The organism is Streptomyces sp. NPDC042201 (genome assembly GCF_055582185.1).
In genome coordinates, this window is record NZ_JBVJDS010000005.1 from 1 (window position 1) to 56,132 (window position 56,132).

At 69.9% G+C, this 56,132-nt stretch carries 51 protein-coding genes, 1 tRNA gene, 1 pseudogene and 1 riboswitch (1 of these 54 running past the window's edge); of the genes and pseudogenes, 27 read left to right on the forward strand and 26 right to left on the reverse strand.

Annotated elements, in window-relative coordinates; genetic code table 11:
• Window positions 1–177: 177 nt before the first annotated feature.
• Together ACZ6MZ_RS13635 and ACZ6MZ_RS13640 are read right to left on the reverse strand one after the other, a co-directional pair.
• Window positions 178–639: a hypothetical protein gene (locus tag ACZ6MZ_RS13635; RefSeq protein WP_469351813.1), complete on the reverse strand. Its 462-nt coding sequence runs from the start codon at window positions 637–639 to the stop codon at window positions 178–180.
• Window positions 636–1,115: a hypothetical protein gene (locus ACZ6MZ_RS13640; RefSeq protein WP_469351815.1), complete on the reverse strand. Its 480-nt coding sequence runs from the start codon at window positions 1,113–1,115 to the stop codon at window positions 636–638. Before ACZ6MZ_RS13640 ends, ACZ6MZ_RS13635 begins: the two co-directional genes overlap by 4 nt.
• Before the next feature lie 39 nt (window positions 1,116–1,154).
• Here ACZ6MZ_RS13640 and ACZ6MZ_RS13645 point away from each other — a divergent pair, with 39 nt between their 5' ends.
• Window positions 1,155–2,174 carry a helix-turn-helix transcriptional regulator gene (locus ACZ6MZ_RS13645; RefSeq protein WP_469351817.1) on the forward strand — a complete coding sequence of 340 codons (1,020 nt, stop codon included), beginning with the start codon at window positions 1,155–1,157 and terminating at the stop codon, window positions 2,172–2,174.
• A gap of 388 nt (window positions 2,175–2,562) precedes the next feature.
• Here ACZ6MZ_RS13645 and phoU read toward each other — a convergent pair whose 3' ends face one another.
• Complete coding sequence (phoU, locus tag ACZ6MZ_RS13650; protein ID WP_384192845.1) at window positions 2,563–3,243, reverse strand: phosphate signaling complex protein PhoU; 681 nt, start codon at window positions 3,241–3,243, stop codon at window positions 2,563–2,565.
• 239 nt (window positions 3,244–3,482) lie between these two features.
• On the opposite strand from phoU, the gene phoR reads away from it, so the two are divergent.
• Together phoR and phoP are read left to right on the forward strand one after the other, a co-directional pair.
• Window positions 3,483–4,745, forward strand: coding sequence for a two-component system sensor histidine kinase PhoR (gene phoR, locus ACZ6MZ_RS13655; RefSeq protein WP_389790026.1), 1,263 nt, complete (start codon window positions 3,483–3,485; stop codon window positions 4,743–4,745).
• A 5-nt stretch (window positions 4,746–4,750) separates the two neighbouring features.
• On the forward strand, window positions 4,751–5,422 hold the full coding sequence (gene phoP, locus ACZ6MZ_RS13660) for a two-component system response regulator PhoP (RefSeq protein ID WP_023540733.1): 672 nt from the start codon (window positions 4,751–4,753) through the stop codon (window positions 5,420–5,422).
• 235 nt (window positions 5,423–5,657) lie between these two features.
• Here phoP and ACZ6MZ_RS13665 read toward each other — a convergent pair whose 3' ends face one another.
• Entirely contained in the window at window positions 5,658–6,326 is a 669-nt protein-coding gene (locus ACZ6MZ_RS13665; protein WP_469351820.1) for a DUF461 domain-containing protein, read from the reverse strand.
• Window positions 6,327–6,968: 642 nt separating this feature from the next.
• Between ACZ6MZ_RS13665 and ACZ6MZ_RS13670 the strand changes: the two genes are divergently transcribed.
• The 7 genes from ACZ6MZ_RS13670 to ACZ6MZ_RS13700 all read left to right on the forward strand — a co-directional run bounded on the left by ACZ6MZ_RS13670 (window position 6,969) and on the right by ACZ6MZ_RS13700 (window position 14,212).
• Entirely contained in the window at window positions 6,969–7,451 is a 483-nt protein-coding gene (locus ACZ6MZ_RS13670; protein WP_003953493.1) for a CarD family transcriptional regulator, read from the forward strand.
• A gap of 375 nt (window positions 7,452–7,826) precedes the next feature.
• Window positions 7,827–8,573, forward strand: coding sequence for a 2-C-methyl-D-erythritol 4-phosphate cytidylyltransferase (gene ispD, locus ACZ6MZ_RS13675; protein WP_384192853.1), 747 nt, complete (start codon window positions 7,827–7,829; stop codon window positions 8,571–8,573).
• Window positions 8,563–9,072, forward strand: coding sequence for a 2-C-methyl-D-erythritol 2,4-cyclodiphosphate synthase (ispF, locus tag ACZ6MZ_RS13680; protein ID WP_469351822.1), 510 nt, complete (start codon window positions 8,563–8,565; stop codon window positions 9,070–9,072). Before ispD ends, ispF begins: the two co-directional genes overlap by 11 nt.
• A gap of 102 nt (window positions 9,073–9,174) precedes the next feature.
• Window positions 9,175–9,579: a PPOX class F420-dependent oxidoreductase gene (locus tag ACZ6MZ_RS13685; RefSeq protein ID WP_469351823.1), complete on the forward strand. Its 405-nt coding sequence runs from the start codon at window positions 9,175–9,177 to the stop codon at window positions 9,577–9,579.
• Window positions 9,580–9,779: 200 nt separating this feature from the next.
• Complete coding sequence (gene cysS, locus ACZ6MZ_RS13690) at window positions 9,780–11,180, forward strand: cysteine--tRNA ligase (RefSeq protein ID WP_384337168.1); 1,401 nt, start codon at window positions 9,780–9,782, stop codon at window positions 11,178–11,180.
• A 126-nt stretch (window positions 11,181–11,306) separates the two neighbouring features.
• A complete protein-coding gene (rlmB, locus tag ACZ6MZ_RS13695; RefSeq protein WP_384192862.1) occupies window positions 11,307–12,257 on the forward strand; it encodes a 23S rRNA (guanosine(2251)-2'-O)-methyltransferase RlmB in 951 nt (316 codons plus the stop codon).
• A 212-nt stretch (window positions 12,258–12,469) separates the two neighbouring features.
• Entirely contained in the window at window positions 12,470–14,212 is a 1,743-nt protein-coding gene (locus tag ACZ6MZ_RS13700) for a DoxX family membrane protein (RefSeq protein WP_469351826.1), read from the forward strand.
• A 119-nt stretch (window positions 14,213–14,331) separates the two neighbouring features.
• Here the strand turns inward: ACZ6MZ_RS13700 and ACZ6MZ_RS13705 are convergent, their stop codons facing one another.
• From ACZ6MZ_RS13705 to ACZ6MZ_RS13715, 3 genes are all read right to left on the reverse strand, one after another.
• A complete protein-coding gene (locus ACZ6MZ_RS13705) occupies window positions 14,332–15,048 on the reverse strand; it encodes a nucleotidyltransferase family protein (protein ID WP_384178625.1) in 717 nt (238 codons plus the stop codon).
• 38 nt (window positions 15,049–15,086) lie between these two features.
• Window positions 15,087–15,509: a hypothetical protein gene (locus ACZ6MZ_RS13710; RefSeq protein ID WP_384178628.1), complete on the reverse strand. Its 423-nt coding sequence runs from the start codon at window positions 15,507–15,509 to the stop codon at window positions 15,087–15,089.
• 222 nt (window positions 15,510–15,731) lie between these two features.
• Entirely contained in the window at window positions 15,732–16,856 is a 1,125-nt protein-coding gene (locus ACZ6MZ_RS13715) for an ABC transporter ATP-binding protein (protein ID WP_389790040.1), read from the reverse strand.
• Window positions 16,857–17,060: 204 nt separating this feature from the next.
• On the opposite strand from ACZ6MZ_RS13715, the gene ACZ6MZ_RS13720 reads away from it, so the two are divergent.
• Window positions 17,061–17,134: transfer RNA gene (locus tag ACZ6MZ_RS13720), tRNA-Thr, on the forward strand.
• A 336-nt stretch (window positions 17,135–17,470) separates the two neighbouring features.
• Here the strand turns inward: ACZ6MZ_RS13720 and ACZ6MZ_RS13725 are convergent.
• From ACZ6MZ_RS13725 to ACZ6MZ_RS13745, 5 genes and pseudogenes are all read right to left on the reverse strand, one after another.
• Window positions 17,471–17,584 (reverse strand): annotated as a pseudogene (locus ACZ6MZ_RS13725) (HAD hydrolase-like protein); the annotation flags it as partial.
• Between the two features lie 110 nt (window positions 17,585–17,694).
• On the reverse strand, window positions 17,695–18,576 hold the full coding sequence (locus tag ACZ6MZ_RS13730) for a hypothetical protein (protein WP_469351829.1): 882 nt from the start codon (window positions 18,574–18,576) through the stop codon (window positions 17,695–17,697).
• A complete protein-coding gene (locus ACZ6MZ_RS13735) occupies window positions 18,573–23,804 on the reverse strand; it encodes a caspase family protein (RefSeq protein ID WP_469351831.1) in 5,232 nt (1,743 codons plus the stop codon). The genes ACZ6MZ_RS13730 and ACZ6MZ_RS13735 overlap by 4 nt, the downstream gene beginning before the upstream one ends.
• Window positions 23,805–24,201: 397 nt before the next feature.
• Complete coding sequence (locus ACZ6MZ_RS13740; protein WP_469351832.1) at window positions 24,202–25,593, reverse strand: NAD(P)/FAD-dependent oxidoreductase; 1,392 nt, start codon at window positions 25,591–25,593, stop codon at window positions 24,202–24,204.
• The gene (locus tag ACZ6MZ_RS13745; RefSeq protein ID WP_469351839.1) at window positions 25,590–26,246 is read right to left on the reverse strand and encodes a rhomboid-like protein; all 657 of its coding nucleotides are present in this window, start codon (window positions 26,244–26,246) and stop codon (window positions 25,590–25,592) included. The genes ACZ6MZ_RS13740 and ACZ6MZ_RS13745 overlap by 4 nt, the downstream gene beginning before the upstream one ends.
• Before the next feature lie 170 nt (window positions 26,247–26,416).
• Here ACZ6MZ_RS13745 and ACZ6MZ_RS13750 point away from each other — a divergent pair, with 170 nt between their 5' ends.
• Complete coding sequence (locus ACZ6MZ_RS13750; RefSeq protein ID WP_469351840.1) at window positions 26,417–26,908, forward strand: GNAT family N-acetyltransferase; 492 nt, start codon at window positions 26,417–26,419, stop codon at window positions 26,906–26,908.
• Window positions 26,909–26,944: 36 nt separating this feature from the next.
• On the opposite strand, the gene ACZ6MZ_RS13755 is transcribed toward ACZ6MZ_RS13750, so the two are convergent.
• From ACZ6MZ_RS13755 to ACZ6MZ_RS13765, 3 genes are all read right to left on the reverse strand, one after another.
• Complete coding sequence (locus tag ACZ6MZ_RS13755; protein WP_469351842.1) at window positions 26,945–28,486, reverse strand: MFS transporter; 1,542 nt, start codon at window positions 28,484–28,486, stop codon at window positions 26,945–26,947.
• Between the two features lie 93 nt (window positions 28,487–28,579).
• Window positions 28,580–29,578, reverse strand: a complete 999-nt coding sequence (locus ACZ6MZ_RS13760) for a zinc-binding dehydrogenase (protein WP_469351844.1) — start codon at window positions 29,576–29,578, stop codon at window positions 28,580–28,582.
• Window positions 29,579–29,641: 63 nt separating this feature from the next.
• Complete coding sequence (locus ACZ6MZ_RS13765; RefSeq protein ID WP_469351845.1) at window positions 29,642–30,937, reverse strand: NAD(P)-binding protein; 1,296 nt, start codon at window positions 30,935–30,937, stop codon at window positions 29,642–29,644.
• Between the two features lie 98 nt (window positions 30,938–31,035).
• Here ACZ6MZ_RS13765 and ACZ6MZ_RS13770 point away from each other — a divergent pair, with 98 nt between their 5' ends.
• On the forward strand, window positions 31,036–31,773 hold the full coding sequence (locus tag ACZ6MZ_RS13770) for a pentapeptide repeat-containing protein (RefSeq protein WP_389790054.1): 738 nt from the start codon (window positions 31,036–31,038) through the stop codon (window positions 31,771–31,773).
• A 317-nt stretch (window positions 31,774–32,090) separates the two neighbouring features.
• On the opposite strand, the gene ACZ6MZ_RS13775 is transcribed toward ACZ6MZ_RS13770, so the two are convergent.
• A complete protein-coding gene (locus tag ACZ6MZ_RS13775) occupies window positions 32,091–32,588 on the reverse strand; it encodes a hypothetical protein (protein WP_384178650.1) in 498 nt (165 codons plus the stop codon).
• A gap of 111 nt (window positions 32,589–32,699) precedes the next feature.
• Between ACZ6MZ_RS13775 and ACZ6MZ_RS13780 the strand changes: the two genes are divergently transcribed.
• On the forward strand, window positions 32,700–32,936 hold the full coding sequence (locus ACZ6MZ_RS13780) for a hypothetical protein (RefSeq protein WP_469351848.1): 237 nt from the start codon (window positions 32,700–32,702) through the stop codon (window positions 32,934–32,936).
• 182 nt (window positions 32,937–33,118) lie between these two features.
• On the opposite strand, the gene ACZ6MZ_RS13785 is transcribed toward ACZ6MZ_RS13780, so the two are convergent.
• On the reverse strand, window positions 33,119–33,667 hold the full coding sequence (locus tag ACZ6MZ_RS13785) for a hypothetical protein (RefSeq protein ID WP_389790058.1): 549 nt from the start codon (window positions 33,665–33,667) through the stop codon (window positions 33,119–33,121).
• Between the two features lie 336 nt (window positions 33,668–34,003).
• Between ACZ6MZ_RS13785 and ACZ6MZ_RS13790 the strand changes: the two genes are divergently transcribed.
• Window positions 34,004–35,407 (forward strand): M1 family metallopeptidase, encoded by a 1,404-nt coding sequence (locus tag ACZ6MZ_RS13790; RefSeq protein ID WP_469351850.1) that lies wholly within the window; start codon window positions 34,004–34,006, stop codon window positions 35,405–35,407.
• 58 nt (window positions 35,408–35,465) lie between these two features.
• Here the strand turns inward: ACZ6MZ_RS13790 and ACZ6MZ_RS13795 are convergent, their stop codons facing one another.
• Complete coding sequence (locus ACZ6MZ_RS13795) at window positions 35,466–35,975, reverse strand: GNAT family N-acetyltransferase (RefSeq protein ID WP_469351852.1); 510 nt, start codon at window positions 35,973–35,975, stop codon at window positions 35,466–35,468.
• A gap of 197 nt (window positions 35,976–36,172) precedes the next feature.
• Entirely contained in the window at window positions 36,173–36,748 is a 576-nt protein-coding gene (locus tag ACZ6MZ_RS13800; protein WP_389790064.1) for a TerD family protein, read from the reverse strand.
• A 179-nt stretch (window positions 36,749–36,927) separates the two neighbouring features.
• Between ACZ6MZ_RS13800 and arfB the strand changes: the two genes are divergently transcribed.
• Window positions 36,928–37,359, forward strand: a complete 432-nt coding sequence (gene arfB, locus ACZ6MZ_RS13805; RefSeq protein ID WP_384178660.1) for an alternative ribosome rescue aminoacyl-tRNA hydrolase ArfB — start codon at window positions 36,928–36,930, stop codon at window positions 37,357–37,359.
• Between the two features lie 142 nt (window positions 37,360–37,501).
• Here arfB and ACZ6MZ_RS13810 read toward each other — a convergent pair whose 3' ends face one another.
• Window positions 37,502–38,113 (reverse strand): flavin reductase family protein, encoded by a 612-nt coding sequence (locus tag ACZ6MZ_RS13810; protein ID WP_469351855.1) that lies wholly within the window; start codon window positions 38,111–38,113, stop codon window positions 37,502–37,504.
• A gap of 299 nt (window positions 38,114–38,412) precedes the next feature.
• Here ACZ6MZ_RS13810 and cdgB point away from each other — a divergent pair, with 299 nt between their 5' ends.
• Both cdgB and ACZ6MZ_RS13820 read left to right on the forward strand, forming a co-directional pair.
• On the forward strand, window positions 38,413–40,122 hold the full coding sequence (cdgB, locus tag ACZ6MZ_RS13815) for a diguanylate cyclase CdgB (protein WP_469351857.1): 1,710 nt from the start codon (window positions 38,413–38,415) through the stop codon (window positions 40,120–40,122).
• Between the two features lie 200 nt (window positions 40,123–40,322).
• Window positions 40,323–41,360 (forward strand): CBM35 domain-containing protein, encoded by a 1,038-nt coding sequence (locus tag ACZ6MZ_RS13820; protein ID WP_469351859.1) that lies wholly within the window; start codon window positions 40,323–40,325, stop codon window positions 41,358–41,360.
• Here ACZ6MZ_RS13820 and ACZ6MZ_RS13825 read toward each other — a convergent pair whose 3' ends face one another.
• The 4 genes from ACZ6MZ_RS13825 to ACZ6MZ_RS13840 form a co-directional block, all read right to left on the reverse strand.
• Complete coding sequence (locus tag ACZ6MZ_RS13825) at window positions 41,361–42,224, reverse strand: class II fructose-bisphosphate aldolase (protein ID WP_469351861.1); 864 nt, start codon at window positions 42,222–42,224, stop codon at window positions 41,361–41,363.
• An 84-nt stretch (window positions 42,225–42,308) separates the two neighbouring features.
• The gene (locus tag ACZ6MZ_RS13830; protein WP_389790072.1) at window positions 42,309–43,280 is read right to left on the reverse strand and encodes a 1-phosphofructokinase family hexose kinase; all 972 of its coding nucleotides are present in this window, start codon (window positions 43,278–43,280) and stop codon (window positions 42,309–42,311) included.
• A gap of 180 nt (window positions 43,281–43,460) precedes the next feature.
• Window positions 43,461–44,615, reverse strand: coding sequence for an N-acetylglucosamine-6-phosphate deacetylase (gene nagA / locus ACZ6MZ_RS13835; RefSeq protein WP_469351864.1), 1,155 nt, complete (start codon window positions 44,613–44,615; stop codon window positions 43,461–43,463).
• The gene (locus ACZ6MZ_RS13840; protein ID WP_469352336.1) at window positions 44,615–45,508 is read right to left on the reverse strand and encodes an ROK family protein; all 894 of its coding nucleotides are present in this window, start codon (window positions 45,506–45,508) and stop codon (window positions 44,615–44,617) included. The genes nagA and ACZ6MZ_RS13840 overlap by 1 nt, the downstream gene beginning before the upstream one ends.
• A 308-nt stretch (window positions 45,509–45,816) precedes the next feature.
• Between ACZ6MZ_RS13840 and ACZ6MZ_RS13845 the strand changes: the two genes are divergently transcribed.
• From ACZ6MZ_RS13845 to ACZ6MZ_RS13865, 5 genes are all read left to right on the forward strand, one after another.
• Window positions 45,817–47,085 (forward strand): extracellular solute-binding protein, encoded by a 1,269-nt coding sequence (locus ACZ6MZ_RS13845; protein ID WP_469351866.1) that lies wholly within the window; start codon window positions 45,817–45,819, stop codon window positions 47,083–47,085.
• Between the two features lie 12 nt (window positions 47,086–47,097).
• The gene (locus ACZ6MZ_RS13850) at window positions 47,098–47,388 is read left to right on the forward strand and encodes a DUF3263 domain-containing protein (RefSeq protein ID WP_384178675.1); all 291 of its coding nucleotides are present in this window, start codon (window positions 47,098–47,100) and stop codon (window positions 47,386–47,388) included.
• Window positions 47,389–47,531: 143 nt separating this feature from the next.
• Window positions 47,532–48,380, forward strand: a complete 849-nt coding sequence (gene otsB / locus ACZ6MZ_RS13855) for a trehalose-phosphatase (RefSeq protein ID WP_384178677.1) — start codon at window positions 47,532–47,534, stop codon at window positions 48,378–48,380.
• Between the two features lie 66 nt (window positions 48,381–48,446).
• The gene (locus ACZ6MZ_RS13860; protein ID WP_469351868.1) at window positions 48,447–48,725 is read left to right on the forward strand and encodes an NUDIX hydrolase; all 279 of its coding nucleotides are present in this window, start codon (window positions 48,447–48,449) and stop codon (window positions 48,723–48,725) included.
• Between the two features lie 186 nt (window positions 48,726–48,911).
• Entirely contained in the window at window positions 48,912–49,355 is a 444-nt protein-coding gene (locus ACZ6MZ_RS13865; protein WP_469351870.1) for an SRPBCC family protein, read from the forward strand.
• A gap of 156 nt (window positions 49,356–49,511) precedes the next feature.
• Here the strand turns inward: ACZ6MZ_RS13865 and ACZ6MZ_RS13870 are convergent, their stop codons facing one another.
• On the reverse strand, window positions 49,512–50,924 hold the full coding sequence (locus ACZ6MZ_RS13870; RefSeq protein WP_469351871.1) for an alpha,alpha-trehalose-phosphate synthase (UDP-forming): 1,413 nt from the start codon (window positions 50,922–50,924) through the stop codon (window positions 49,512–49,514).
• Window positions 50,925–51,105: 181 nt separating this feature from the next.
• Entirely contained in the window at window positions 51,106–52,065 is a 960-nt protein-coding gene (locus ACZ6MZ_RS13875) for a glucosyl-3-phosphoglycerate synthase (protein ID WP_469352337.1), read from the reverse strand.
• A gap of 168 nt (window positions 52,066–52,233) precedes the next feature.
• Window positions 52,234–52,363: riboswitch (SAM riboswitch) on the forward strand.
• Window positions 52,364–52,380: 17 nt separating this feature from the next.
• Between ACZ6MZ_RS13875 and thrC the strand changes: the two genes are divergently transcribed.
• From thrC to groL, 4 genes are all read left to right on the forward strand, one after another.
• Window positions 52,381–53,676, forward strand: coding sequence for a threonine synthase (gene thrC, locus ACZ6MZ_RS13880; RefSeq protein ID WP_384178689.1), 1,296 nt, complete (start codon window positions 52,381–52,383; stop codon window positions 53,674–53,676).
• A gap of 33 nt (window positions 53,677–53,709) precedes the next feature.
• On the forward strand, window positions 53,710–53,985 hold the full coding sequence (locus tag ACZ6MZ_RS13885; RefSeq protein ID WP_384178691.1) for a MoaD/ThiS family protein: 276 nt from the start codon (window positions 53,710–53,712) through the stop codon (window positions 53,983–53,985).
• Between the two features lie 359 nt (window positions 53,986–54,344).
• Complete coding sequence (locus ACZ6MZ_RS13890) at window positions 54,345–54,548, forward strand: cold-shock protein (protein WP_005315736.1); 204 nt, start codon at window positions 54,345–54,347, stop codon at window positions 54,546–54,548.
• A gap of 365 nt (window positions 54,549–54,913) precedes the next feature.
• Window positions 54,914–56,132 carry the 5' portion of a chaperonin GroEL gene (gene groL / locus ACZ6MZ_RS13895; RefSeq protein WP_384178693.1) on the forward strand. 407 nt of this gene lie beyond the right edge of the window, so only the first 1,219 of its 1,626 coding nucleotides appear in the window; the start codon lies at window positions 54,914–54,916; its stop codon lies beyond the right edge, outside the window.

Below are 56,132 nucleotides of genomic sequence, written 5' to 3' on the forward strand. Positions count from 1 at the left end.
ATCCTCCGCCTTGCGATGCTCCCCCGTAGCCTGAACGGCACGGGAGGTACCCCCTCCACCGGACGCCGCGGGCTGATCCACGAAGATCGACCGGACAGGACCTAGCGCCCTAGCGCCGCTACCCCCTGTCCGCCGGTTCCTTGCGGGCAGGGGGTTTCTGGTGTGCGGTGCGAGGTGTCAGCGGCGGGTCAGATGCATGATCCAGTTGGTTAGCCAGGTCTGCTGGCCGTCCACCGAGAACGCCTGCTCCCAGCGAGCCGAGTCCGCCGTGATCTTCGACCAGATGAAGCGCGCCCGGATCTCCTTGCCGGCGTGGGTGTCGTCCCCGTAGAACTCGCCCCGGCCGTCGGTGAACCGTCCGACGACCGGGGGGAACAGCGTGCCCGTGCGCTTGCTCGCCCAGTACAGGGACCACTCCGCGCGCTCCGGGTCGTACAGGCGCAGCGTGAGCCCGGCGAAGCCCTTCGTCGGGAAGTCGATCTCGTCGAAGCTCGCCCCGCCGCCGAAGTGCCGGGAGGCGTGGCTGACACCGGGGAACTCCTCCCACGCGCTCACCTCGTCGAGGAAGTCCGTACGCCATCGGTTGGCTACGTCCCAGCTGCCGGTGAGGAAGTCGAAATCGCTGCCCGGAGCGTTCATGCGTGGTCTCCTGTGGTGCCCTCGGGGAGGGAGTTCGCGAGGTAGGCGTCGAGATCGGGTGCTTCGGGGGCGATCATGTGGCGTACCCACGCGTCGCGTTCGTGGAGGATCGGCGGCAGCTCCCATACGCAGCCGATCAGCGAGCGGTTCAGTTGGACGAAGTGCGTCGGATCGTTGTCCGGGCAGCCCAGGACCGGCTGGCCGGCTGCCGCGCCGCCGAAGTGCAGGACGTTGTCCCATACCCAGCTGTACGCGTTGAGGTACGCCCCGTCGTCCCCTCCCCGGTGGAGGACGACAAAGGTGGCCGGCGGTGTGCCGTCCGGTTCCGGGAGGAGGTCGGGGAGGATCGCGTACGCCGCCTTCTCGACCTCGGGATCGATACCGGCCGGATCGGCGGTGACGTGATAGCGCTTGACGCGGCGGCCGCCCACCTCGACCGGGGGCGGCACGAACAGCAGTTTCTCTGCGAAAGCCATGGCTGGACCGTAGGAGCGCTTCACTGACATCTTGTGTCAGTGAAGTCCAGCCGTCTTCTGTCGATCCTGCTGCTGCTCCAGACCAGGGGCCGGATGACCGCCGCCCAGCTCGCCGAGGAGCTGGAGGTGTCCGTACGGACCGTCTACCGCGACATCGAGGCGCTGCACCTGGCGGGCGTACCGCTGTACGGGGACGCCGGGCACTCCGGCGGCTATCAGCTGCTCGCCGGCTACCGCACCCGGCTCACCGGGCTGAGCGCCGGCGAGGCCGAGGCGCTGTTCCTGTCCGGCATTCCGGGGCCGGCCGCCGAGCTGGGGCTCGGCTCCGTACTCGCGGCCGCCCAGCTCAAGCTGCGCGCCGCGCTTCCGGCCGAACTACGCGCGCAGGCCGACCGGATGTCGTCCCGCTTCCATCTCGACGCGCCTGGCTGGTACGCGCCGGGCGACGAGGTTCCGTATCTGCCGCAGGTCGCCGACGCGGTGTGGCACAGCAGGGTGCTCGACATCCGCTACCGCCGCTGGAAGGAGCCGACCGATGTCGACCGGCGCCTGGAGCCGTACGGTCTGGTGCTCAAGGCGGGCCGCTGGTACGTGGTCGCGGGAGCGGGAGCGGGTGCGGGTGCGGGTGCGGAAGCGGGAGCGGGGCCGCGCGGGCCGCGTGACGTGGGTCCGCGTACGTACCGGATCGACCAGATCCTCGACCTCGCCGTACGCGACGAGAAGTTCGAGCCGCCGGACGACTTCGACCTGGCCGGCCACTGGCAGCGCCACCAGGCGGACTTCCACGCCCGCCTCCACCGGGGCCAGGCCGTCGTCCGTCTCGCGCCGCGCGTCGCGTCCCGCCTGTCGGAAGCAGCGGTGGGCGGGACCGTGACCGTCGAGCCGGACGGCTGGACCCGCGCGGTGCTCCCCATCGAATCGCTCGACCGCGCCCACGGGGAGTTCCTCGCGCTGGGCGCGGACATCGAGGTCATCGGCCCACCCGAACTCCGGGCGCGACTCGCCGAGACCACCCGGGTCCTGGCGGCCCGCTACGCCTCCGCCCTCACCCCCGCCTGACCGGTTGGCCCGCATGTGGCGAAGAGTACTCCGCCGCATGTGGCGAAGGGCCCCCTCCGCGTTCCCGGACGAGGCCCTTCGCCACACACGCTAGCGGCTAGCCGCACTGGCAGGGTGCGCCGGACTGGCAGCCGCAGCCGCAGCCCGAGCCGCAGCCGCATGCGCCGAGGACGGGCAGGTGCACCACTTCGACAGGGGCTTCCTGCTGAGGGTCGGTCGGGGCGGAATCGGCCATGGGATCCTCCTGAAAGGCGTGCACGGATGGCGCCTCTGCCCATTGCATGCCCATTGAGGCGGGCGCAGCAACGGCGCATTACGCACAAGCGCCGCCGTACGCCCTTCGCGCCCCTTCTGCGCCCCGCGCCCGCGAAGATCCGCCCGACAGGGCCTAGGCCCCCTCGACCGGCGTCTCCACCGGCTGGATGTCGCCCGCGTGCTCGCCCGTCACCAGGTAGACGACACGGTTGGCGACCGACACCGCGTGGTCCGCGAACCGCTCGTAGTAGCGGCCCAGCAGCGTCACATCCACCGCCGTCTCGATGCCGTGCTTCCAGCGGTCGTCCATCAGGTGCTGGAACAGCGTGCGGTGCAGCAGGTCCATCTCGTCGTCGTCCTGCTCCAGCTGGAGCGCCAGCTCGACGTCCTTCGTGATGATGACCTCGGCGGCCTTCGCCATCAGGCGCTGCGCCAGCTGCCCCATCTCCAGCAGCGTCGCGTGGAGGTCGTGCGGCACGGGGGACTGCGGGAAGCGGAGCCGGGCCAGCTTGGCGACATGCTGCGCCAGGTCACCCGAACGCTCCAGGTCGGCGCTCATCCGCAGCGAGGTGACCACGATCCGCAGATCGGTCGCGACCGGCTGCTGGCGGGCCAGCAGTGCGATGGCTCTGGCCTCCAGGGCGTGCTGGAGATCATCGACTTTCTGGTCCGCGGCGATCACGCTCTCGGCGAGCTTGAGATCGGAGTCGAGCATGGCGGTGGTGGCCCGCCCGATGGCGGAACCGACCAGCCGGGCCATCTCGACCAGGTCCTCGCCTATCGAGTCAAGTTCCTCGTGGTACGCGTCCCGCATGGGGTGTCCCTCTCTTGAACGTTCCTGCCGTGGAAGGGGGGCCGTGGGCCGGGGCCGTGAGCCGGGGGCCGTGGGCCGGGGCCCGTGCCCCCACGTTCCCACGTTCTGTCCGTTACGCGTCCGGCTCCTCCCGCACAAGTGAACCGGCACTTTCTCCTCGGTGAACTCTGGGCGACGAGTGTCCGAGGAGACACCTTGACCGCTGGGAGAGTGTCCGTACCCGCGCATAACCTGGATGCATGGACGTGAACGCGGCGGTCGCCGCAGTGGCAGCGATCGCCGGGGTGTGTACCGGCGTCATCGCCATGCTGGCGTTCCGCTGGAGCGAGCGCGACCAGGCCAGACCCACTCGTACCTCACTGCACACGGATGCCGTACTGCCCCCGGGCGTCGACACCGTGCTGTCCGTGCTGCGCTCCTCCGCGGTCGTGCTCGACGAGAGCGACTCCGTGGTCAAGGCCAGCTCCGCGGCGTACGCGCTGGGCCTGGTCAGGGGCGGCAAACTCGCTGTCGAGCCGATGCTGCACATGGCGCGTGACACCCGGCGGGACGGCGAGATAAGACAGGTGGAGCTGGACCTTCCGCGGCGCGGTACGGGCCGGGGCGAGGCGCTCGCCGTCTCCGCGCGGGTCGCCCCGCTCGGTTCCCGCCTCGTCCTGCTCCTGGTCGAGGACCTCACCGAGGCCCGCCGTATCGAAGCGGTACGGCGCGACTTCGTCGCCAACGTCAGCCACGAGCTCAAGACCCCCACCGGTGCGCTCTCCCTGCTCTCGGAGGCCGTCATGGACGCCTCCGACGACCCCGAGGCGGTCACCCGCTTCGCCGGCCGGATGCAGATCGAGGCGACCCGGCTCACCAACCTCGTACAGGAACTCATCGACCTCTCCCGGGTGCAGAACGACGACCCGCTGGAGGACGCCGAGCCCGTGCGCGTGGACGAACTCGTCGCCGAGGCCATCGACCGGTCCCGGCACGCGGCGTCCACCAAACAGATCACCATGGCTCCGGGAGGCACCGCCGAACTGCACATTTGGGGCAATCGTGGCCAGCTTGCCGCCGCTCTCGGTAATCTCGTGGAGAACGCCGTCAACTACTCCCCGGCCCGTACTCGCGTCGGCATCGCCGCGCACCGCGTCTCCGCTCCCGGCGGGGACCTGGTCGAGATAGCCGTGACCGACCAGGGCATCGGCATCTCGGAGAAGGACCGCGAGCGGGTCTTCGAACGCTTCTACCGCGTCGACCCCGCCCGCTCCCGAGCCACCGGCGGTACGGGGCTCGGCCTGGCCATCGTCAAACATGTGGCTGCCTCGCACGGCGGGGAAGTCACCGTATGGAGCTCCGAAGGCCAGGGCTCCACCTTCACCCTGAGGCTGCCCGAGGCGGCCGCCGTACGGGACCGCACACCCACCGGCCCGGACGAAGACGACCGGCCCTACGACACCGACTCCAGCCTCGAGCTGGCTCCACCGACCGTGATTCCTGCCCCGGAGGTCCTTCCGTGACCCGAGTGCTCGTCGTCGAGGATGAGGAATCCTTCAGCGACGCCCTTTCCTACATGCTCCGCAAGGAAGGCTTCGAGGTTGCCATCGCGACCACCGGGCCCGCGGGGCTCGACGAGTTCGAACGCAACGGCGCCGACCTCGTCCTCCTCGACCTGATGCTGCCCGGCCTGCCGGGCACCGAGGTCTGCCGGCAGCTGCGCGGCAAGTCCAATGTCCCGGTGATCATGGTGACCGCCAAGGACAGCGAGATCGACAAGGTCGTCGGCCTGGAGATAGGGGCCGACGACTATGTGACCAAGCCCTTCTCCTCGCGCGAGCTCGTGGCCCGTATCCGCGCGGTTCTGCGCCGCCGGGGCGAACCGGAGGAGGTCACTCCTGCCGCGCTGGAGGCCGGTCCTGTCCGGATGGACGTGGACCGCCATGTCGTCACGGTCTCCGGGGGCAAGGTCGACCTGCCGCTCAAGGAGTTCGACCTGCTGGAGATGCTGCTGCGCAACGCGGGCCGGGTGCTGACCCGGATGCAGCTGATCGACCGGGTCTGGGGCGCGGACTACGTGGGCGACACGAAGACGCTCGACGTCCATGTGAAGCGGTTGCGAGCCAAGATCGAACCGGACCCGGGAGCGCCGCGCTATCTGGTGACGGTACGAGGCCTGGGCTACAAATTCGAGCCGTAAACCGGCCTCGGCCGGGTCGGGCCGGAGCGGGTCGGATGGGGTCAGGTCGGGCCAGAGCGGGTCGGGCCGGGTCACCTCGGCCCGGACTGAGTCCGGCACCGCGCCGACGAGGGCCGGCAGAGATGTGGCGCCCCGTCCCGGGAGACCCGGGTGGGGCGCCACAGCCACGTCCGGGACGTGTGCCGTGCCTGTGTGCCGTACTGCTTTGCGTCTGCCGGGCTGTGTGTCGCGTGCCTCAGCCGGCCGTGTGCGAGGCGGACGAGGAGTCCGACGGCATGATGGCCGAGCCGGGCTGCCCGGACTCCGACGCAGAGCCTGACGGCGTGCCCGACGGCGTCCCCGAGGGGGTACCGGAAGGCGTGCCCGAAGGGGCCGCGGGCGGCGTGGGCAGCGCGCTCGGGCCGACGCCCTTGAAGTACGTGTTCGAGGGGAAGACGAAGGCGCGCAGGCTCACGTCACCGGTCTCGCTGAACGCGAACACGACCTGCTGTGCGTCGCCGTCCCGCCCGGCCTCACGGCCGTCCACGATCACGGCGGAGGCATTGCCCGCGCCGCCGAGCTGGACCCAGCCGAGGGCCGGCACGGTGATCGGTCCTGAACCCTTGGCCGGCGAGAGCTTCACCGTGGCACGGGTGCCGGGCAGCGTGATCGACTCGAGGGTCTGCTTGGTCTTGCCGTTGTTGAAGAGCGTGCCGGTGACGACCGCCGGGCCCGGCGTATCGGCCTTGGGCTGGGTGATCACCGTCGCGTTCTGGATGGTGATGTCGCCGATGGACGTGGCGGCGTTGTCCGGCTTGACGCCGAGTGTCTGCGCGTTGTTGCCGGCGGCGCACGCGGTGAGCGTGGCGAGCGAGAACACGAGGGCAGAAGCGGCGAGGGCGCCGCGTCGAAGGCTGCGGCTCACGGCGGCGGCAACTCCTAGGACGTACGGACGGAGGGGCAGGGGACGAGCTGTGGCGGTCTCAGGGTGTACAGGGTGTATCAGCGGGCTCAGGTTACCGAGCCGTCCTGACCGCCCCGCACCCGACCCGCCCCCCACGGGCTCCCCGACGGGTTCCCGGCCGATTCCGGACCCCGACCCGCACCCCATCCCGCATGCCATCCCGCGCTTGATCACGCGGTTTCGCGCGCCGTTCACATAACGCCGGTGATCAATTATCCGGCCGCCACACATTCCTTACGAATACCGTGCACAGGAGCCGTGGTGATCAAATTCAGAATCCCCCGCACTTCCGCTGCACTTCCCCCGCACTTCCGTCCGTACGGGTGACCGACATCCGAACGGAGTACGGGAACTGCACCGTCTGGAATCCGGCAAATCGGGACGTTCAGCCTCTTCGGAGGGTGTTGTGCGGTGGGTGGCGCGTGCGTTTCTTCGCGCCCGCGTAGCCGCTCCGACCTGCGAATACCCCCTTCCGGAAGCCGCTCGCAGCACGTTCGTGTCGCTGTTGTCAAGCCCCGAGATGCGCCCTGACCTGCGAAAACGCCATTCAGAAGAAGCCATTCTCGTGTTACCCTGGATAGCCACGGAAGGGGTACCTGTCACATGACGTTCAAGGTAGGCGACACCGTGGTCTATCCCCATCACGGGGCCGCGCTGATCGAGGCAATCGAAACTCGCCAGATCAAAGGCGTGGACAAGACCTACTTGGTGCTCAAGGTCGCCCAAGGCGACTTGACGGTACGTGTACCGGCGGACAATGCGGAGTTCGTCGGCGTGCGCGATGTGGTCGGTCAGGACGGGCTGGACCGGGTCTTCGAGGTGCTCAGGGCACCGTACGCAGAGGAGCCGACGAACTGGTCCCGTCGATACAAGGCAAATCTCGAAAAGCTCGCCTCCGGCGATGTCATCAAGGTCGCTGAAGTCGTGCGTGACCTGTGGCGTCGGGAGCGCGAGCGCGGACTCTCCGCAGGCGAGAAGCGCATGCTCGCGAAGGCGCGACAGATTCTTGTCAGCGAACTCGCTCTCGCGGAGAACACGAATGAAGACAAGGCCGAGGCTCTGCTCGACGAGGTCCTCGCGTCCTGAATCATGACGCTGCCGTTCCAGCAGCGCATGACGTCACAACGAACAACGCAGTGAATGCCGTGGTGCCCGCTGACCAGCTATGAGGGAAAAGCTGTGTCGCCGGGCGCTGCGGCATGTCCGCAAACCCGCACCCCGTCCGACACTCCGTACACATCCCCCGTACACCTTCACATGCGCTGATATCCGCGTGTGTGTGTCTTGTATACCGCGTGCCCCGGCAGCGGAACACCGCGACCGCGATGCGCCACGGCCCGGGCGGCCGGTGCGGTTCGTCTCGACCATGTGTCACGGAAGGGTCCGGTCAAGGCGTCGCGCCAGGCACGCTGAGGCCATACCCATGTCGGCCGAGGAAACAAACCTGCCGGAGTGCAACCGATGTCAGACGAAGCCCGCCCCCACCGCACCGCCGCGGTGATCCCCGCAGCAGGCCGGGGGGTACGGCTCGGCCCGGGCGCCCCCAAGGCGCTCCGCACGCTGGGCGGCACCCCGATGCTGATCCACGCCGTCCGCGCGATGGCCGCCTCCCGCGCCGTCTCGCTCGTTGTCGTGGTCGCGCCCCCCGACGGCGCCACCGAGGTGAAGAACCTCCTCGACGAGCACGCGCTGCCCGAGCGGACCGACTATCTCGTGGTGCCGGGAGGTGACACCCGACAGGAGTCCGTACGGCTCGGTGTCGAGGCGCTCCCCGACGGCATCACCACCGTCCTCGTCCATGACGCGGCCCGCCCGCTCGTGCCCGTGGACACCGTGGACGCCGTCATCGAGGCCGTACGCGACGGAGCGCCGGCCGTCGTGCCCGCGCTGCCGCTCGCGGACACCGTCAAGCAGGTCGAGCCCCGGGAGAAGGGCGAGCCGGAGCCGGTCGTCGCCACCCCGGAGCGGGCCCTGCTGCGCGCCGTACAGACCCCGCAGGGCTTCGACCGTGACACGCTCCAGCGCGCCCACCGGACGGTGCTGCCGGTCGGCGAGGGCGCGACGGACTGCGCCGGTATGGTCGAGCGGCTCGGCGCGCCCGTCGTGGTCGTGCCCGGCCACGAGGAGGCGTTCAAGGTGACCCGGCCGCTCGATCTGGTGCTGGCCGAGGCGGTTCTCGCCCGAAGGAGGGCCAACGATGGCTTCTGACGTCCCGCTGCCCGTGTCCGTATGCCTGCCGCAGGTCGGCATCGGCACCGACATCCACGCCTTCGAGGAGGGCCGCGAGCTGTGGTGCGCGGGCCTGCTCTGGGAGAACGAGGGACCGGGACTGGCCGGCCACTCCGACGCGGACGTCGTCGCGCACGCGGCCTGCAACGCGCTGTTCTCCGCCGCGGGACTCGGTGACCTCGGCGCCCACTTCGGCACCGGACGCCCCGAGTGGTCCGGAGCCTCGGGACTCACCCTCCTTACGGAGGCGGCCCGGATCGTGCGAGACGCGGGTTTCACGATCGGCAATGTGGCCGTACAGGTCGTCGGTCTCCGGCCGAAGATCGGCAAGCGCAGGGAGGAGGCGCAGAAGGTCCTCTCCGAGGCTGCGGGCGCCCCCGTCTCGGTCTCCGCGGCCACCTCCGACGGACTCGGTTTCACCGGCCGCGGCGAGGGACTGGCCGCCATCGCCACGGCGCTGCTGGTCCGTACGGACTGACCTGCTCGAAATAACCGCGGCGGTCCGTGAGTTGAGGAAGTTCGGCGGGTAGGCGTATGCCCGTCAGTCATCAGACAGGCCTCAGTCATCAGGAAGGTACTCATGGCAGCCGCACTCTCCGAGCAGCTCAAGCAGGTCCTGGACGGACCCGTCTTCGTCAACATCGCCACCATCCAGCCCGACGGCAGCCCGCAGGTGTCGCCGGTCTGGGTGAAGCGAGACGGCGACGACGTGCTCATCTCCACCACGGTCGGCCGGCGCAAGGAGCGGAACCTGCGCCGCGACGCCCGGGTGACGGTTGTCGTGCAGCCCTTCGATTCCCCGTACACGTATGCGGAGATCCGCGGCTCCGCGACGCTCACCACCGAGGGTGGCGAGGAGCTGATCAACGAGCTGTCGCTCAAGTACACCGGCAAGCCGTACGCGGAGTTCAACCCGACCTCCGCCGAGGACAGCGAGCGCGTGGTCGTCCGTATCACCCCACGCAAGGTCGTCGGCCGGCTCTGAGCCGGCCGACAGGCCCGGGAGCGAGCACCGGCAGCTGGCCGACAGGCCCGGGAGCGCGCACCGGCCGAGGAGCCCAAAAGCGGCCGATGAGCCCAAAAAATGACTGATGGCACGGCCGCGCGGCCATTAGTGTCACGCTTCGGTGTCCCCGTGGCCCAAAGGGTCGCGGGGCACTACCCCTGGCGCACTACCCTGGTCGCGTGACTATTCGGCTGTACGACACCGGCGCCCGGCAGATCCGTGACTTCTCCCCGCTCACGCCGGGCTGCGTCTCGATCTACCTGTGTGGCGCCACCGTGCAGGCCGCCCCGCACATCGGGCACATCAGGTCGGGACTGAACTTCGACATCATGCGCCGCTGGTTCGCGTACCGCGGCTACGAGGTGACGTTCATCCGCAACGTCACGGACATCGACGACAAGATCATCGCCAAGTCGGCCGCCCAGGGTCGCCCGTGGTGGGCCATCGGCTACGAGAACGAGCGCGCCTTCAACACGGGCTACGACGTCCTCGGCTGCCTGCCCCCCACCTACGAACCGCGCGCCACCGGCCACATCACCGAGATGATCGAGATGATGCGCGGCCTCATCGAGCGCGGCCACGCCTACGAGGCCGACGGCAACGTCTACTTCGACGTCCGCTCCTACCCCGGCTACCTGGAGCTGTCCAACCAGGACCTGGACGATCTGCGCCAGCCCTCGGGCGACGGCGAGACCGGCAAGCGCGACCAGCGGGACTTCGCGATGTGGAAGGCCACCAAGCCCGGCGAGCCCAGCTGGGAGACCCCCTGGGGACGCGGCAGGCCCGGCTGGCACCTGGAGTGCTCGGCGATGGCCCACAAGTACCTGGGCAGCGCCTTCGACATCCACGGCGGCGGCCTCGACCTGATCTTCCCGCACCACGAGAACGAGATCGCGCAGGCCAAGGCGTACGGCGACGACTTCGCCATGTACTGGGTGCACAACGCCTGGGTCACCATGAGCGGCGAGAAGATGTCCAAGTCGCTGGGCAACTCGGTGCTGGTCTCCGAGATGGTCAAGCACTGGCGCCCCATCGTCCTGCGCTACTACCTCGGCACCCCGCACTACCGTTCGATGATCGAGTACAGCGACGAGGCCCTGCGCGAGGCCGAGTCCGCGTTCGCGCGCATCGAGGGCTTCGTCCAGCGCGTCGTGGAGAAGGCCGGCGGGATGGTCGAGGCGGCGGACGAGGTGCCGCCCGCCTTCGCCGAGGCCATGGACGACGACCTGGGTGTCCCGCAGGCCCTCGCGATCGTCCACACCACCGTCCGGCAGGGCAACTCCGCGCTCGCCGCCGACGACAAGGAAGCCGCCGTCGCCCGGCTCGCCGAGGTGCGCGCCATGCTCGGCGTCCTCGGCCTGGACCCGCTCGACCCGCACTGGGCCGGCGAGACCGACCGCGGCGAGGATCTGCACGGCGTCGTCGACACCCTCGTACGACTGGTGCTGGAGCAGCGCGAGTCGGCGCGCGGCCGCAGGGACTGGGCCACCGCGGACGCCATCCGGGACCAGCTCCAGCAGACCGGACTCGTCATTGAGGACGGCCCCGCAGGCCCGCGCTGGACCCTCGGCCCGCGCTGACCTCGCCCGATGTGCCGCCCGGTCCTCCGGGCGGCACACTTGCGTACGCTGTTACGCAACGCTGTTACACACAGGAACTTTGCGTACGGCTCGTACGCACGTCTGAAGCAACGAAACAGGTAGGTCATGGCCGGGAACAGCCAGCGCAGGAACCGCCGCACGTCCAACAAGAAGGGCGCGCAGGTCGGCAGCGGTGGCAAGCGACGCCGCGGCCTTGAGGGCAAGGGCCCCACGCCGCCCGCGGCCGCCCGCAAGGGCCATGTCCAGAACCGCTCCGCCAACGCCAAGGCCAAGCAGACCGCCCGGCGCCAGATCGCCCGCCGGGGCGGCAAGGGCACCAGCGAGATGGTCGTCGGCCGCAACCCCGTCTTCGAGGCGCTGCGCGACGGCGTGCCCGCCTCCATGCTCTACGTCCAGCAGTTCATCGACAACGACGAGCGCGTCCGCGAGGCGCTCCAGCTCGCGGCGGACCGCGGCGGCATCCACCTGATGGAGGCCCCCAAGCCCGAGCTGGACCGGATGACGAACGGCCTCAACCACCAGGGCCTCGTCCTTCAGGTCCCGCCGTACGAGTACGCGCACCCCGAGGACCTCGCGGCCGCCGCCTTCGACGACGGCGAGGACCCGCTGATCGTCGCGCTCGACGGTGTCACCGACCCGCGCAACCTCGGCGCCGTCGTCCGCTCCGTCTCCGCCTTCGGCGGCCACGGCGTCGTTGTACCGGAGCGGCGTGCCGCCGGGATGACCGCCGGTGCCTGGAAGTCCTCGGCCGGCGCGGCGGCCCGTACGCCCGTCGCCCGCTGCACCAACCTGACCCGCACCCTGGAGGCGTACCGGAAGGCCGGCGTCGTCGTCGTCGGTCTGGCGGCGGACGGTGAGTCGGAGGTCGGTGACCTGGAGGCCCTCGGCGGCCCCGTCGTGATCGTCGTCGGCAGCGAGGGCAAGGGCCTGTCCCGGCTGGTCGGCGAGACGTGCGATTTCCGCGTACGGATCCCCATGCCGGGCGGCGCCGAGTCGCTGAACGCGGGAGTCGCTGCCGGAGTGGTGCTGTACGAGGCGGCCCGCCGACGCGCCTGAGGTTGCGGGGGCCGGGGGCCGGGCCGGGGCTTGCCCGGCTGGGGCCTGCTCGGCTCCTCGAACGGGCCGCGAACGGCCCCCGAAGGGCCACTCGAACGGGTCACGAGTAGCCCCCGAGGGGCCACTCGAACGGCCCTGCCTGGTGATCTTGACGGGCCTCGGACATTTCCCGCGCGTCAAGGCAGTGTCCTAAACACAAGTCACTCGGTTAGATGAGTGTGGACACCAGAACGCCCCGGCCCGGGTTCGACGATCAGCCCCCGCTGAGCATGCTCAAAGTGGACTGCGATCCCGCGCAGGTCATCGTGAACCACGCCAGCTTCCGGGTGAAGCTCGCATCGCGCCAGCGCCCCAGCCCCGCACGTGCCGCGGCGGACGCCGCGCGTATCCCCGCCATGAGCGGCGCGGCCGCCGGCAGGGCGGCACGCCGCAGGGCTCCCGTCGTCTGGAGCGGCAGGTCGGCTCCGGGCGACCCCGCCGCGACCGGACTCCTCCAGGCCGTACGGAACTCCTCCGTGCGCCGGGCGGGCGGCGGCTACAACGACGTATCCGGAAGGGGATACAACAGCGGAGCCACCCAGGTCATCCCCCGGCCCGGCTTAGAGGACGACTCCACGATGCCGACGCCCGTCGTCGGCGGACCAGGACCCGGCGGACCCCGCGGATCCCGCACCGGGACCACCCCGCTGCTGCCTCCCATGCGGCGGGCCGTCGGTGCCTACGACGCACCCGAGCCGGACCCGTACGGAGACTCCGGCACCGGCATCGGCACGGACTTCGGCGCGGACTTCGGTACGGACCCGTACGGGGACTCCGGCACCGGCGCGGACTTCGGTACGGGCCCCGGCCCCGCCCCGCACGGCCGGCCCCGCTCCCACCGGCACACCCCGGAAGCCGTCCGGCACGCCTACTACCCCGGCCGCCGGATGAACCTCGGCGTGGTGCTGCTCCCGCTCCGCGTCTTCCTCGGCTTCATCTCCATCTACGCCGGCATGGGCAAGCTCTGCGACCCCGTCTTCTTCGACGGCGGCGAGCGCGGCTCCATGGCCAAGTGGCTCAACTCGCTGCATCCCTGGGCCCTCGCGGAACCCCTCAGGGACTTCGCGCTCTCCCACCCGGTCGGCGCCGGGCTCAGCATCGCCTTCCTCCAGGTCGTGGCCGGCGTCCTCACCGTCCTCGGCCTCTGGCAGCGCGTCGCCGCCTCCTTCGGCGCCCTGCTCTCGGCCGCGCTGCTCCTCACCGTCAGCTGGCGGACCGTGCCGGCGTACGACGCGCCGGACATCATCTATCTCGCCGCCTGGTCCCCGCTGATCATCGCGGGCGCCCCCGTCTACTCCATGGACGCGCGGCTCGCGGGCGAAGCCTGGCGCAGGCTCGGACCGCGCTCGGAGATCTGGGACCTGCGGCGTCACGTTCTGCGCCGCGGCTCGGTCGTCGCGACCGTCGTCATCGGCCTCACGCTCGTGGTCGGCTCGGTCCTCGGCGGAGCCGTACGGTCCTCCGACATGGTCACCGTGCCAGGACCCGACGTCGACCCCGTCAACCAGCTGCCGGGCATCCCGTTGCCCCAGAAGCCCGGCCGCGGCGGCGCGTCCGGCACTCCCGGCGGCGACCCCAAGGACGGCAAGAAGTCCGAGCCGTCGGCGAGCAGGTCCGGCAGCCCGTCGGCCTCGCAGTCCGCCCCCGGCGACGCCACGGCCCCCAGGACCGGCGGCGTCAGCACCGGACAGACACAGCAGCAGCCCAGCCAGACCCAGGGGACGGGCCAGCAGCCCCCGCAGCCCGGCCGGCAGGCCCCGCCGCCGTCCAGCAGCCAGGGACCGTCCACGACGGGCGGTGCGGGCGATGGAAGCACCGGAGGCAGCGGCGACAGCGGCGGCTCAGCCACCGGCGGCTCCTCGTCGGGCGGGGGCGGCGGCAGTAACAGCAACCCCATCGGCGGGCTGCTCGGCTGACGCCCACGGCACACAGGCGGGAGGGGCGGCCACCCGGTCATGGGTGGCCGCCCCTCCCGCCTGCATTCAGTACGACACTCGTATTACCTGTGCCGTATTGCGTGCGCTGTCTGTATGCGTCAGCGAGCCCCGGCGGCAAGCTCCTTGGCCGCCTCCGTGAGGTCCTTCGCGGTGTCGATGGCCCGCCAGTACGCCCCGTTCGGCAGCGGGTAGCCCGCGAGCCGGCGCTCGCGCGCGAGCCGGGGGAAGGTGGTCCGCTCATGGTCGCCGCGGTCCGGCAGCAGCCCGACGAAGGCCGCGGAGAACACGTACACACCCGCGTTGATCAGATAAGGCGACGGAGGCGACTCGATGAAGTCGAGGACATGGCCGAACTCGTCCGTCTCGACGGCTCCCCACGGGATCCGGGGGCGGGCGAGGGCGAGCGTGGCGGTGGCATCGCGCTCGGCGTGGAACGCGGCCATGTCGCGCAGCGAGAAGCGCGTCCAGATATCGCCGTTGGTGGCGTACCACGGCTGATCGGGCTCCGGCAGCCGGGCAGCGGCGTACTTGAGGCCACCGCCACGCCCCAGGGGCTCGGTCTCCACCACGGTGGTGACACGCAGCGGAAGGTCCGCCGAGTCCAGCCACTCCTGCAGGACCTCGGCGAGATGGCCGCACGAGACGACGGCGTGCGTCACGCCCTCAGCGGCGAGCCAGGCAAGCTGATGGCCGATGATCGGGGTTCCCGTTCCGGGAATCTCGACCATCGGCTTGGGACGGTCATCGGTGTACGGGCGCAGCCGCGACCCCTGGCCGCCCGCGAGGACCACGGCCTGCGTCGGATACGTATGCATGCCGTGAACCATAGGCGGGGCGGACAGGGAGCCGGCGGTCAGCTCCCCGCGGTCTGCTGGGAGACCCCGTACGCGAACGACGTGTCGCACACGGGACGCGAGAACGACTGCGCGCGGGTGGGTCCGTACGCGGCCACGGCGGCGCGGCCGAGGGCCCGGGCGATCGACATGCAGTGCCGGGCGAGCGACGGGCGCTCCTCGATCCGCCGCTGGAGATGGGTCAGGGCGATTCCCGGATCCTTCTCCTGGAGTTCTACGAGAAGCTGGTCGCGCAGAGTGTCCTGGGGGGTGCGGGCGATGGCCGGGACCGAGGCGGTGTCCGAGGAAGCGGTCAGAATCCGCGAGTCGGAGTGGTCGGCCGCCCACGGGACGCGGGCGACCGCGAGGGTGCCGGAGAGCACCAGGACGACGGGCAGTACGAGAGCGAGAGTTCGGCCGATACGGCGGGCTGTGTGGGTCACGCTGGCGAGCGTAGCGGTCAGTAATGATTTGGCGACATTTAGTCACTCTGCCGGGGGATGGTTCGATAGGTTTTTTCGAATCCAGTGTTGACGAGCCCGTCTGAAATGACCGGTCTGCCGGGGTATTTATCGACATACGCAAACGGCCCCGCACCGAAGTGCGGGGCCGTGCGGACGAATTCGGGCCGTTGCGCGGCGCGAACGCGTGGGTGTGCAGGTAGATCAGTCAGTCAGACGCTCGCCGGTCGAGGTCGAGAAGACGTGCGTCTCGCCCGCGCGCGGCACGACGTGCAGCGTGGCGCCCTTGTCCGGCACGGAGCGGCCGTTGACCCGGACCACGAGTTCCTTCTTCTCGCTGCCGAGGTCGGCGGTGCCGTAGACGTAACCGTCGGCGCCCAGCTCCTCCACGACGTTGACGGTCACGGCCAGACCGGCCGGGGCGTCCTTGGAGAGCGCACCGGCGGCGCCAGCCTCCTCGACGATGTCGAAGTGCTCGGGGCGGACACCGACCGTAACGGTGCTGTCGCCCTTGTCCGCGGCGGCGGAGAGCGCCTCACGGGAGACCGGGACGATGCTGTTGCCGAACTTCACGCCGCCGTCGGTGATCGGCACCTCGACCAGGTTCATGGCGGGGGAGCCGATGAAGCCGGCGACGAAGAGGTTGACCGGGCGGTCGTACATGTTGCGCGGCGAGTCCACCTGCTGGAGCAGACCGTCCTTGAGGACCGCCACCCGGTCACCCATGGTCATGGCCTCGACCTGGTCGTGGGTCACGTACACGGTGGTGATGCCGAGGCGGCGCTGCAGCGAGGCGATCTGCGTACGGGTGGAGACACGGAGCTTGGCGTCCAGGTTCGACAGCGGCTCGTCCATGAGGAATACCTGCGGCTCACGCACGATGGCGCGGCCCATCGCGACACGCTGACGCTGACCACCGGAGAGCGCCTTCGGCTTGCGGTCCAGGTATTCGGTGAGGTCGAGGATCTTCGCGGCCTCTTCGACCTTCTTGCGTATCTCCGCCTTGTTCACGCCGGCGATCTTGAGCGCGAAGCCCATGTTGTCGGCGACGGACATGTGCGGGTACAGCGCGTAGTTCTGGAACACCATCGCGATGTCCCGGTCCTTCGGCGGCAGGTGCGTGACATCGCGGTCACCGATACGGATGACGCCGCCGTTGACGTCCTCAAGACCCGCGAGCATGCGCAGGGAGGTCGACTTGCCACAACCGGAAGGACCGACGAGGACGAGGAACTCGCCGTCCGCGACATGAAGTTCGAGCTGGTCGACAGCGGGCTTGGTGGAACCCGGGTAGACACGGGTTGCCTTGTCGAACGAGACAGTTGCCATGGTGATGTGTCCCTCCACCGGCAGGAACGTGCCGGACGATCCGAGTAAAGGAATGGTTCTGCCGCCGTCGGGCGGAAGATGGGTCTAGTCCACCTGGGTGAACTTGAGGTGACGCTACCTGGCGATCCCTGATCTGTCAGTAGTCCGGCGGACATGAAATTCCCGACCGGCCGGTGATCCAGGCCGGTTACACTGCTCGCGCACGCCTCCTTAGCTCAGTTGGCCAGAGCAACGCACTTGTAATGCGTAGGTCGTCGGTTCGAATCCGACAGGGGGCTCCGCGAAGCCCAGGGCAGATACCCGCTGACCTGGGCTTTTCGTTTGCCCCGGATGTGGCGCGTCACACATCCGAGGACAGAGGCATGGCGTGCGTGAGCGACGCGTGAGCGGGGTGGGCTGGGGCCCCTACTTCCTGGGCTTCTTTCTGGCCTTCTTCTTGGCCTTGACCTGGCCCTTTGCCTTCTTGGCCGCTTCCCGAGCCTTCTCGGCCTCGGCCGGTAGCCGTTGCTACAGATCTCGACCCGCTTAGCGTGCTGAACGACCTGGGCGAGGTCCCTGGTGGCAGAGCGTACGAGGATCGCGTCACCGCGTATGCGGCCGTGCCCGGGACGTGCACTGTGGATGCCCGAAGCGACCGCGACGATGCGAGAGCCCGTGGCGAGGGCTGCCTCGACATCCCGCGGAGTATCCCCGGCGACGGCCAGCAGGTCCGGCCGTTGGAGGGCGTCAGGTCAGCACCGACGACACCCAGCCGTCCTGTGCGGAGGCTGCCTCGAGGATTGGGGGGTAACCCCGCACGGGTTCGAACCTCGATTCTCCGCCATGCTCTCACCGGGCCCTACGACGTTGTCCTTTTTGGGCCCACCGGACCTGAGCGCAGCGCCTCGGCAATGGCCCGGCCGGTTTCTCGGGCCGTGAGATACGGACGCACGTCGTGCGCCTTGGCGCCATTGTGGATCGGGAGATCATGAACGCGTTCCCCGAACGACGGCGCCAATTCCTTTGCCAGGGCGACTACATCGCCCTGGTCAGCGATGTTGGTCCAGCGTTTCACGGGACTCGGCCAGAGGGCGCGGCCGTTGGTGGGGCGGGGGACGAGGCGCTCAAAGACGAGGTTGCGTACAGCCAAAGGGGAGCCGAGCGTCACCAGTGTCAGATCCGGCCACTTAGGGTGGGCGTGCAACGCCTCGTACGCGGCTACTGTCCCGAGCGAGTGAGCGACTATTACCTCGGTCTCAGGAGTGACGCGCCGGGCGATCCTGTCCTGGACGCCGGTACGCAAGTCGGGCTCCGTGAAGTATCGGCGCACCTGCCGAGCGCTGGAGATCATCATGCGCTCGCTGAACCCTGCAAAGAAGGACGAGTGACTGAGCGCGTTCAGGGCGCGCTGGACGAGGTGGGGGGTACGCAGCCGGGCCGGGGAGCCCGGGCCCGCGACTCGTCTCTCAAGCTCCGACGCGGATTGCCACCACTGGAGCAGCAGTTCGCGCTCAAGGCCGTCCTGAACATCGGAGGCGTCTATTTCCGGGGCACCGAGTCCGCGGTGACCGGCGGGGCGGAAGAGGTCGCCGTAGAAGGCCATGGAGACCTCATCGCGCGTCACACGGAGGTCGGCCGCCAGAGCAAGGCCGTCACTCAGCGCCGGATACCAGTTGGCCAGCAGCGTTTCCGGGCCCTTGACCTCTTGGGCGATACCGTGGACCAGGACGATACGGGTCAAGAGGCACTCCGCTTCTTCGCATGTCCAGTGAGGCGAAGCGCGACGACTCCCATGTCGGTCGCGACGCAAACCCGTCCGTCGCTGTCGACCGCGAGGCCGTTGATGCCACTGCCGATGTCGAGTTCGGCCGTCCAAGAAGGAGAGCCTGTCTCCCAGACCCGCATCAACCCATAGCGGTCGGCGGCGACCATGGTGAGTGTGCCGTCGATGTCCACGGCGCGGATTGCCCGCACCGCCGAGGGGAACGGTTCAAGCTCCACGCCGACGTCGTCCCCGCCGGCCATGTCCCAGAACCGTAAGCGCCCGTCACCCGCTCCGGAGATGACGACGTCCCGGCTGTCCACTTGCGCGATCTCCAAGCCGAACGCACCCATCTCGTGGCCGGCGAGCGGCTCACCGTAAGGCATGCCCGTGCGAAGATCCCACAACCGCACCGTGCCGTCGCGGGAGGCACTCGCTACAACGTGCCTATCGCCGACCGCCTTCGACCGTACGGTCATCACGTCGGCGGTGTGACCGGTCATCGGGGGGCACAAGGGGGCCTGTGTGTGCACATCCCAGCTGTTGAGCGCGTAGTCGCCGGCGACCGACACCACTACGGCACGGCCATCCATCATCTGCAGACAAGCCCGCCACGACGTACCTGAACGCTTACCGAGCCGCCTCCGGGACTCAAGACTCCACACCTCCGCCTCCGCCCAGCTGTTGCGCACCATCACGCTGTCGCCGTTCAGCCGGACCGTCGCCGAATCCGTGATCGCCTGCGCCCCTGACGTGAGGTGAGCCGCCACCTGGCGGCCGTCGTCGAGATCATGTGTGCGTACGACGCCGTCTGTTGCTCCTGTGACAACAACCGCTCTGCTGCGTGAGGCCCGAAGGATGTCGACCGATACCAGTCGCTGGTCGGCGCCGCACAACGGCTCTCCCACAGGACGCATGGCGGCCACATCCCAGATTCTTACGTCTCGTGAGGTGGCGATCACCGTCACCGGCATCCCGTCGACCTGAGCGAACAGCGGCGCCGCGCGTGTAAAAGCACGGCCCCTCCTCGTGAATCCTTCTAGCGGCGGTCCCAAAGGGGCGCCCGTATCCAGGTCCCAGATTCGAACGGTATCGTCGAACGCAATACTCGCGACGACAGTTTTTCTTCCGACTCGACCGAGGGCTCCCGCCATCACGTATTCGGTGTGCCCGAGGAACGGACCTCCGACGACAGAGCGGTTTACCACGTCGTGCGCATACACGTTGTTCCCCTCAAGGGTGGACACAACCACCGGGGACGTGCCGTGAAACGCCACGCCGACAGCCCGAGCTGAGGCGGTGAGTTCCTCCACGTTGAAATGCACATGCGGTACAACCGACCGCGGAGCCCCACGACCGCTCACTTGCCAGACATAGGCATGGTCCAACGAGGTCGCGAGAACAATCTCCATTCCTTTGCCGGCCCGACGTACAGCAAGGTGATAGATGCCGCCGATGTGCCCCACCAGCGGAGCGCCGAGCGGCTCGCCGGAAGCGACATCCCAGATTCGAACGGTGCCGTCCTCGCCGCCGCTGACCACAACCGGCTCGCCATCCAGCTCGCCGAATGCCGCACAGCGCACCGCGTTGGTGTGCCCCGTCAGAGGAGGCCCCAGCGGCTCTCCCCGGAAGGGATCCCAGAGCCGCACCGTGGTGTCGGACCCGCCCGTCGCGACGATCGCTTGTCCGGACGCGATTCCGAAGGCCACGGCGGACACTTCGCCGGAATGCCCCTCCATGGGGCTGCCGATCTGGCTGCGGGTCCGCAGATCCCACAGCCTGGCGGTGCCATCCTCGCCGCCCGTAACGACCATGGGGCGGCCTTGAATGTCGCAGAACGCCGTGGAACAGACCGGACGTGTATGGCCCTCATCCGGTTGGTCCGCCGTCAGGTCCCAGATACGCGCGGTGCGGTCCTCGCTCACTGTGACCGCCAAGGATTCGTCTCCCCGGTCGGTGAGAGCTGCCGCCGTGATGCCCTCGACGTGCCCGCGCAGTGGATGTCCCAGCGGCTGAAGCGTGCGGAGATCCCACAGACGTGCTTCGTGGCGCCCGCTGCTCAAAGCGACGGGACGGCCGTCGAACTCCCCGATCACGGCGGAGGCGACCCCACTCATGGCCCAGTACACGTGGGCCATGACCGGCTCACCTATCTGGCGGCGCTCGGTGAGATCCCACCGGCTGAGCATTCCCGCTCCGTCTCCGATCAATGCCACCGTCCTGTCACCCAGGCGTGCCAGGCACACAGCGGTGACGGCTGCCGCCGGGCCGATGAGTGGACTCCCGTCGAGACGCGCATCACCGCCATCGAGGAGCTCACTCAGATCCCACACGTAGACGGCCTTGTCGTCGCCTCCGGTGATCGCGATGGGGCGCCCGTCCAGTTCGCCCAGGTCAGCGTCCCAGACTGTCCGCTTATGGGCGGTTAGACCACAGCCGAGCTGCTCTCTGCGAACGAGGTCCCAGATGCGCGCCGTGCCGTCGGCGCTGGCTGTCAGTACTACCGGGTGCCCGTGGACCGCGCCCACCACGATACTTTCGACGCGGTTCGTGTGCCCCGTGAGCGCCTGGCCGTATTCTTGGCCCGCCGAAAGGTCCCAGATCCTTACAGTGCCGTCCTCCGCGCCGGTCAGAGCAACGGTGTAATCGCCAAGATCGCCGATGGCGATAGCACTCACCGCGATTCCCACTGACAGTGGATCGCCGATCTGCCGTTGCGAAGTGAGATCCCATACCAAGGCCGTACCGTCCACACTTCCGGTCACAGCGATGGGGCGCCCGTCAAGATCCCCGACCGCGACACAGCCGACCGTCTTGTGATGACCGTTGAGCAGCCTGTGCACTCCGCTGGTCGACCACCATGCCCAGCAGGCAGACCACGGAAGCGAAACACCCAGTTCACCGATCCGGTCAGCCAGTTGATCGGCCTCACAACGGCGGGCGGACAGCTGTAGATCAGCTGCCCGCTCCCCCATCGCGCGGTCACCCGTCAGCCGGTGCGCGACCTGCTCGTACGAGCTGCGGATACGTCTCGGCCCCTCGCCCTCGATCGAAGTGAACGCCCCTAACAGAGCGAGAGGTTCACTGGCGAGCAGGAACCCAGGGTCTTCGACAAGCTCGGCGAGCACTCCCGCCGCGGCTGCGTGCGTTGCCAGATGCTGACGAACATATGGAACGGCCACGAACCAGTCGGGTCGAGCGTACGACGAGCCTGGAACAAGAGAGTTGAGTGCTTCGACCACCGACCGCTGTACGTCCTCGGGCAGCCGGTCCGCGGTCGCGCGCAAATGCTCAGCCAGCGCCTTATGGTAAAGCCGGTAGGCCGAACGCCGGTCGTCATCGATCACTTCGGCGATGTACGCCTCAGCGACATCCAGGGCCCAGGAGACGTCCTCCTCCGTACAGACGATTCCCGAGATCGCCGAACTCAGCGCCGTCCAGACCCGTCCCCGGGGAAGTCCTTTGCCTTCGGAGAATGCAAGGGCGAGCAGCATGCGGCGCACCCGTGGCTCGTCAGGTCCGAAGCGGGCCAGGTAGTCGTCGAATGCCTCGCCGATCTCACTCGGCAGTGCCTCGGCCCAACCGGGTCGGCCGATATCCACGGGCGTCTGGTCCGACCGCAGGGTACGTGCGGTCGTTCTCGCATAGAGGTAGACACCTGCGGCTTTCTCAGCAACACCCCTCGCGACGGTCCTGGCCAGGTCTCGTTGGCCACGATATGGGGTGCGTACATCGGGCTCCTCGCTGGCGAGAAGCACTCGGGTCACGTATCCGGCCACATCGTCCTCGCCGGCGCGGAACTCGTTCCGATCCAGGTCCATGCGGGTGAAAGTGGGGCCGAGGGGCGCGACCAGTTCGTGGCGGGTGCCTACGAGAAGCCGTACGCCCTCGATCTCGGACATGGGGCGCAGAAGTTCCCGGGTAATCCGGCGCGGCTCCCCGTGTCCGCCCGCGTCTGCGGCGGTATCCGACCCCGCCTCATCCACGGCGTCCACGACGATGATCAGAGGCGGCCCATGGCGGCCGCGCCTGGTCAGCTCCTGAAGTAGCGCAGCCGCGCCGTCCGCTTCCGCACCCAGGGCGGTTGCGAGTCGTTCCACGATCTCTTCAAGCCGCTTGTGACGAGCGTGTACGGCCGCTGTCACACATCCGGGGGGCACTACGGTCCGAGGATCGACACCCGCGAGGTCGAGCCGCGAGCGGTACCGGCTGTCCGACAGCGCGACGATCCTGCCGAGGACCGCGGACTTCCCACAGCCCGGACTGCCAGTGACCACCCGCCCTCGGCCGTCTCCGTCCAAAGCGGTCAGCCACTCCACGAGTTCGGACAGCACGCGCACACGTCCGCTGAAGTACAAGCCTTGCTCCGACTCGAACTCAACACCACGCGAGCGTGGTCCGAAGTGCTCGGTGAGATCCTGTGCGACCACCCGGCGCTGCACTTCGAGGTCGGTGCCGATGGGCGGCAGTTCTTCCTCGTATCCGGAGTTGGGCAGGAAGGGCGCCAACCCGGTGACGAGTCCACTGGCCAACTCGGCCCGCTGGCCGCGTCCGTCTGCCTCAAAACGCTCGTTGACCGCCTTCACCAGTTCAGTGAGGTCGAGATACTGCTGCCGCTGACCGGTACGCCCTGTCGTTGTTGCCACCGCCTCGCCGAGTGCGGCCACGAACGCGCCGTCTTCGGCGATGTCCTTGCGTCGCGCGGAGGCGAGGAACCACAGGCCCGTCGAGTCGGCGTCCGCATTGCGATAGGCGATAGTCCGCAGTGCGACTGCTGATGCCTCCGCGCCTCCCGCGCTGCCTGCGCATGTGTCGAGAATGAGCAGAAGATGCCGTAAGTTGCCCCTGCAAAGAATGCGCACCAGCTCTTCGGTGGGCAGGGCCGTGGTCACGAGATCCCCGTCCCGTGAATCCCAACAGAACAGGTAGTGCCGATCACGTTCCTCCACGGCACCGTGGCCCGCGAAGTACACAACCACCACGTCATCCATGGTCAGCGCGGTGTCCTCCGACCAGTGGGCCAGTTTCTGGCGGATCTGCTCGGCCCCGTCGTACTCACCGAGCCCTGGCAGAACCGACTCGAACCCGAAGGCTGCGAAGAGTTCGGCAGTCGCACGAATGTCGCCCGGCACGGATCGCAGTTGTTCATCCTCAGGGAGATGCCGGTACCGACCGCTCCCCAGTGCTATGAAGAATCGCCGACGCACTTAACCCCCACCGAGAGGTGCCAAAACCCTGCGTCGACTGTAGCGATGCGATCAGGTGCTGCACCCGGCCGGTTGAAGATTGATGCTGTGCGTCAGCTCTGCGCTGACAGCCTCCGTGAGGCTGAAAAAGGCGAACTCCGCTGTTCTCTGATCGGCTGGATTTCACGCGCCGGTCGACCTCCCGAAGAGCGCCGAGGCGGACGTGATTCCCTGGCAAGGTGCTGGCGGAGTTCGCGCGTGATGACCGAGCGCTGCGCAGGGTGGTGGAACCGAACTCCGGAAGTCGAATACCACGCATGACGGGCTTGCGGGCCTGAGGGGACGGTTGCGGGTCATGAGCTGGTAGGGGCGCCGGGAGCCCGGGCCGGTGGTGGGGGCCTGGGCTTTCGTGCGTGGTTCAGCGGCCGGAGATGCGGTTGGCGGTGCGGGCTATGGGGTGGGTTGTGGTGGTACGGGCGGTGGATTCTTGGCGGTCGGCGGTGCGGTAGGCCGCGTACATGCCGTGGACGCCGAGCCAGCGGAAGGGCTCCGGTTCCCATTTGCGGACCTTGTGGTTGACCCAGGGCAGGGTGGTGAGGTCCGTGGGGCCCGACTGGCCGGAGTCCTGCTGGATCAGGTCGCGGAGGGTGCGGGCCGCGAGGTTGGTGGTGGCGACGCCGGAGCCCACGTATCCGCCGGCCCAGCCGAGGCCGGTGGAGCGGTCGAGGGTGACGGTGGCGCACCAGTCGCGGGGGACGCCGAGGACGCCGGACCAGGCGTGGTCGATGCGGACGCCCGCGGTGGTGGGGAAGAAGCGGACGAGGATGTCGCGCAGGGCTTCGATGGTGGCGGCCTGGGTGCGGCCGTCGTTGTCGGTCTTCGAGCCGTAGCGGTACGGGTAGCCACGGCCGCCGAGGGCGATGCGGTCGTCGGCGGTGCGCTGGGCGTACATGTAGGTGTGGGCCATGTCACCGAGGGTTTCGCGGCCGTCCCAGCCGATGGTGTCCCAGATGGCGGCGGGCAGGGGCTCGGTGGCGATCATCGAGGAGTTCATCGGGAGCCAGCTGCGGCGGGCGCCCTTGAGGGCCGCGGTGAAGCCTTCGGTGCAGCGCAGGATGTAGGGCGCGCGGACGGTGCCGTACGGGGTGATGGCGTGTTTGGGCTTGATCTCGGTGACCGGGGTCGATTCGTGGATGGTGACGCCGAGCGCTTCTACGGCCGCGGCGAGGCCCTTGACCAGCTTGACGGGGTGTAGCCGGGCGCCGTGCGGGGTCCAGCTGGAGCCGACCGCGCCGGTGACGCGGACGCGGTCCGCGGTTTCGCGGGCGCCGTGGAGGGTGCGGTCGGTTTCGCCGAAGGCGATCTCGGCGGCGTGGTGGGCCTTGAGGCGGGCGAGCTGGGCCGGGGTGTAGGCGACTTCCAGGACGCCGCCCTGGTGGATGTCGGCGTCGATGTTCTCCTCCGCCGCGACGCGGACGACTTCGTCGACGGTGTCGTTCATGGCCTGCTGGAGGCGTACGGCGGAGTCGTGGCCGTGGAGCCGGGCGTAGCGGTCGCGGCCCGCGATGCCGTTGTAGAGCCAGCCGCCGTTGCGTCCTGAGGCGCCGTAGCCGCAGAACTTGGCTTCGAGGACGGTGATGTTGAGGAAGGGGACGGCCTTCTTGAGGTAGTAGGCCGTCCAGAGGCCGGTGTAGCCGCCGCCGACGATGCAGACGTCGGCGGTCGCGTCGCCGGGGAGTGGCTCCCGGGGGGCGGGGATGCCGTCCTGCGCGTACCAGAAGGAGATGCCGCCGTTGATCGTGCTCGTCATGAGGGTGTTCGTACACCGTTGTTCGTATTTTTGTCCAGGTTCTGCCGGGGGCGGCGGCCGCGGGTGAGGGGGTAGCAGGCGAGACCGATGAGGACGGCGGCGAAGTGGCCGAGGTCGGTGAAGCTGCGGCTGGTGAAGAGCGGGGTGCCGAAGAAGATGAGGACGACGGCCAGATAGGGCAGGTGCCAGGGGCGGGGGACGCGGTAGGTGAGGACGGCGACGACTCCGGCGAGGGCGTAGCTGACCCCGACGTCGAGGGTGTTGAGGGCGGATTGCGGGGCGTGGCCGTGGTGGATGGCCCAGCCGAGGACACCTTCGCTGATGAGGGTGGCGCCGATGTGGGCGAGGGCGGCGACGGCGAGCCAGCGCGGGGTGCCGAGCCAGTGTTCCGCGGGGGCGTGGAAGAGGGTGTAGAGCAGGGCGTAGGGGAGCCAGCTGCCGCTGTCGATCCAGAAGGCGCTGGCGATGAGGACGCGGACGGGGTTGGTGGACAGTTCGTGGATGTTGGTCGAGCGCTGGAGCAGGAATTGCTTCTCGAATTCGGGCGACATGTGGTGGAGGGCGACGGTGGTGACGAAGAGGGCGGCCAGCCAGAGGTAGGTACCGGGGGCGCGCGTGATCCAGGTACGGACGGTGTGGAGGATGCGGCGCATGGGCCGATTCACGCACGGCCGTCGGATCCGGGAGGTGATCGACATTCCGGATCCGGAGTGGGCGGCGCTCGGCCCCGATCGGGCGTCCGTTGCGGGTGCTCGGCCCCGGTCGGTGTCCGTCGCTCGGTCGCCGCTGGCGCTGTGGCCGGGGAAGAGGGCAGGCTGCGGTCATGATTCGTACTGCCACGGCCGCTGATGTTCCGGTGATCCACGCGATGATCCGTGAGCTGGCGGCGTATGAGAAGGCCCTGGACGAGGTCCGGGCGTCCGAGGAGCAGCTGCGTGAGGCGCTGTTCGGTGAGCGGCCCGCGGCGTTCGCGCATATCGCGGAGTCGGACGACGGGGAGGCGGTGGGGTTCGCGCTGTGGTTCCTGAGCTTCTCGACCTGGCGCGGGGTGCACGGCATCTATCTGGAGGACTTGTACGTACGCCCTGAGCGGCGCGGCGGCGGGTACGGTACGGCGCTGCTGACGGAGCTGGCGCGGATCTGTGTGGAGCGCGGCTACGAGCGGCTGGAGTGGTCGGTCCTGGACTGGAACGAGCCGTCGATCGCGTTCTACCGGTCGCTGGGCGCGCGGCCCAAGGACGGGTGGACGGTGTTCCGGCTGACGGACGAGCCGCTGGGTGCGCTGGGTGGGCCGGGTGAGCCCGCCGCCGACTAGACGGTCAGGTGCGCGCGGTGTCAGGTGTGCGCGGCGTCAGGTGCCCGCGGCGGCTTCGGACGCCTCGCGGCTGCGGGGTGAGCCGGCGGTGACGAGGATCGCCGCGATGACCGCCGCGACGACCAGGATGACGGCCGCCCAGGCGATGGCGACGGTGAAGCCGTGGACGGTGCCCGTGTTCACGATATTGGCCTTCTCGGCCGGGGTGAGGCCGCCCTTTCTGGCCGCTTCGGCGAGATGGGTCGCCAGGTAGGCGCTCGTCGTGGTCGTCGCGATGGTGTTCAGCAGCGCCGTTCCGATGGAGCCGCCGACCTGCTGCGCGGTGTTGACGGTCGCGGAGGTGACGCCCGCGTCCTTCGGAGGCACTCCCGAGGTGCCGGTGGCGATGGCGGGCATGAAGGTGAGCCCGAGGCCGAGGCCGAGCAGCGTGGTCCCGGGCAGGATGTGGGCCGGGTAGCTGGAGTGCGTGTCGATGAAGGTCAGGGAGTACAGCCCGCCCGCGGCGAGCAGCAGTCCCGGGGTCAGCAGAAACCGTGGCCCGACGCGGGGCAGCAGCCGGGCGGAGATCTGGGTGGCTCCGATGATGATCGCGGCGGACAGCGGCAGGAAGGCGAGGCCGGTCCTCAGCGGCGAGTAGCCGAGGATGTTCTGCAGGAAGTACGTCATGAAGAGGAACGCCCCGAACAGCCCGATGGTCGTCAGGCACATGATGAGTACGGAGCCGCCGCGGTTGCGGTCACGGACGATGCGCAGGGGCAGCAGCGGGGCGGGCGAGCGGGTCTGCCACCAGGTGAAGGCGCAGAGGAGCGCGATTCCGCCGAAGAGCAGGCCGAGGACGAGCGGGGCGGTCCAGCTGTCGGACTGGGCTTCGCTGAGTCCGTAGACGATGGCGACGAGTCCGCCGCAGCCCAGGATGGCGCCGGGGATGTCGAGGTGCGCCCCGCGCGTGCCGGCCCGGTCGCTGAGGAGGGTGAACGCGCCGATGACGGCGATGACGGCGATCGGGACATTGACGTAGAGGCACCAGCGCCAGCTGAGGTATTCGGTGAGGACACCGCCGAGGAGCAGGCCGATGGCGGAGCCGCCGCCCGCGATGGCGCTGAAGATCCCGAAAGCCTTGGCGCGGTCGTTGCCGCTGGTGAAGGTGGTGGTGAGCAGCGAGAGCGCGGACGGGGCGAGGAGGGCGGCGAAGACGCCCTGGAGCGCGCGGGCGGCGAAAAGCATCTCGGGGCCGCTGGAGGCGCCGCCGATCGAGGAAGCCGCCGCGAAGCCGATCAGGCCGATGATGAAGGTGCGCTTACGGCCGACGAGGTCGGCGATACGGCCGCCGAGCAGGAGGAGTCCGCCGAAGGCGAGGGTGTACGCGGTGATCACCCATTGCCGGTTGCCGTTGGTGAGGCCGAGCTCCCGCTGGGCCGAGGGCAGCGCGATGTTCACGATGGTGGCGTCGAGTACGACCATGAGCTGGGCGGTCGCGATGACGGCCAGGGCCCACCAGCGGTGGGTGTCGGTCTCGGAGGCGCCGGTCTCGGAGGTGCCGGGTTCTGGGGGTTCTGGGGGCTCTGGGTCCTCGCTCATCGAGATCTTCCTTCGCAGTGGATCTCTGTCGGACCTCACCCACAACACCATGAATCGGTCCTCTTCGCCCCTCGCGATTCCCGGGCCCCGCCGCTACGGCTCCAGGACGACTTTCCCGATGGTTCCGCGGGTCTCCAGCGCGCGGTGGGCCCGCGCGGCCTCGGCGAGCGGGAAGCGCTGTACGGCGGGGCGCAGGCGGCCGGCCGCGGCCTCGGCGAGGGCGCGCTCTTCGAGTACGCGGAGGTCACCGCCCGCCTTCTGGAGCATCACGGGACCGAGGACGGACTCGGACGTGATGCCGCGCTGCGTCAGTTCCTCGTCGGTGAACGTCAGTGGCGATCCGTCGTGCAGGCCCTCCCCGGACCAGCCGAAGACGAGGTGCTTGCCGCCCTTGGCGAGAAGGCCGACGGCGGCCAGTCCGGCCGGCCCGCCGACGGAGTCGAAGACGACGGTCGCGCCCCGGTCACCCAGATAGGCGGTTACCCGCTCCGGCCAGTCGGACAGGGTGTAGTCGACGGCCAGGTCCGCGCCGTTCGCGGCGACCCGGGCGACCTTGGCGGGGCCGCCGGCGAGGCCGATGACGGTGGCGCCGGCGTTCTTCGCGTACTGGACGAGGAGCGTGCCGATGCCACCCGCCGCGGCCGGTACGAGCGCGATGTCACCGGGGCCCAGGTCCGCGAACTGCAGGATGCCCATCGTCGTACGCCCCGTGCCGATCATGGCGACCGCCTCGGCCTCGTCGAGCCCGGCCGGGATCTCGTGGAGCCGGGCGGTGTCGGTGACGGCGAGCTCGGCGTACCCGCCGGGGGCCATGCCGAGATGCGCCACGACGCGCTTGCCGAGCCAGCCGGCGTCCGCGCCCTCGCCGAGCGCCTCGACCGTGCCGGCCACCTCACGGCCGGGGACGGTGGGCAGTTCGGCCGGGGCCGGGTACGGGCCCCGCATCCCCTGGCGCAGGGCGGTGTCGAGGAGATGGACCCCGGCGGCGGCGACGGCGATCCGGACCTGGCCGGGGCCGGGGACGGGGTCCTCCGTCCGCTCGTACGTGAGGTTCTCGGCGGGGCCGAAGGCGTGGAGGCGGACGGCGCGCATGGCGGGCTCCCTATGGGTCGGCTGGCTGCGGCAATCAGCCTCCGACCTCAACCATGCTTGAGGTCAAGCGGCGTCGGCCCCGGGTCCGACGGGGGCGTGAGGGGGCGTGAAACCCTGGCCGCCCTTGGGGGATCCCGTGCTGCCCGTCAGGGATCCCGCGCCGCCCTTCGGGGGCGTAAGGCCCCTGGCGCCGCTCGGGGCCTTCAGGTGCTTCAGCTGCCCGAGGGCCAGGGCGGCCGCCCCGATCGCGCTGTTGAACGCCACCTCGCAGAGCACGCCGGGCGCCGCGACCTGGTCGCCGGCCAGCTGGATGCCATTGCCGCGGTCGATCCGGGGCCGGTCGCGCCAGGTGGTGCCCGGCAGGTCGACGGCTCCCGTACGGCCGGTCGCGAGGGCCTCGCGCCGCCACACGGTGCGCTCGCGCCAGCCGGGGAACCCCAGGTCGAGCAGGGCTTCGGCGCGGGCGATGCCGTCCGCCCTGGAGTCGCCGGGGCCGACCGGGAACTGTCCCTGGAGCAGCTGTTCGCCGGCCGGGGCGAGGGACGGGTCCTGCGAGGTGAACCGTTCGAGCCAGCCGGGGGCGTCGAGGTCGGAGATGACGAACGGCTCGCCCCTGCCCGTACGCAGCGCCAGATCGAGCAGGGCGGTACGGCCGCCGGGCCAGCGCAGGCTGTCGTCCTTGAGGAGGCGGCGGGCCGCTTCCAGGGAGGTCGCGACGATGACGGGGGTGTCCTCGGGAACGGTGTCGATCCGGGCGGCCGTCTCGATCCGGACACCCAGATTCCAGGCGTGCGCGGCCATCCGGTCGATCAGCCTGCCCCAGCCGCCGACCGGAAAGCGGGCCTCGGGCGGCAGCGAGGTGGCGCGCCGCAGCCGCTCCTGGACGAAGGCGGCGGAGAGCGCGCCCGGGTCGTGGTGATAGACGGCGACAGCGGCATAGTTCGCGGCGGTGCGGGCCGTGTGCGGGCCGGCCACCTCGGTGGCCCAGGTCATGAAGTCGACGTCCACCGGGGCCTGTCCCGCCTTGCGGCGGGCGAGTGCGAGCAGGCCGAGGGGCGGGGTCCTGCGCAGCGCGCCGCCGCGGTGGAAGCGGAAGCGGAGCCCTTCGCGCAGGGACACGGTGGCCATCGGGCCGAGCAGATCGCGCTGCCGCAGCCAAGCCCAGTGCGGCCCGCCGCGGTACAGGGCATGCGGGCCTTCGTTGGTCAGATATGGGCCCTCCGCGGTGCGTGCCCGCCCGCCGAGGGTGTGGTGGGCCTCGTAGAGGGTGACGTGCGCGCCCGACTCGACGGCGGTGATGGCCGCGGTGAGCCCGGCGAACCCGCCCCCGACGACGGTGACGCGATTTCTGGGATTCATGACGGTGTCTCCTTCGCTCGCTCTCACCGATGTGACGGATGCCGGCCGTCTCGATGTGACATCGGAGCGTTGTCAGTGGCGTGCGTCACCATGGGGGCATGGCACGGAAGGCGACGAAGAGCGGTGCGAGCGGTACGAGTGGTGCGAGCGGGTCGTCCGGGGCGAGAGGGGCGAGAGGGGCTTCGGCGAAGCGGGTGGAGGTGCGGCGGGCGGAGGTGCGGCTGCCGCCGCTGAGTCCGTACGGCGGCGGGCTCGACCCGGACGGTGATTACGACGGGCTGGAGTTCAAGGACCTCGACCTGGGCGGACAGGACGGTCCTGGCGCGCGGTTCATCGACTGCGCGCTGCGGGACTGCGCGCTGGACGAGACGACGCTCGTGCGGGCGCGGTTCATCGATTGCGTGCTCAGCGGTGTCCGGGGGGTGGGCACGGATCTCGCGAGGGCGTCGCTGCGCGATGTGGAGGTGGTCGACGCGCGCCTCGGCGGCGCGCAGTTGCACGGCGCCGTGCTGGAGCGGGTGCTGTTCCGGGGCGGGAAGATCGACTATCTGAATCTGCGGGACGCCCGGCTGAAGGATGTGGTCTTCGAGGGCTGCGTCCTGTCGGAGGCGGACTTCGCGGGCGCGGAGCTGGAGCGGGTGGAGTTCCGGGACTGCGTGCTCAGGCGGGCGGATCTGAGCGGCGTACGGATGAAGGACGTCGATCTGCGGACGGTCGCCGAGCTGGATATCGCGCGCGGGCTGGAACGGCTGTCGGGCGCGGTGATCAACTCGGCGCAACTGCTCCAGCTGGCACCGGCGTTCGCGGCGCAGATAGGAGTCCGGGTGGAGGACTAGTGCCGCGACGGGGCAAACGTTGCTGGGAGGGGCACTAGGTCCTGTCCGACCGACAGTCCTCAGGGCCTGGGCCGGGCTCGCCTCGGGGCGGGGATTTTCGAAGGCCCCGACCTGGGGGGATGGGCCGGGGCCTTCGTGGTGCTCCAGAGGTACGGCCTTCTGTGGGGGGAGGAACAGGTCGCCCGGTTCCCGGCAGTACCTCGGCAAGTCCTCGTGTGCCCGGTGATGCGGGATGTACGCCTGCCGATTCGAAAATCGTTGAGTGGGGTCTGTGACCGCGCTGTGGGGGCGATGCGTGGGTCCTACAACGTAGCTGGTCAGGCGCGGGGGAAGCGGGACTGGAGATCCCAGACGATCGGGTTGTCGGCCAGGCCCTCGTGCATATCGGTGAGGTCCGCGATCAGGTCGTGCAGGAAGTCGCGTGCCTCACGGCGCAGCAGCCGGTGGCTGAAGTTGAGCGGGGGCTCGTCGCCGGGCATCCAGTCGGCCTCCACATCGACCCAGCCGAAGCGCCGCTGGAAGAGCATGCGGTCGGCCGACTCGGTGAAGTCCAGCTCGGCGTACTGCGGCTTGGCCGCCCGGCTGCCGCGCGGGTCGCGGTCGAGCTGCTCGACGATGTCGCACAGCGCCCAGGCGAAGTCCAGCACCGGCACCCATCCCCAGGCTGTGGACACCTCGCGGTCCGCCTTGGTGTCCGCGAGATAGACGTCCCCGCAGAAGAGGTCGTGGCGCAGCGCCCGGACGTCCGCGAGGCGGTAGTCGGTCTGCGGGGGATCCGGGAAGCGCCGGGAGAGGGAGTAGCCGATGTCGAGCACGGGCCCGATGGTGTCACGGCCGGCCGCGCGGGCCGCGCGGCCCCGGGCACGGAGGGGATCAGGGCGTGTGCCGGGCGTGTCCTGGGGACCTGCCCGCGCGTTGTACCGCTCATGAACATGCGTCGATTCCTCACCACCGCCGCGGCCGGCTCCGCGCTCCTCGCCGCCGTCGCTCCCGCCGCCCAGGCAGCCGACTTCGGCGGCACCCTGAGTGGCGCGGCCCAGACCGCGGCTGCCGCCGGAGCGAAGGCCGAGCCGGTCGCGGACGGTGTCGCCGGGGACAAGGTGGAGAAGAAGGTGGGCGCCGTGAAGGGCGCGGTGAAGGCCGGCAACGACCTGATCAAGTGAGCGCGCGGATCTGATCAAGTGCGGGCGCGGATCTGATCAAGCGAGGGCGCGCGGGGCCGGCCGGGGCGGGAGTCCGCCGGCGCGGTTCGGTGTGGCCTCCGGTCCGGCGCGTGGCGCGCTCCGAGCGATGCCCTGACACCGCTCGGCGGATGCGCGGCGCACGCCGGACCGGAGGCCGTGCGTCACGCCTGGTGGAAGACGGTCACGTTCCAGGCGGCCTTCCAGTTGCCGTCCCCGAACTTGAGGTTGGCGGTGCACTTGTTGGTGTCGCCGTCGCAGCTCAGGCCGGTGACCGGCACGGGCGCTTTGGCCTCCAGGGCCGGTGTCGCGGCCCTGGTCGCCTGGTGGAAGACGCTGACGTTCCAGCTGGCCTTCCACTTGCCGTCGCCGAACTGGAGGTTGGCGGTGCACTTGTACGTGTCGCCATCACAGTTCAGCCCCGTCACCGGCACGGGGGCCGCGGCTCTCGGGGCCGACGCCGCCAGGAACGGGGCCGCCATGGACGGCGCGGCCACGGTCGGGGTCGCGGTCCTGGTCGCCTGGTGGAAGACGCTGACGTTCCAGTTCGCCTTCCAGTTGCCGTCGCCGAAGCGGAGGTTGGCGGTGCACTTGTAGGTGTCGCCGTCACAGTTCAGGCCCGTCACCGGCACCGGAGCGGCGACTGCGGGGGCGGCTACGCCGATGCCGAGAGCGGCGACTGCGGCGAACGTACCTGCGACGGTGCGCAGCATGGTGGTGTCCTTCCGTCAGGGCGCGGGAAGCGCCCGGTCACAGGAAGGCTGCTACGCCCGGCTCTCCACCAACCAAGATCACCCGCGGGTTCACCGCATCGAAGTACCGCCCTTCGACCAATCATCATCAACACGCCCACGCCAGGCCGGAGCGGCCGCCGACGGAGGTCACCGGCCGCGGCCGAGTGGCGCAGACGGCGGCCGAGTGGCGGCAGACCGTGGCCGACTGGCGCAGACGGGCGGCCGAGTGACGGCAGGCCGGCCGCCGGGAAGCATCGCCCCGCCGCCGAGCCGTGCCGCAGCCGTCCGCCGCCCTCCGCGGCCTACGATCACCGCGTGGACCAGCGCACTCCCGCAGCCCCAGGCCGTGTCGTAGCCGTAGCCGTCTCCCTCGGCGTGGCTCTGGCCGTCCTCGCCGGCTGCACCGACGGCGGTGCGCACGCCCGGCCGGGCGCGGCGAGCCTGCGCGATCCGTACTTCCCGCAGATCGGCAACGGCGGTTACGACGTCACGCACTACGGACTGACCCTCGACTACGCCCCGGCCACCGGCCGGCTCCAGGGCACCGCCGAGATCACCGCCCGCGCCACCCAGAACCTCAGCGCCTTCAATCTCGACTTCGCCGGGATGACGGTCGACTCCGCGACCGTCGACGGCCGGAGGGCCACCGTCCACCGGGCCGGTACGGAGCTCACCCTGCGGCCCCCCGCCGCCCTCGGCCGGGGCGACACCTTCCGTACGGTCGTCCGCTACTCCGGTACGCCGCGCACGATCACCGACCCAGACGAGTCGGAGGAGGGCTGGCTCAGGTCAGGGGAGCGTGCGGTCGGGCTGGGCGAGCCGACCGGCTCGATGGCGTGGTTCCCGGGCAATCACCACCCCCGCGACAAGGCGTCGTACGACATCCGGGTCACCGTGCCCACGGGGCTCAAGGCCGTCTCCAACGGCGAGTTGACGAGCGAGCGTACGACGGCCGGCCGTACCTCCTTCGACTGGCACTGCGCGGAGCCGATGGCGAGTTATCTGGCCATGGTCGCCATCGGCCCGTACGAGACCAAGGCGACGAGGGGATCGAAGGGCGCGTTGCCCGTCTACTCGGCGGTCGATCCGGCCGTCGCCGAGGACAGCGCGGACCTGGTCGCGGCGGTCCCCGGGATCATCGCGTGGGGGGAGAAGACCCTTGGTCCGTACCCCTTCTCCTCGACCGGTGTGGTCATCGGACAGCGGGACGACTCCGGGTACGCCCTGGAGACCCAGAACAGGCCCTTCCTCCCCGGCCCGACCAGTCTCGGGACGCTGGTCCACGAGCTGGCCCATCAGTGGTTCGGCAACTCCGTCACCCCCGAGTCCTGGCGGGACATGTGGCTCAACGAGGGGTTCGCGGAGTACACGGAATGGCTCTGGGAGGAGGACACCAACGACGTACCCGTACGGGAGAACTTCGCCGAGGCGTACGACGATGACGACAACTGGACGTTCCCGCCGTCCGATCCGCCCTCTGCGGCGGACATCTCGCGCGCGCCGGTGTACGGGCGCGGGGCGATGGTCCTGCACCGGCTCCGGGTGACCGTGGGCGACGACCTGTTCTTCTCGATCCTGCGGGGCTGGCTGCGGACGTACCGTCATGGCAACGCCTCCACCCGCGACTTCACGGCGTACGCGGAGAAGGAGGCGGGCCGGCCCCTCGGCGGGGTGTGGAACGGCTGGCTGTACGGCAAGGGCAAGCCGCCGCTGCTGTGACCACGAGCGGGCGTCCGTGACCACGAGCGGGCTTCTCTTATCCGTAAGCGGACTTCCGTCAGAGCGCTTTGCGCAGCACCACACAGAGGCGGCCCCGCGCGGTGTCCGGGCGGCGGTCGATCTCCACGTATCCGAGCGCGGCCCAGAAGGCGAGGGCCTTCTGGTTGGTTTCCAGTACGGCGAGTCTGACGCCCGTACGCCCCGCCGCCAGGAACCGGTCCTCGACCACCCGGGCCAACGCGCTTCCGTACCCGGCGCGCTGGTCGCGCGCGTGCACCATCAGCAGGCCGATCCAGGGATCGGGGTCGTCCGGGTCGGGGTGGTGGGCGAGGGTCACGGCGATGGCGACCAGCCGGCCCGCCGAACGGGCGAGCAGCACCTTCGCGTCGGGGTGCGCCAGTTCGTCGGCGAGGGAGACCGCGACCTGCTCGGGGCGGATGTTGCCGGGGTCCGGGAAGTCCCCGCTGAGCTGCTGGAACTCCCGGTTGGAGGCGTAGAGGGCGGCGAGTTCCGTCAGCAGGGGCCCGGGGAAGGCGCCGTCCACGGGCGTCAGCGGTTCGACGATCATGTGGCGCAGGCTACCGACGAGCGGCGCGGCCGGGCGGGGACCGGCGGTACGGCGCGCGGGGAACCGGCCGTACGCCGCGCGGGGAAGCGGGCGCCCGTACGGCGCGCGGGGAGCCGGTCCTGACGCGAGTGGGCCCCGGCCGCGGCCGGGGCCCACTCGTACTCACTCCTGCGTGCGCGTCAGCGTCGGCGCTCGTGTCAGAGGTTGACGCCGAAGTCCGTGGCGATGCCCACGAGACCCGAGGCGTAGCCCTGGCCGACCGCGCGGAACTTCCACTCCGCGCCGTTGCGGTACAGCTCGCCGAAGACCATGGCGGTCTCGGTGGCGGCGTCCTCGCTCAGGTCGTAGCGGGCGAGCTCGGTGCCGCCGGCCTGGTTGACGATGCGGATGTACGCGTTCCGCACCTGGCCGAAGTTCTGGCTGCGGGACTCGGCGTCGTAGATGGAGACCGGGAAGACGATCTTGTCGACGTCGGCGGGCAGACCCGCCAGGTTGACGTTGATCGCCTCGTCGTCGCCCTCGCCCGCGCCCGTGCGGTTGTCACCCGTGTGGACGATGGTCTGGTCCGGCGTCGACTTGTTGTTGAAGAAGACGAAGTGGCCGTCGGAGACGACCTTTCCGCCCGGGTTCACCGCGATGGCCGAAGCGTCGAGGTCGAAGTCGGTGCCGGTGGTGGTGCGGACGTCCCAGCCGAGGCCGACCGTGACGGCGGTAAGGCCCGGGGCCTCCTTGGTGAGCGAGACGTTGCCGCCCTTGGACAGGCTTACAGCCATGGGGATGTCCCTTTCGTTGACGTGTGCGGGCTTCGAGTGCTCCCGAAGTTACCGTCACCCGACATAACGCAGGCAGAGGACCGCAGGGTTCCGCCCCGCTTTACTTTCTTTACCCGGGAGAGAGACACGCCCGGGAAAAAGGGGTGACGCGGGCGGCCCGGGCACGGGACCATGGGGACATGTCCGGGTCTCCTCATGTCATCCGCGGTTCGGTCTCCTTGCCGGAGGCCGAACTGATGTGGCGTTTTTCGCGTTCGTCCGGGCCCGGCGGCCAGCATGTGAACACCAGCGACTCGCAGGTGGAGCTTCGCTTCGATCTCGCGAAGACGGAGGCGCTGCCGCCGGTGTGGAAGGAGCGGGCGCTCGAGCGGCTCGCGAACCGGCTGGTGGGTGGCGTGATCACCGTACGCGCGTCGGAGCACCGCTCTCAGTGGCGCAACCGCGAGACGGCGGCCGTGCGGCTCGCGGCGCTGCTCGCCGAGGCGACGGCCCCGCCGCCGCGTGCGCGCCGTAAGACGAAGATCCCGCGCGGCATCAACGAGCGCCGACTGCGCGAGAAGAAGCAGCGCGCGGAGACGAAGCGCGGCCGCACGGGCCAGGGCTGGTCGTAACCGTACGAGCCGCGAGCCCGCCCGCCCGCCGGGAGCCGTACGGGCCACCGGGAGTTGTACGAGCCGCTGGGAGCCGTACGAGCCGCTGGGAGCCGTACGAGCCGCGGGCCCTCCGCCCGCCGGCCCTCCGCCCCGCCTACCCTTAACCCAACTGGCGGTAGCGGCCCTTGAAGTGGGTCAGCGGGCCGCCCTCCGCGCCCGGCAGGTCCACCGTCAGCACCCGGCCGATGACCAGCGTGTGATCGCCCGCCTCGACCCGCTGTTCCGTACGGCACTCCAGCGTCGCCAGCGAACCCTCGATCAGCGGCGCTCCGCTCACCTCGCCCCGCCGGTACGCGATCTCCTGGAAGAGCAGCCGGTCGCTGATCCGGCCCTTCATCGCGAACCGCCCCGCGATGTGCCGGTGGTTCTCGGTGAGCAAAGACGCCGCCCACAGCGGCTGTTCGGCGAGCAGGTCGTCCATACGGGAGCCGTTGCGGACGCTGACCAGCACCAGCGGCGGGTCCAGGGAGACCGACATGAAGGCGGTCGCCGTCATGCCGGCGTCCTCGCCGCGCGGGCCGTCCGCGCTCGATGCGGGCTCGTGGGCCGTCACCAGCACCACACCCGAGGCCAGCCGGGACAGGGCGGCGCGGAAGTCGTCGTTGCTCACCCCCTCAGGATGGGGGATGGCCCGTGAAGCACGGGGAAGGGGTTCGGGGCGGGGCGCGGGGGTCGTCTGGGGCACAGGGGAGACGCTAGTCTCGGCCGTCATGTGCCCGCATCGGGCCAGGGGACCAAGCCGGTCCTAGGACCCGAGCCGTGCGCGCCGGCGCTCGGGACGCCCGCCGAACCCCTGCTGGGCGCCCGGATTTGCGTTCAAGAAGCCATGGAGCGCTCCCATGAAATTCGCCGCTCCTTCATCATATGATGTGACTTGAGTCACAGTGTGCAGTATTTGTTGACCCTGTGTACCGGCCGCACAGCTCGCTGTGATTCAGTTGCGAGGACAGTGCAACACGAGAGTCGATGAGAATCCTGGAGTTGCTGTCGAGGTCTCGGGGAGAGCGAGCAATGGAGACCGAGTCGGAGCCGTATGTCCGTCTTGCGACCCTGCGGCAGCTGCATCAGGCCGTCGCCGAACTCAACACGGCCCGAAGTCTTGCTGACACGCTGCAGACCGTCGCCGACGGCGTCGTCGACGGACTCGGCTATCAGCTCGCGTGCGTCAATGTCGTCCAGGCCGACGGTGACCTGGTCGTCGCCGCCTTCGCGGGCAGCGCGGCCGCCGAAGCCCTGATCACCGGCCGGGTCGGCTCCCGCGGTTCCTGGGAGCGCCGCCTCGCGATGGGCGAGAGCTGGGGCGAGCTGCGCTTCATATCGCACACCGAGGGCTGGGTCCTGCTGGAGGACGACGTTCCGCAGTGGTACACCGAAGGCCCCGACCCCCGTTTCGAGGACGAGTGGCACCCGCAGGACCGTCTCTACGCCCCGATGTACGCGTCGGGCGGCGGGAGCGAGCTGCTCGGTGTGATCTCCGTCGACCGGCCGCGCGGCGGCCGCCGTCCCGGGCCCTGGGGGCAGGAAGCCCTGCAGATGTACGCGTCCCAGGCGGCGATTGCGATCAGCAACGCCCGGCTGCGAGCAAACATGCAGCGCGCCCTCGTCCGGCTGGAGCGCGAACAGCAGGCGCTGCGGGCCAGTGAGGAATCCTTCCGCCAGGCATTCGAGTACGCGCCCAGCGGCATGGCCATCGCCGAGATGGGCGGTGACCAGCACGGCAGGCTGCTGCGGACCAATGACGCGCTCTGCCGGCTGCTGGGCCGCCCGGCCTCCGCGATGCGCCGCCACTCCTTCTCCGACCTGGTCCACCCCGAGGACATCGGGACGCTGCTCCGCACCTCCGCCGAGGGCGGCCGCGCCGAACTGCGGCTGACCCGCCGCGACGGCACGTACGTCTGGGTCTCCCTGCGCAACTCCGTCGTCGCGGACACCGCCGACGGCCCCCGTTTCCTGCTCACCCATGTCGAGGACATCGAGGAGCGCAAGGGCCGCGAGCTCCAGCTCGCCCACCGCGCCTCGCACGACTCGCTCACCGGCCTGCCGAACAGCGCGGAGCTGCGATCACGCCTCAGCTCACGGCTCTGTTCGCGCCCCGACGCCATGCGGGAGACCGCGGTCGAGGCCCTGGACGCGGCGTACGGCGGGTACGAGGGCACCGTCCTGTACGAGCCCGGATACGACGCGTACGACGGGTACGAGGAGAAGGCGGCCCTCGGCGGCGGCCTCGGCCTCGACGGCTTCGGCCTGCCGGTCGGCGGCGGGTCCTTCGACCACCACGTCCATATGACCGCGCCCGCCGGCGACGGGGAGGCCGACGACGGTACGAAGGGCCTCGCGGTCCTCTTCTGCGACCTCGACGGCTTCAAGTCGATCAACGACCGTTTCGGCCACAACACCGGCGACGCGGTCCTGATCGAGGTCGCGCGCCGGCTCACGACCGGCGTACGGGACGGGGACACCGTGGCCCGGCTCGGGGGTGACGAATTCGTCGTTCTCGCGGACGGCCTGGGCGCGGCGGACGCCGCCGACCTCGCCGTACGGCTGCGGAACGCGATCATTCCGCCGATCAGGGTGGACGGACGGGCGGTCCGGGTCGGGGCGAGCTTCGGCATTAGCTGGGCGAGCTGCGGGATGTCGGTGGAGGAAGTGCTGCAATCCGCTGACCAGCGGATGTACATCGAAAAGCGGTCGCGGAACAAGGATCACCGGCGGGCCGGTTAAGAAGAGGGCTTAGCCTCGGAGGGGATCCCGTTCGCTTACGGGACCGGTCTGGGACAGGGCTGGGACAGGGCCGCGACGCGTTGTTCACCCAGGCGCCGCACAGTGGCTGCCACCAGTCAAGGCCCGTCCGTAGGCTTACGCATTCGAGGTAGGCTCGGCCGGTCGGCGACGCTGGCGAGATGGTAAGGAGTGACCCAGGGATGACGGCCGGGAACAACGGCGCGAGCACGCCCGAGGAAGACGATCCGTTCGGCTACCTGTACGAGGACGGACAGGCGGCGGCCGCCAATCAGCGACGCCAGGGCGGCTACGGCTACCCAGGACCGGCCGCGCAGCCCGGTGTGCCCAGGACTTCGTACAACCAGGTCAGAACGGTCGGCGAGCGCCAGTACGGGCAGCAGCAGGTCCCGCCGCAGCAGGCGTACGGCCAGCAGGGTCAGTACGGCCAGCAGCCCTATGGCCAGCAGGGCCAGCAGGGGCAGTACGGCCAGCAGCAGCAGGGCCAGGCCCCTTACGGCCAGCAGCCGAACGCCCACTACGCGGCCCCCGAGACCCACCCCGGCGGTGCCACCACCCGCCAGGTGCCGGCCCAGCGCGGCGGACGCGGCGGCGGCCCCAACACCAAGGGCCTGCTGATCGGCGCCATCGCGGTGGTCGCGGTCGTCGTGATCGGCATCACGGCCGCGCTGCTCTCCAACAACGGCGGCACGAAGGACGGCGGCGCGACGCCGTCCGGCGGCCCGTCGATCGGCGAGTCGCAGCAGCCCGGTGATGAAGTGGCCGGCAAGGACCCGAAGCCGGACGAGGCGATCCAGCTGCCCAAGCAGGACGCCGCGACCCTCCAGCTCGGACCGCCTGCCGTCCTGGCGACCGACATCAAGGGCGCCCAGGGCACCGGCGGGGCGTATGTGTCCGGCTTCAACGCCGTCGGCGCCTCGGTGACCTGGACCGCCGACATCGAGAAGGCCGGTCCCTACGCGCTGTCCGTGCGTTACGCCATCCCGGGCAAGGACGCGAACGCCACGCTGACCGTCAACGGCAAGGCGAACACCTCCCCCCTGGGGCTGAAGAACTTCATTCACTCCAGCGATCCCAACTGGGAGAAGAACTGGCAGACCACCTGGGCGCCGGTCGAGCTTCAGCAGGGCAAGAACACGATCAAGATCTCCTGCGAGGACGGCAACCAGTGCGATGCCATCCTCGACTGGCTCGAGGTCACGCCTCCGCGGAAGAACTGATCACCTTGCCGCGGAGCTGATCACCCGTAGGAACCCCGCCACCGTCCCGGTCATCGCCTCGCGAGCCGGGGCGAGGTATTTCCGGGGGTCGACGGTCGTCGGGTTCGCCGCGAGGTAGTCGCGTACGGCTCCGGTGAAGGCCGTGTTGAGCGCCGTCCCTACGTTGATCTTGACCATGCCGGAGGCGACCGCCCGGCGGATCTCCTCGTCGGGGACGCCGGAGGAGCCGTGCAGGACGAGCGGTACGGGGACGGCCTCCCGGAGCGCGGCGATCAGCGCGTGGTCGAGCGTCGCAGTGCGCCGGGTCATCGCGTGGGACGAGCCGACCGCGACGGCCAGCGCGTCGACGCCGGTCTCGGCGACGAAGACGACCGCCTCCGCTGGGTCCGTACGGACGCCGGGGGCGTGCGCGCCGAGGGACGGCTCACCGTCCTTGCCGCCGACCGCGCCGAGCTCGGCCTCGATCCAGATGCCCTGCTCATGGCACTGGCGTACGGCATCGGCGGTGGCCTTGAGGTTCTCCGCGTACGGCAGCTTCGAGGCGTCGAACATCACCGAGCTGAGGCCCTCGGTGGCGGCCGCGGCCCGCAGCAGTCCGGCCGACTCGACATGGTCGAGGTGGAGCGAGAGCGGCGCGGAGGAGGCGCGGGCGACCGCGGCCGCGGCGGCGGTGATGACGTCGAGCCGGCCGCCGTGGAACGCCACGGCGTTCTCGGATATCTGCAGGACGGCGGCCGCGCCCGCCCGCTCGGCGCCCGCGGCGATGGCCTCCGCGTGCTCCAGCGTGATGACGTTGAAGGCGGCGATCCCGCGTCCCTGGGCCGCGGCGGCCGTGACGAGTTCAGCGGTGCTGACGAGTGGCATACGCCCCCATGTTTCCCGGGCTGTCAGGCCCGTCCTTACGGTGCCGGGCCGAGTGCGTACGGCCCGGCGCTGCGGCGGCGCGCGTCACGCCGCCTGGTGCTCCGTCACCGCGATGCGCGGCAGGAGGTCCTCGTACGCCTCGGCGTCGAACTCGCCCGCCGCCGGGGCCAGGACCGTGGCCGTCGACAGGGCGACCGCGCGGCTCAGCCGGGCCGGCCAGGGGAGGCGTTCGACGAGGCCCGACAGCAGGCCGGCCACCGCCGAGTCGCCCGCGCCCGTCGGATTGCCCTTGGCCGGCGCGGGCGGGGTCGCCTGCCAGATGCCGTCCGGGGTGGCCGCGAGGACACCGTCGGCGCCCAGCGAGGCGACGACGGAGTGGGCGCCGCGGCGGCGGGCGTCGCGGGCGGCGCGCAGCGGCTCGCGGGAGCCGGTGAGCCGGGCGAGTTCCTCGGCGTTCGGCTTGACCAGGTCGGGGCGGGCGGCGACGCCCCGGCGCAGCGGCTCGCCGCTGGTGTCGAGGAGCACGGGCACCCCGGCGCCGCGGGCCCGGCGGATCAGCTCGGCGTACGCGCCGACATGGATGCCGGGCGGCAGGCTGCCGCACAGGGCGACGGCGTCGGCGCCGGTGAGCAGCCGGTCGTACACGCTGAGGAAGGCGCTCCACTCGGCGGGCGAGACGGTCGGGCCCGGCTCGTTGAGCTGGGTGGTGTCACCGGTCGCCTCGTCGACGACGGCGATGGTGCGCCGGGTGGACCCGGCGATCGGTACGAGTGCGTCCACCGGCCGCGTGGAAGAGGTCATGGAAGATCGCGACGGCCCCGTACGGCCGGCTCCGCACTGCGCGAGCAGCTCCCGCAGCACATCGCCCGTCCGGCCGCCCGCGAACCCCGTCACCACCGTCCGGTGGCCCAGCGCCGACAGCACCCGCGCGACATTCAGGCCCTTGCCGCCGGGGCGTTCGACGACCTCGCTGACGCGATGCGTGGCGTGCGGGACCAGTACGGGCGTGCGGTAGGTGATGTCCAGCGCGGTGTTGAGGGTGACCGTCAGGATCATCCGTGTCCCTTCCCCCGAAGAACGCGCTTGCCCGGCCGGTTGCCGGGGCGATCATGTCAAAAAGAAGGCGGTTGGCCCAGACCCCCGGACCGACCGCCTTCATACAGAGTCGTACAGACTCGTACGGGCTCGTACAGGCTCGTACAGATTTATACAGGCTCGTACAGACTTATGAAAAAATCACCCTAGGTGGGGCTCGACCACCCATTCGCCCTTGTGCAGCACGCCCGCGACGGAGAAGTCGGCGGCCAGCACGACCAGGTCCGCGTCCTTGCCCGGCTCCAGCGAGCCGACCTTGTCGTACACGCCGAGCAGCTTCGCCGGGTTGGCGGAGATGGCCTGGACGATGTCCTCGACCGGCAGCCTGTCCACCGTCGCCGCCCGCTTGAAGGCCGTGTCCAGGGTCAGCGTGGAGCCGGCGATCGAGCCGCCCTCCACCAGCCGGGCGACACCGTCCTTGACCTCGACGGCCAGCGGGCCGAGCTGGTACTTCCCGTCGCCGAAGCCCGCAGCGTCCATCGCGTCCGTGATGAAGGCGACCCGGCCCGCGCCCGCGCGGTGGAACGCCAGCTCCAGGGCCGCCGGGTGGAGATGCGTACCGTCGTTGATCAGCTCGACGGTGACCCGCTCGTCCTCCAGCAGCGCGGCGATCGGCCCCGGCGCGCGGTGTCCGAGCGGCGGCATCGCGTTGAAGAGGTGCGTGGCGACGGTCGCGCCCGCGTCGATCGCCTCGACGGTCTGCTCGTACGTCGCGTCGGTGTGCCCGATCGCGGCGATCACGCCGTGCTCCGCCAGCAGCCGTACGGACTCGATGCCGCCCGGCAGCTCGGTGGCGAGCGTGACCATCTTGGCCGTGCCGCGCGCGGCGTCGAGGAGCTTGCGCACCTCCGCCGGGTCGGGGTCGCGCAGCAGCGATTCGCTGTGCGCGCCTTTGCGGCACGGGGAGATGAACGGGCCCTCGAAGTGGATCCCGGCCAGCTCGCCCTGTTCGACCAGCTCGGAGAGGATGCCCGCGCGCTGGGCGAGGAAGTCCATCTCGCCGGTGACGCCGGAGGCGACGAGCGTGGTGGTGCCGTGCTCCCGGTGCGTACGGATGCCCTTGAGGACCTCGTCCACCGACCCGGAGGTGAAGGAGGCACCGCCCCCGCCGTGGTTGTGCATGTCCACGAAGCCGGGGACCAGCCAGTGCCCCGACAGATCCAGCGTGACGGCGTCCGCCGGGGCGGCGCCCGCGATCCGGCCGCCCTCGATGATCACCCGCCCGCCGTCCACGGTCCCGGTGGGCAGTACCACCCGGGCGCCGGCGAGAACGGTGGTTTCGGCGCGTGCGGCCATCAGGCGGTTACCTCCGTGGCGAGTAGATCCCAGGCGAGCAGCCCCGCGCCCAGGCATCCGGCGGTGTCCCCGAGGGCCGCCGGGACGATCTCGGGCAGCTTCTGGAACGTCACTCGCTCCTCGACCGCGGCCCGCAGGGGTGTGAACAAGGTTTCCCCCGCCTCGCCGAGTCCGCCACCGATGATCAGCGTGCGGGGGTCCAGCAGGGTGAGCGCGGTGACCAGTCCGGCGGCGAGCGCGTCGACCGCGTCCCGCCAGACCCGTACGGCCGCGGGGTCGCCCGACTCCACGGCCTTCGCGCAGTCGGCGGCGTCCGCCTCCGGGTCGCCGCTCGCGGCGGCCCAGGCGCGGGTCACGGCCGCGGCGGAGGCGAGGGTCTCCAGACAGCCGCGCTGTCCGCAGCCGCACAGCGGCCCGTCGGGGCGGACCACGACATGGCCGATCTCGCCCGCGGAGCCGTGCGCGCCGGCCTCGATGAGGCCGCCGATACCGATGGCCCCGGCGATCCCGGTGCCCAGCGCGAGGAACAGGAAGCGGTCGGCGCCCTTGCCCGCGCCGAGCCGTCCCTCGGCGAGGCCGCCGGTACGGACGTCGTGCCCGAGCGCGACGGGTACGCCCCCGAGCCGCTCGCCGACCAGCTGCCGCATCGGTACGTCGCGCCAGCCGAGGTTGGCGGCGTACACGGCGATGCCGCGCTCGGCGTCGACGATGCCCGGCACGGCGACCCCGGCGGCGACGGCGCTCTCGCCGAAGTGCTCGGTGCCGTAGGCGCGCAGATCGGCGGCGAAGCCGAGAATGGTCTCGACCACGGCTTCGGGGCCGCGCTCTCTGCCGGTCGGCCGGCGCGCCTCGTACAGCAGTGCGCCGTCCGCCCCGACCAGGGCGGCTTTCATGCCGGTGCCGCCCACATCCAGGGCGATGACGTGTCTCACAGGGACAGTGTCGCGCGTAGAGCGTTGAAAGGTCTAGTCCACTGTCCTGGATTGTTGCGCGTCCATACAAACGCGAATCGCCGCCGACGGCCGGTACTCGACCCTTTCCCACCCTGACATGTGCCTGGCACAGACGTTGCCGAAGCGCAATCAGCCCTGTGTGGACCTCAAACCTCCGGATAGGGGAAAATAACTGGCTGATAACAGGGCTTCACGGGGGACCGGCGGGGACCTTACGGGCAACGGAACAACAAGGGCGGAACAGAGCTGTGCAGCAGCGCTACCTGAGAGTGGGCGCGGCCATAGCCGCGCTGGGCATGACGATGGTGCTGGCCGGCTGCGGCGACACCGGTGGGCCCGGGCCCGTCACCCTCAAGCTCGTCGCCGCGGATTACGGCAACGGATCGGCCAACAGCTCGGAGAAGTACTGGTCCGCCCTGGCCAGGGAGTTCGAGTCCGACAACCCCGGCATCAAGATCGATGTCGATGTCCGCTCGTGGAAGATCGTCGACCGCGATGTCGCGGAGATGGTCAAGCAGGGCAGGGATCCGGACATCGCGCAGATCGGCTCGTACGCCGACTACGCCAAGCAGGGCAAGCTCTACGCCGCCGACGACCTGCTCTCCATCCCCACCCAGGCGAACTTCCTCACCCAGCTCTCCGACGCCGGCAAGGTCAACCGGATCCAGTACGGGCTACCGTTCATCGCCTCGACCCGGCTGCTCTTCTTCAACCAGAAGCTCTTCGACCAGGCAGGGCTGAGCGCCCCGAAGAACTGGGACGACATCAAGACCGCCGCCGAGGCCCTCAAGCAGCAGGGCGTCACGACGCCGTACGCGCTGCCGCTGGGCTCCGAGGAGGCGCAGGGCGAGACGCTGATGTGGCTGCTGAGCGGCGGGGGCGGCTACACCGAGAACGCCGACGGCTCGTACAGCATCGACTCGGACCAGAACATCGCGACCTTCGAGTGGCTGCGGAAGAACCTCGTCGAGCCGAAGCTGACCGGCCCGGTCGCCCCCGGGAAGCTCGACCGCACCATCGCCTTCAAGGCGTTCAGCAGCGGCCAGGTCGGCATGCTCAACGGCCACCCGACGCTGATGCAGGACGCCGAGAAGGCCGGCATCAAGGTCGGTACGGTGCAGCTGCCCGGAATCAGCGGCCAGGCCAAGTCCTCCTTGGGTGTCGCCGACTGGCTGATGGCCTTCAAGAAGAACAAGCACGGCGCGGAGATCGGGAAGTTCCTGGACTTCGCGTACAACGACAAGAACGTCCTGGACTTCGTCGGGCAGTACGACCTGCTGCCGGTCACCTACAGCGCGAATGACGCGATGGCCGCGGACCCGGAGTACAAGAACCTGAGCAAGTTCCAGGAGGCACTGGCCACCTCCGAGCTGTACCCGTACGGCAAGAACTCCTGGACCAGCGTCAGCGAGAGCATCAAGAAGAACATCGGCGATGCGGTCGGGCCCGGCGGGGATCCGAGGGCTGTCCTCAGCCGGATCGCCCGCGACGCGTCCGCCGCGGAGGCCGCCCGGTAGCGTGTCGGGCATATGACCGCGCGCACGCCGGACGCCGGAGACCCGGCCGAGTCCGAAGACGTAGACGTACGCGGTCCCGCGGAGCTGTCCGAGCGGGACCGCGCCGTTCTCGCCATGGAGCGGCGCGGCTGGCCGGGGCCCGGCGCCAAGGAGCGGGCCATCCGCGAGCAGCTGGGGCTGTCGCCGACCCGCTACTACCAGCTGCTGACCGCGCTGCTGGACGATCCGCGGGCGGCGGAGCACGACCCGGTGACGGTGAACCGGCTGCGGCGGATCAGGGACGAACGCAGAGAGCGCCGCTGAGCCCGGGCCGTGAGCCCGGGCCGCTCTGAGTACGGGCCGCTGAGCCCGGGCCGCTGTGTGCGCCGCTTCACTTCGCCGTGTCCTGATTCCCTGTGTCCTGTTCCCCATGGCTGCGATCCGGGGTACGCGGATAGGGTCGGGACATGGGCAGCAACCCGCACCCCCTGCCGAATCCGACCACTCCCGCCGGCGCCGACGGCCTGGCCGCGCTTCTCGCCCGGCCCAGGAAAGCCGTCGTCGCGCTCGACTTCGACGGCACCCTCGCCGAGATCGTCCCCGACCCCGAACAGGCCCGCGCCCACCCGCGCGCCGTCCCCGCCCTGGCCGCCCTCGCACCGCGCGTGGCGTCCGTCGCGGTGATCACCGGCCGCCCGGCCGGGGTGGCGGTACGGTACGGCGGCTTCGCCGGAGTGCCCGGTCTGGACCGTCTGGTCGTCCTCGGCCACTACGGCGCGGAGCGCTGGGACGCGGTCTCCAGCACCGTCCATGCCCCCGCCCCGCACCCGGGCGTGGCGGCGGCCCGCGCCGAACTCCCCGGACTCCTCGACCGGTTCGGCGCCTGGCACGGCACCTGGATCGAGGAGAAGGGCCAGGCGGTCGCGGTCCACACCCGCCGCGCCTCCGACCCGCAGGCCGCCTTCGACGCCCTGCGCGATCCGCTCGGCGAGCTGGCCGCCCGCCACGGCCTGATCGTCGAACCCGGCCGCATGGTCCTGGAACTGCGCCCGCCCGGTGTGGACAAGGGCGTGGCGCTCCTGGAGTACGTACGCGAGGCGGGCGCCGGGACGGTCCTCTACGCGGGCGACGACCTGGGCGACCTCCCGGCCTTCGCGGCGGTCGAGAAACTCCGCTCCGACGGCCACGCGGGCCTGCTGGTGTGCAGCGGCTCGGAAGTCCCCGAACTGGCCGAGCGCGCCGACCTCGTGCTCCCGGGCCCGGCGGCGGTCGTGGACTTCCTGGCGGCCCTGGCGCAGGCCGTCACGGACGGCTGACGGCCCGACAGGCGGCCACTGGACGCCCCCTCCTTCCTCCAGTGCAGCTTCGCCGTCAACATCGCGGTGGTCACCTCCGACCACCTGCTGGTCGTCAGCCACCGCAGCGAACGGGTCCGGACGGCGCCCGGCCTGTGGAACTCGTCGGTGAACGAGGGCCTCTCCCGTCACATCGACTCCGCCGGCCGGGGCGCCCCGGACCTGTATGCCGCAGCCCGCCGCGGCATCCGGGAGGAACTCGCCCTGGACCCGCACGAGTACTCCCTCGCCCTGCTGTCCTTCGTCCTGGAGCCCCCGCGCTCTTCCACCTGGCGTTGGTCCACGTACACGGCCGCGCCTCGGTAGAACGCGCCGAGGCCCAGGTGGTCCGCCGCCTCTAGTGCTGTGACCACATAGGTTCGCCGGGTTGGTGCGCCTCATCCCGACGCGCTGGCTGCCCAACGCCACGAACGCGCGGAAGACCGATGACTTTTGGGGCCGGCCCCTGTCTACACCGCGACAACCCGACAAGAGCGATACAGGGAGCGCGAGATGATCACGGAACAGAGAACGGCCGAGGGTTTCTCCTACACGTTGGAGCGGACGTTGGAGACTTCTGTGGCGGCGGTCTGGAGCGCCTGGACCATTGCGGAGTCCTACGCGCAGTGGTCCCATGCCGCCCCAGGGTCCGTCGAGATGGACGTGCGGCCGGGTGGGACGTGGAAGGCGACGATGGTCACCCCGGACGGTGGGCAGTTCCCGTTGACCGGCTCGTACTCCGAGGTCGATGAGAACCGGCGTCTGGTGATCGGCATGGACGTACCCGGGAAGAACGAGCCGGCGGTCATGACCGTCGAACTTGCCGAGCAGAGTGCTCACCGGACTCGCATCGTGGTGGCCCAGACTTGCGACACCGCCGACGAGCGCGACCTCGCCGAACAGGGCGCCACCATGCTCCTGGGAAGCCTGACGGCCTTCCTCAAGACCGCGAACTGACACACCACAACTCCCCGCGACCAAGCGGGCGCCTGATCGTGGATCGGCGCCGCACGTTCTCATCGGGGCCGTACCCGCTCCTTCCCGAGCGAAGCAGCGGTACGGCCCCGACGCGGAGCAACCGGTCAGAAGGCCACATGATCCGCCGGCCAGTGCCTAGTCGCGCAGGGCGTGGAGTTGGTCAAGGAACCATCGTTGGGGTGGGAGTGCCGTTGCTGCCGCGGCGAGGTGTTTCGTGCGTTCCGCGCGTTCGTCCGGGGGCATGCTCAGGGCCTCGTGGAGCGCCGCCGCCGTGGCTGTGATGTCGTACGGGTTCACCACGATCGCGTCGTCGGCCAGCTCCTCGTATGCTCCCGCCTCCCGTGACAGGACCAGCGCGCAGCCGTCTTCCGAGACCACCGGGATCTCCTTCGCGACCAGGTTCATGCCGTCGCGGATCGGGTTGACCAGGGCCACGTCCGCCAGCCGGTAGGCGGCCAGGGAGCGGGCGAAGTCGTCCTTCACGTGCAGGACGACCGGAAGCCAGCCCTCCGTGCCGAACTCGGCGTTGATCTCGTCGGCCAGCCGCTGTACCTCGGCGGTGTAGTCGCGGTAGACCGACAGGTCCTGGCGGGAGGGGTAGGCGAAGGCGACGTGGACGACGCGTTCGCGCCACTCGGGGCGGTCGGCCAGCAGCTGCCGGTAGGAGAGCAGGCCGCGGACGATGTTCTTGGACAGTTCCGTACGGTCCACCCGGACGATGGTCTTCCGGTCGGTACCGCCGATCTGCTCGCGCAGCGCGGCGAGGCGCTCGTCCACATCCGGGCGGTGCGCGCGCTCGCGCAGGAAGTCCGCGTCCGCGCCGAGGCCGTGGACGCCGATGCGGGTGTTGCCGGTCCCGCCCAGCAGTTCCGTACAGCAGGCCGTGAACGCGTCGGCCCACCGGTGGGTCAGGAACGCCGCGCGGTCCGCGCCGAGGATGCCCCGCAGCAGCTGGCGCGCGATGTCGTCGGGCAGCAGCCGGAAGTAGTCGACCGGCGCCCACGGCGTGTGCGAGAAGTGCCCGATCTTCAGGTCGGGGCGCAGCGCGCGCAGCATCCCGGGCACCAGCGCCAGGTGGTAGTCCTGCACCAGGACGGCCGCGCCCTCGCCCGCCTCGTCGGCCAGCGCCTCCGCGAAGGCGCGGTTGTACGTCTCGTAGGACGCCCACTGCGCGCGGAACTCCGGGCCGAAGGCCGGTTCCAGCGGGGTCTGGTAGAGCAGGTGGTGGACGAACCACAGCGTCGAGTTCGCGACGCCGTTGTACGCGGCCTCGTACACCTCGGGCGCGATGCCCAGCATCCGGACGCGCTGTCCGCCCGTGTCGGCCGTGTCCAGCCGGCCGTCCGTACGTCGTACGGCCTCCCGGTCGCCGTCGCCGAGGGCCGCGCACACCCACACGGCGTCCGTCTCGGGCCCGATGGCCGACAGGCCCGACACGAGCCCGCCGCCGCCCCTGCGCGCTTCCAGCGCGCCGTCGTCGCGCAGCGTGTACGAGACGGGGCCGCGATTGGACGCGACGAGTACCTGGGCGGCTTGCTCGGAGACCATGTGCCGAAACCTAGCCCGTCCCGTAAACGCTCAAACGTACGGGCGAGTCTCCGTGTGGGTGACTCCGGCCACGAGCGCCCGGGGCGCGGGGGCGCGGGGGCACGGGGGCCCGGGGCACGGGGCGCGGGGGTCACGCCCGCGGGGGTCACGCCCCAGAGGTATCCACCCCCGCGCCGAACCGCTACGCCGCGCGCCCCGCCGTGTACTCCGCGATCTCCCGCACCGGCGGCCGCTCCTCCGTGTCCACGGCATGCGTGCGCGGTACGAAACCGTCCTCGCCCCGCTCGAACTGCGTCAGCTCCGGCCGCACCAAGTGCCCCCGGGACAGCCGCACCTGAGCCGTACGGTAGATCGCCGCGGCCATCCGCCCCAGCGCCCGGTCGTCCTGGTGGCGGTGGATCCGTACCCCCACGTCGACCTGGGCCAGCGCGTCCAGACCCACCGTGTGCAGCGCGTCCACGAGCAGCGCCAGCTCCACGCCGTACCCGACGGGGAACGGCAGCCGCTCCAGCAGCGAGCGCCGCACCGCGTACTCCCCGCCCAGTGGCTGGACGAAGCCCGCCAGCCGAGGCCAGTGCAGATTCAGCAGCGGCCGCGCCACCAGCTCCGTCACCCGTCCGCCCTGACCGGCCGCGGCACCCCCGGCCCGCTCGCTCAGCGGCCGGTCGTACATCGCCTTCACGAACTGCACGTCCTGATCCGTGAGCAGCGGACCCACGATCCCCGACACGAAATCCGCCGAGAACTCCCGCAGATCGGCGTCCACGAAGCACACGACGTCGCCGCTCGTCACCAGCAGCGACCGCCACAGCACCTCGCCCTTGCCGGGCAGCGCGGGCAGCCGCGGCAGTATCGCGTCCCGGCACACCACCCGCGCGCCCGCCGCCGCCGCGACCTCCGCCGTACGGTCGGTGGAACCGGAGTCGATCACCACCAGTTCATCGACGAGCCGCACCTTCTCCATCAGCTCACGCCGGATCACGGAGACGATCTCGCCGACCGTCTCCTCCTCGTCGAGCGCCGGCAGCACCACGCTCACCGTGGTGCCGCGCATGGCCTTCGCCACCAGGAGCCGGTCGAGCGGACGGTCGGCTGCGGACCAGGAACGCCTGGTCAGCCAGCGTTCCACCTCTTCCAGCACGGTCGGTACTCCCTGTACGTGATGCATGAACGTGATCCATCTCGCGGTGCGGACGACTATCTCAACCATCCGCTCCTTCGGTTACAGTCTTGAACAACACCGATGACCGCCGCATGCCGGGGGTCGCCAGGTGAACAAACGCACCGGATCCCGCATCCGGCGCCATAGCGCTCATCCAGAGGGACAGAGGGAACGGCCCGTTGAAGTCCCGGCAACCCTCCTGCCGACCAATCGAGGTCACGGTGGGGAAGGTGCCAATTCCGTCTTGCGGCGAAGTACGTCGCGAGGAAGATGAGGAGAAAGGGCCTCGCCTCCATGGCTGTGCAGACCGTCCACCCCACCGAAGCCGCCCCCGGATCGATCGATCTCGGACCCGCCGCCGCACTTTCGTGCCGCGAATGCGGAGAGCGCTTCGACCTCGGCCCCATCTTCGCCTGTGCCAGCTGTTTCGGGCCGCTCGAAGTCGCGTACGACCTGCCGAGCGGCACCCCCGAAGAGCTGAAGAAGCGCATCGCGGAGGGCCCGGACAACATCTGGCGCTACGCCCCGCTGCTGCCCGTCCCCGCCGACGTGGCCACGAAGCCCAACATCAACCCCGGCTTCACCAAGCTCGTCAAGGCCGACAATCTCGCCCGTGAACTGGGCGTCACCGGCTCCCTCCACATCAAGGACGACTCCGGCAACCCGACGCACTCCTTCAAGGACCGTGTCGTCGCCATCGCCGTCGAGGCCGCCCGCGCCTTCGGTTTCACCACGCTCTCCTGCTCCTCCACCGGCAACCTCGCCGGTGCCGTCGGCGCCGCGGCCGCCCGCGCGGGCTTCCGCTCGTGCGTGTTCATCCCGCACGACCTGGAGCAGGGCAAGGTCGTCATGGCCGCCATCTACGGCGGTGAACTCGTCGGCATCGAAGGCAACTACGACGACGTCAACCGCTTCTGCTCGGAGCTCATCGGGGATCCGCTGGGCGAGGGCTGGGGCTTCGTCAACGTCAACCTCCGCCCGTACTACGGCGAGGGATCCAAGACGCTCGCGTACGAGATCTGCGAGCAGCTCGGCTGGCGGCTGCCCGACCAGATCGTGATCCCGATCGCCTCGGGATCCCAGCTCACGAAGATCGACAAGGGTCTCCAGGAGCTGATCAAGCTGGGCCTGGTCGAGGACAAGCCGTACAAGATCTTCGGCGCCCAGGCCGAGGGCTGCTCGCCGGTCTCCACCGCCTTCAAGGCCGGCCAGGATGTCGTACGGCCGCAGAAGCCCAACACCATCGCCAAGTCCCTGGCGATCGGCAACCCGGCCGACGGCCCGTACGTCCTGGACATCGCCCGCCGCACCGGCGGCGCGGTCGAGGACGTCAACGACGAGCAGATCGTCGACGCGATCAAGCTGTTGGCACGCACCGAGGGGATCTTCGCGGAGACGGCGGGCGGGGTGACCGTCGGCGTGACGAAGAAGCTCATCGAGGCCGGAGTCCTCGACCCGACCCTGACCACCGTCGTCCTGAACACGGGTGACGGCCTGAAGACGCTGGACGCCGTGGCGCCGACCACCGGGCCGACCGCGACGATCCGTCCGAGCCTCGACGCGTTCCGCGCCGCCGGCCTGGCCCGCTGAGCTCCGCCCACCACTGAAGGAAGGCACCCCACCATGAGCGTCAACGTCCGCATCCCCACCATTCTCCGTACGTACACCGGTGGCAAGGCCGAGGTCCCGGCGGAGGGTACGACCCTCTCCGAGGTGATCCAGTCCCTGGAGCAGAGCCACCCGGGGATCGCCGCGCGCGTCCTGGACGACCAGGGCAAGCTGCGCCGCTTCGTGAACGTGTACGTGAACGACGACGACGTCCGCTTCGAGCAGGGCCTGGAGACCGCCACCCCCGAGGGGGTCGGCGTCTCGATCATCCCCGCCGTCGCCGGAGGCTGATTTCGACGCTCAGTGATCGGTCCGGCCCCCTCCGCAAGAGAAGCGGAGGGGGCCGTTCTGTATGGTTGAGCGCGATACAGTATGGGAACGCCCCCTCCCCCGCGCAGGCTCAACGCCTATGAGAACGCGACAACATGGGGTCAAAGTCTTGGTGCCCTTTGCGCAGTAGATGCGCTTTGCCCGGCCCGACTTGCCCCGGAACGTGGGGAATTCATCGCTATGCGTGTTCAGCCATGCCCAGAATTCTCGTCCGATTGACCTGTTGCAGAGGGCAGTTGGGCAGATACATTCAGCCGCGGTCGACGCGTTCCGGCGCGAAAAGTGGCCCCGCGCAAGGGCCAGTAATAGGGGAGTTAGGCATGGCTCAGGGCACCGTCAAGTGGTTCAACGCGGAGAAGGGGTACGGCTTCATCGCGGTCGACGGTGGTGCGGATGTTTTCGTCCACTACAGCGCGATCCAGATGGACGGTTACCGCACCCTTGAAGAAGGTCAGCGAGTGGAGTTCGAGATCTCGCAGGGCCAGAAGGGTCCGCAGGCGGACATGGTCAAGCTCGCCGTCTGATCCCGGCGCGATCGGCCAGCGACGCACTCACGCCGAAGGGTCCGTGTCCCAGAGATGGGATACGGGCCCTTCGTGCGTTCCCGGCAGGGCGGGATCCGGGGCGGGATCCGGGGGCGACCCGTGTGCGACCCGGGGGCGGCAGAGGTGCGAACAGGTGGCGAGTCGGCAAGACAAGCTTGCACTCGCAGGGGTCGAGTGCTAATCATTGGCGTTAGCACTCTGCAAGTGAGAGTGACAACTTAAGGACCGGGTCGGTGAGGCCCGAAGAGCCGGTGGGGCAAGGAACCGCACGGCTCTCAGGCCGTCCGTCGCGGGCGCCAGCCCGGTCCGGAGCAATCCACCCCAGTCCGGGAGGACCACTTCACATGGCCAAGATCATCGCGTTCAACGAGGAGGCTCGGCGCGGTCTCGAGCGCGGGATGAACCAGCTCGCCGACGCCGTCAAGGTCACCCTTGGCCCCAAGGGTCGCAACGTCGTCCTCGAGAAGAAGTGGGGCGCCCCCACGATCACCAACGATGGTGTTTCCATCGCCAAGGAGATCGAGCTCGAGGACCCGTACGAGAAGATCGGCGCCGAGCTGGTCAAGGAAGTCGCCAAGAAGACGGACGACGTCGCCGGCGACGGTACGACCACCGCGACCGTTCTCGCCCAGGCGCTCGTCCGCGAGGGCCTGCGCAATGTGGCGGCCGGCGCCAACCCGATGGCCCTCAAGCGCGGTATCGAGAAGGCCGTCGAGGCCGTCTCCGGTGCCCTGCTGGAGCAGGCCAAGGACGTGGAGACCAAGGAGCAGATCGCTTCGACCGCCTCCATCTCCGCCGCTGACACCCAGATCGGCGAGCTCATCGCCGAGGCCATGGACAAGGTCGGCAAGGAAGGCGTCATCACCGTCGAGGAGTCTCAGACCTTCGGTCTGGAGCTCGAGCTCACCGAGGGTATGCGCTTCGACAAGGGCTACATCTCGGCGTACTTCGCCACCGACATGGAGCGTATGGAGTCGTCCCTCGACGACCCGTACATCCTGATCGTCAACTCCAAGATCGGCAACGTGAAGGACCTCCTTCCGCTGCTGGAGAAGGTCATGCAGTCGGGTAAGCCGCTGCTGATCATCGCGGAGGACGTCGAGGGCGAGGCCCTGTCGACCCTGGTCGTCAACAAGATCCGTGGCACCTTCAAGTCCGTCGCCGTCAAGGCCCCGGGCTTCGGTGACCGCCGCAAGGCCATGCTCAACGACATCGCCATTCTCACCGGTGGCACGGTCATCTCCGAGGAGGTCGGCCTCAAGCTCGAGAACGCCGGCCTGGACCTGCTGGGCCGCGCCCGCAAGGTCGTCATCACCAAGGACGAGACCACCATCGTCGACGGTGCCGGTGACAGCGAGCAGGTCGCCGGTCGGGTCAACCAGATCCGTGCCGAGATCGAGAACAGCGACTCGGACTACGACCGCGAGAAGCTCCAGGAGCGCCTTGCGAAGCTGGCCGGCGGCGTGGCCGTCATCAAGGCCGGCGCCGCGACCGAGGTCGAGCTCAAGGAGCGCAAGCACCGCATCGAGGACGCGGTGCGCAACGCCAAGGCCGCCGTCGAGG

Coding starts and splice junctions, on each gene's coding strand:
- otsB (WP_384178677.1), top strand. CDS start 47,532: ATGGGCAGCAACCCGCACCCCCTGCCGAATCCGACCACTCCCGCCGGC.
- ACZ6MZ_RS13785 (WP_389790058.1), bottom strand. CDS start 33,667: ATGCTGCGCACCGTCGCAGGTACGTTCGCCGCAGTCGCCGCTCTCGGC.
- ACZ6MZ_RS13870 (WP_469351871.1), bottom strand. CDS start 50,924: ATGGTCTCCGAGCAAGCCGCCCAGGTACTCGTCGCGTCCAATCGCGGC.
- ACZ6MZ_RS13865 (WP_469351870.1), top strand. CDS start 48,912: ATGATCACGGAACAGAGAACGGCCGAGGGTTTCTCCTACACGTTGGAG.
- ACZ6MZ_RS13670 (WP_003953493.1), top strand. CDS start 6,969: ATGACGTTCAAGGTAGGCGACACCGTGGTCTATCCCCATCACGGGGCC.
- ACZ6MZ_RS13780 (WP_469351848.1), top strand. CDS start 32,700: ATGAACATGCGTCGATTCCTCACCACCGCCGCGGCCGGCTCCGCGCTC.
- ACZ6MZ_RS13820 (WP_469351859.1), top strand. CDS start 40,323: ATGACGGCCGGGAACAACGGCGCGAGCACGCCCGAGGAAGACGATCCG.
- ACZ6MZ_RS13770 (WP_389790054.1), top strand. CDS start 31,036: ATGGCACGGAAGGCGACGAAGAGCGGTGCGAGCGGTACGAGTGGTGCG.
- ACZ6MZ_RS13715 (WP_389790040.1), bottom strand. CDS start 16,856: ATGGCAACTGTCTCGTTCGACAAGGCAACCCGTGTCTACCCGGGTTCC.
- ACZ6MZ_RS13840 (WP_469352336.1), bottom strand. CDS start 45,508: ATGAAAGCCGCCCTGGTCGGGGCGGACGGCGCACTGCTGTACGAGGCG.
- thrC (WP_384178689.1), top strand. CDS start 52,381: ATGGCTGTGCAGACCGTCCACCCCACCGAAGCCGCCCCCGGATCGATC.
- ACZ6MZ_RS13885 (WP_384178691.1), top strand. CDS start 53,710: ATGAGCGTCAACGTCCGCATCCCCACCATTCTCCGTACGTACACCGGT.
- phoU (WP_384192845.1), bottom strand. CDS start 3,243: ATGCGGGACGCGTACCACGAGGAACTTGACTCGATAGGCGAGGACCTG.
- cdgB (WP_469351857.1), top strand. CDS start 38,413: ATGGAGACCGAGTCGGAGCCGTATGTCCGTCTTGCGACCCTGCGGCAG.
- ACZ6MZ_RS13765 (WP_469351845.1), bottom strand. CDS start 30,937: ATGAATCCCAGAAATCGCGTCACCGTCGTCGGGGGCGGGTTCGCCGGG.
- ACZ6MZ_RS13640 (WP_469351815.1), bottom strand. CDS start 1,115: ATGGCTTTCGCAGAGAAACTGCTGTTCGTGCCGCCCCCGGTCGAGGTG.
- ACZ6MZ_RS13740 (WP_469351832.1), bottom strand. CDS start 25,593: ATGACGAGCACGATCAACGGCGGCATCTCCTTCTGGTACGCGCAGGAC.
- ACZ6MZ_RS13755 (WP_469351842.1), bottom strand. CDS start 28,486: ATGAGCGAGGACCCAGAGCCCCCAGAACCCCCAGAACCCGGCACCTCC.
- ACZ6MZ_RS13745 (WP_469351839.1), bottom strand. CDS start 26,246: ATGCGCCGCATCCTCCACACCGTCCGTACCTGGATCACGCGCGCCCCC.
- ACZ6MZ_RS13795 (WP_469351852.1), bottom strand. CDS start 35,975: ATGATCGTCGAACCGCTGACGCCCGTGGACGGCGCCTTCCCCGGGCCC.
- ispD (WP_384192853.1), top strand. CDS start 7,827: ATGTCAGACGAAGCCCGCCCCCACCGCACCGCCGCGGTGATCCCCGCA.
- arfB (WP_384178660.1), top strand. CDS start 36,928: ATGTCCGGGTCTCCTCATGTCATCCGCGGTTCGGTCTCCTTGCCGGAG.
- ACZ6MZ_RS13825 (WP_469351861.1), bottom strand. CDS start 42,224: ATGCCACTCGTCAGCACCGCTGAACTCGTCACGGCCGCCGCGGCCCAG.
- ACZ6MZ_RS13700 (WP_469351826.1), top strand. CDS start 12,470: ATGAGTGTGGACACCAGAACGCCCCGGCCCGGGTTCGACGATCAGCCC.
- ACZ6MZ_RS13635 (WP_469351813.1), bottom strand. CDS start 639: ATGAACGCTCCGGGCAGCGATTTCGACTTCCTCACCGGCAGCTGGGAC.
- ACZ6MZ_RS13850 (WP_384178675.1), top strand. CDS start 47,098: ATGACCGCGCGCACGCCGGACGCCGGAGACCCGGCCGAGTCCGAAGAC.
- ACZ6MZ_RS13810 (WP_469351855.1), bottom strand. CDS start 38,113: ATGACGGCCGAGACTAGCGTCTCCCCTGTGCCCCAGACGACCCCCGCG.
- ACZ6MZ_RS13705 (WP_384178625.1), bottom strand. CDS start 15,048: ATGCATACGTATCCGACGCAGGCCGTGGTCCTCGCGGGCGGCCAGGGG.
- ACZ6MZ_RS13750 (WP_469351840.1), top strand. CDS start 26,417: ATGATTCGTACTGCCACGGCCGCTGATGTTCCGGTGATCCACGCGATG.
- nagA (WP_469351864.1), bottom strand. CDS start 44,615: ATGGCCGCACGCGCCGAAACCACCGTTCTCGCCGGCGCCCGGGTGGTA.
- ACZ6MZ_RS13800 (WP_389790064.1), bottom strand. CDS start 36,748: ATGGCTGTAAGCCTGTCCAAGGGCGGCAACGTCTCGCTCACCAAGGAG.
- ACZ6MZ_RS13760 (WP_469351844.1), bottom strand. CDS start 29,578: ATGCGCGCCGTCCGCCTCCACGCCTTCGGCCCCGCCGAGAACCTCACG.
- ACZ6MZ_RS13890 (WP_005315736.1), top strand. CDS start 54,345: ATGGCTCAGGGCACCGTCAAGTGGTTCAACGCGGAGAAGGGGTACGGC.
- ACZ6MZ_RS13830 (WP_389790072.1), bottom strand. CDS start 43,280: ATGATCCTGACGGTCACCCTCAACACCGCGCTGGACATCACCTACCGC.
- rlmB (WP_384192862.1), top strand. CDS start 11,307: ATGGCCGGGAACAGCCAGCGCAGGAACCGCCGCACGTCCAACAAGAAG.
- ACZ6MZ_RS13685 (WP_469351823.1), top strand. CDS start 9,175: ATGGCAGCCGCACTCTCCGAGCAGCTCAAGCAGGTCCTGGACGGACCC.
- phoR (WP_389790026.1), top strand. CDS start 3,483: ATGGACGTGAACGCGGCGGTCGCCGCAGTGGCAGCGATCGCCGGGGTG.
- ispF (WP_469351822.1), top strand. CDS start 8,563: ATGGCTTCTGACGTCCCGCTGCCCGTGTCCGTATGCCTGCCGCAGGTC.